49 protein-coding genes and 4 pseudogenes (1 of these 53 running past the window's edge) are annotated in these 56,729 nt (G+C 67.3%); 21 read left to right on the forward strand and 32 right to left on the reverse strand.

All coding sequences use genetic code 11. The features are described from left to right. Positions 1 to 70: 70 nt before the first annotated feature. Both BFF94_RS10925 and BFF94_RS10930 read right to left on the reverse strand, forming a co-directional pair. Positions 71 to 247, reverse strand: a pseudogene (locus BFF94_RS10925) (IS3 family transposase); the annotation flags it as partial. Positions 248 to 369: 122 nt separating this feature from the next. Further along, positions 370 to 1,491 carry a porin gene (locus tag BFF94_RS10930; protein WP_128849204.1) on the reverse strand — a complete coding sequence of 374 codons (1,122 nt, stop codon included), beginning with the start codon at positions 1,489 to 1,491 and terminating at the stop codon, positions 370 to 372. Between the two features lie 589 nt (positions 1,492 to 2,080). On the opposite strand from BFF94_RS10930, the gene BFF94_RS10935 reads away from it, so the two are divergent. Continuing rightward, complete coding sequence (locus BFF94_RS10935) at positions 2,081 to 2,452, forward strand: YXWGXW repeat-containing protein (protein ID WP_219139316.1); 372 nt, start codon at positions 2,081 to 2,083, stop codon at positions 2,450 to 2,452. Positions 2,453 to 2,951: 499 nt separating this feature from the next. Here the strand turns inward: BFF94_RS10935 and BFF94_RS10940 are convergent, their stop codons facing one another. Further along, the gene (locus BFF94_RS10940) at positions 2,952 to 3,338 is read right to left on the reverse strand and encodes a winged helix-turn-helix transcriptional regulator (protein WP_128843235.1); all 387 of its coding nucleotides are present in this window, start codon (positions 3,336 to 3,338) and stop codon (positions 2,952 to 2,954) included. A 327-nt stretch (positions 3,339 to 3,665) separates the two neighbouring features. Here BFF94_RS10940 and BFF94_RS10945 point away from each other — a divergent pair, with 327 nt between their 5' ends. After that, positions 3,666 to 4,142, forward strand: coding sequence for a nuclear transport factor 2 family protein (locus tag BFF94_RS10945; protein WP_128843236.1), 477 nt, complete (start codon positions 3,666 to 3,668; stop codon positions 4,140 to 4,142). Between the two features lie 545 nt (positions 4,143 to 4,687). Next, on the forward strand, positions 4,688 to 6,313 hold the full coding sequence (locus BFF94_RS10950) for an amidohydrolase (RefSeq protein WP_128843237.1): 1,626 nt from the start codon (positions 4,688 to 4,690) through the stop codon (positions 6,311 to 6,313). Between the two features lie 19 nt (positions 6,314 to 6,332). Here the strand turns inward: BFF94_RS10950 and BFF94_RS10955 are convergent, their stop codons facing one another. The 3 genes from BFF94_RS10955 to BFF94_RS10965 all read right to left on the reverse strand — a co-directional run bounded on the left by BFF94_RS10955 (position 6,333) and on the right by BFF94_RS10965 (position 9,833). Continuing rightward, positions 6,333 to 6,944, reverse strand: coding sequence for a cysteine hydrolase family protein (locus tag BFF94_RS10955; RefSeq protein WP_128843238.1), 612 nt, complete (start codon positions 6,942 to 6,944; stop codon positions 6,333 to 6,335). A 175-nt stretch (positions 6,945 to 7,119) separates the two neighbouring features. Continuing rightward, the gene (locus BFF94_RS10960) at positions 7,120 to 8,370 is read right to left on the reverse strand and encodes an MFS transporter (protein WP_128843239.1); all 1,251 of its coding nucleotides are present in this window, start codon (positions 8,368 to 8,370) and stop codon (positions 7,120 to 7,122) included. 146 nt (positions 8,371 to 8,516) lie between these two features. After that, positions 8,517 to 9,833: an MFS transporter gene (locus BFF94_RS10965; protein WP_128843240.1), complete on the reverse strand. Its 1,317-nt coding sequence runs from the start codon at positions 9,831 to 9,833 to the stop codon at positions 8,517 to 8,519. A 318-nt stretch (positions 9,834 to 10,151) separates the two neighbouring features. On the opposite strand from BFF94_RS10965, the gene BFF94_RS10970 reads away from it, so the two are divergent. Both BFF94_RS10970 and BFF94_RS10980 read left to right on the forward strand, forming a co-directional pair. After that, on the forward strand, positions 10,152 to 11,069 hold the full coding sequence (locus BFF94_RS10970) for a LysR family transcriptional regulator (RefSeq protein WP_128843241.1): 918 nt from the start codon (positions 10,152 to 10,154) through the stop codon (positions 11,067 to 11,069). 357 nt (positions 11,070 to 11,426) lie between these two features. After that, positions 11,427 to 12,182, forward strand: a complete 756-nt coding sequence (locus tag BFF94_RS10980) for a glucose 1-dehydrogenase (protein WP_128843242.1) — start codon at positions 11,427 to 11,429, stop codon at positions 12,180 to 12,182. Positions 12,183 to 12,343: 161 nt separating this feature from the next. On the opposite strand, the gene BFF94_RS10985 is transcribed toward BFF94_RS10980, so the two are convergent. Beyond that, the gene (locus BFF94_RS10985; RefSeq protein ID WP_128843243.1) at positions 12,344 to 12,991 is read right to left on the reverse strand and encodes a glutathione S-transferase family protein; all 648 of its coding nucleotides are present in this window, start codon (positions 12,989 to 12,991) and stop codon (positions 12,344 to 12,346) included. A 185-nt stretch (positions 12,992 to 13,176) separates the two neighbouring features. Between BFF94_RS10985 and BFF94_RS10990 the strand changes: the two genes are divergently transcribed. Further along, positions 13,177 to 14,217 (forward strand): transketolase-like TK C-terminal-containing protein, encoded by a 1,041-nt coding sequence (locus tag BFF94_RS10990; protein WP_246637274.1) that lies wholly within the window; start codon positions 13,177 to 13,179, stop codon positions 14,215 to 14,217. 18 nt (positions 14,218 to 14,235) lie between these two features. Here the strand turns inward: BFF94_RS10990 and BFF94_RS10995 are convergent, their stop codons facing one another. Next, positions 14,236 to 14,691 carry a MarR family winged helix-turn-helix transcriptional regulator gene (locus BFF94_RS10995; protein ID WP_128847213.1) on the reverse strand — a complete coding sequence of 152 codons (456 nt, stop codon included), beginning with the start codon at positions 14,689 to 14,691 and terminating at the stop codon, positions 14,236 to 14,238. Between the two features lie 173 nt (positions 14,692 to 14,864). On the opposite strand from BFF94_RS10995, the gene aceE reads away from it, so the two are divergent. After that, complete coding sequence (aceE, locus tag BFF94_RS11000; RefSeq protein WP_128847215.1) at positions 14,865 to 17,546, forward strand: pyruvate dehydrogenase (acetyl-transferring), homodimeric type; 2,682 nt, start codon at positions 14,865 to 14,867, stop codon at positions 17,544 to 17,546. A 56-nt stretch (positions 17,547 to 17,602) separates the two neighbouring features. On the opposite strand, the gene BFF94_RS11005 is transcribed toward aceE, so the two are convergent. Genes BFF94_RS11005 through BFF94_RS11015 form a run of 3 tightly spaced genes read right to left on the reverse strand, consistent with a single transcriptional unit; the run spans position 17,603 to position 23,530 of the window. Beyond that, a complete protein-coding gene (locus BFF94_RS11005) occupies positions 17,603 to 19,126 on the reverse strand; it encodes an efflux transporter outer membrane subunit (protein WP_219139318.1) in 1,524 nt (507 codons plus the stop codon). After that, complete coding sequence (locus tag BFF94_RS11010; protein WP_128842511.1) at positions 19,123 to 22,296, reverse strand: efflux RND transporter permease subunit; 3,174 nt, start codon at positions 22,294 to 22,296, stop codon at positions 19,123 to 19,125. Before BFF94_RS11010 ends, BFF94_RS11005 begins: the two co-directional genes overlap by 4 nt. A 13-nt stretch (positions 22,297 to 22,309) precedes the next feature. Next, complete coding sequence (locus BFF94_RS11015; RefSeq protein WP_219139319.1) at positions 22,310 to 23,530, reverse strand: efflux RND transporter periplasmic adaptor subunit; 1,221 nt, start codon at positions 23,528 to 23,530, stop codon at positions 22,310 to 22,312. Between the two features lie 79 nt (positions 23,531 to 23,609). Between BFF94_RS11015 and soxR the strand changes: the two genes are divergently transcribed. Then, the gene (soxR, locus tag BFF94_RS11020) at positions 23,610 to 24,089 is read left to right on the forward strand and encodes a redox-sensitive transcriptional activator SoxR (RefSeq protein ID WP_128842512.1); all 480 of its coding nucleotides are present in this window, start codon (positions 23,610 to 23,612) and stop codon (positions 24,087 to 24,089) included. A gap of 16 nt (positions 24,090 to 24,105) precedes the next feature. Beyond that, positions 24,106 to 24,297 (forward strand): annotated as a pseudogene (locus tag BFF94_RS11025) (LysR family transcriptional regulator); the annotation flags it as partial. Positions 24,298 to 24,312: 15 nt separating this feature from the next. Here the strand turns inward: BFF94_RS11025 and BFF94_RS11030 are convergent. Continuing rightward, positions 24,313 to 24,966: a TetR/AcrR family transcriptional regulator gene (locus tag BFF94_RS11030; RefSeq protein WP_128842513.1), complete on the reverse strand. Its 654-nt coding sequence runs from the start codon at positions 24,964 to 24,966 to the stop codon at positions 24,313 to 24,315. A gap of 159 nt (positions 24,967 to 25,125) precedes the next feature. Between BFF94_RS11030 and BFF94_RS11035 the strand changes: the two genes are divergently transcribed. Both BFF94_RS11035 and BFF94_RS11040 read left to right on the forward strand, forming a co-directional pair. Then, entirely contained in the window at positions 25,126 to 26,418 is a 1,293-nt protein-coding gene (locus BFF94_RS11035; protein ID WP_128842514.1) for an NAD(P)/FAD-dependent oxidoreductase, read from the forward strand. 44 nt (positions 26,419 to 26,462) lie between these two features. Next, complete coding sequence (locus BFF94_RS11040; protein ID WP_128842515.1) at positions 26,463 to 26,861, forward strand: DUF3331 domain-containing protein; 399 nt, start codon at positions 26,463 to 26,465, stop codon at positions 26,859 to 26,861. A 17-nt stretch (positions 26,862 to 26,878) separates the two neighbouring features. Here the strand turns inward: BFF94_RS11040 and BFF94_RS11045 are convergent, their stop codons facing one another. Both BFF94_RS11045 and ggt read right to left on the reverse strand, forming a co-directional pair. Then, positions 26,879 to 28,207 (reverse strand): dicarboxylate/amino acid:cation symporter, encoded by a 1,329-nt coding sequence (locus BFF94_RS11045; protein ID WP_128842516.1) that lies wholly within the window; start codon positions 28,205 to 28,207, stop codon positions 26,879 to 26,881. Between the two features lie 185 nt (positions 28,208 to 28,392). Next, positions 28,393 to 30,144 carry a gamma-glutamyltransferase gene (gene ggt / locus BFF94_RS11050; protein WP_128842517.1) on the reverse strand — a complete coding sequence of 584 codons (1,752 nt, stop codon included), beginning with the start codon at positions 30,142 to 30,144 and terminating at the stop codon, positions 28,393 to 28,395. 369 nt (positions 30,145 to 30,513) lie between these two features. Here ggt and BFF94_RS11055 point away from each other — a divergent pair, with 369 nt between their 5' ends. Together BFF94_RS11055 and BFF94_RS11060 are read left to right on the forward strand one after the other, a co-directional pair. Continuing rightward, positions 30,514 to 31,392 carry a MurR/RpiR family transcriptional regulator gene (locus BFF94_RS11055; protein WP_128842518.1) on the forward strand — a complete coding sequence of 293 codons (879 nt, stop codon included), beginning with the start codon at positions 30,514 to 30,516 and terminating at the stop codon, positions 31,390 to 31,392. A gap of 94 nt (positions 31,393 to 31,486) precedes the next feature. Continuing rightward, a complete protein-coding gene (locus tag BFF94_RS11060; protein ID WP_246637275.1) occupies positions 31,487 to 31,750 on the forward strand; it encodes a type VI secretion system baseplate subunit TssF in 264 nt (87 codons plus the stop codon). Between the two features lie 109 nt (positions 31,751 to 31,859). On the opposite strand, the gene BFF94_RS11065 is transcribed toward BFF94_RS11060, so the two are convergent. The 3 genes and pseudogenes from BFF94_RS11065 to BFF94_RS11075 all read right to left on the reverse strand — a co-directional run. Then, complete coding sequence (locus BFF94_RS11065; protein ID WP_219139320.1) at positions 31,860 to 33,206, reverse strand: ABC transporter ATP-binding protein; 1,347 nt, start codon at positions 33,204 to 33,206, stop codon at positions 31,860 to 31,862. Between the two features lie 11 nt (positions 33,207 to 33,217). Further along, a complete protein-coding gene (locus tag BFF94_RS11070; protein WP_128846587.1) occupies positions 33,218 to 34,969 on the reverse strand; it encodes an ABC transporter permease in 1,752 nt (583 codons plus the stop codon). Between the two features lie 81 nt (positions 34,970 to 35,050). Then, a pseudogene (locus BFF94_RS11075) lies at positions 35,051 to 35,296 on the reverse strand (inorganic phosphate transporter); the annotation flags it as partial. Positions 35,297 to 35,552: 256 nt separating this feature from the next. Between BFF94_RS11075 and BFF94_RS11080 the strand changes: the two are divergent. The 3 genes from BFF94_RS11080 to BFF94_RS11090 all read left to right on the forward strand — a co-directional run bounded on the left by BFF94_RS11080 (position 35,553) and on the right by BFF94_RS11090 (position 38,292). After that, positions 35,553 to 36,497 (forward strand): metallophosphoesterase family protein, encoded by a 945-nt coding sequence (locus tag BFF94_RS11080; protein WP_128846584.1) that lies wholly within the window; start codon positions 35,553 to 35,555, stop codon positions 36,495 to 36,497. 19 nt (positions 36,498 to 36,516) lie between these two features. Then, positions 36,517 to 36,858 (forward strand): cupredoxin domain-containing protein, encoded by a 342-nt coding sequence (locus BFF94_RS11085; RefSeq protein ID WP_128846580.1) that lies wholly within the window; start codon positions 36,517 to 36,519, stop codon positions 36,856 to 36,858. Between the two features lie 294 nt (positions 36,859 to 37,152). After that, the gene (locus BFF94_RS11090; protein ID WP_128846577.1) at positions 37,153 to 38,292 is read left to right on the forward strand and encodes a patatin-like phospholipase family protein; all 1,140 of its coding nucleotides are present in this window, start codon (positions 37,153 to 37,155) and stop codon (positions 38,290 to 38,292) included. A 274-nt stretch (positions 38,293 to 38,566) separates the two neighbouring features. Here BFF94_RS11090 and BFF94_RS11095 read toward each other — a convergent pair. The 5 genes and pseudogenes from BFF94_RS11095 to BFF94_RS11115 all read right to left on the reverse strand — a co-directional run. Continuing rightward, positions 38,567 to 39,535, reverse strand: a pseudogene (locus BFF94_RS11095) (D-2-hydroxyacid dehydrogenase family protein); the annotation flags it as partial. 125 nt (positions 39,536 to 39,660) lie between these two features. Next, positions 39,661 to 40,830, reverse strand: coding sequence for an alpha/beta fold hydrolase (locus BFF94_RS11100; protein ID WP_128843728.1), 1,170 nt, complete (start codon positions 40,828 to 40,830; stop codon positions 39,661 to 39,663). Positions 40,831 to 40,858: 28 nt separating this feature from the next. Beyond that, positions 40,859 to 41,485, reverse strand: coding sequence for a DNA-3-methyladenine glycosylase I (locus tag BFF94_RS11105; RefSeq protein ID WP_128843727.1), 627 nt, complete (start codon positions 41,483 to 41,485; stop codon positions 40,859 to 40,861). Positions 41,486 to 41,522: 37 nt separating this feature from the next. After that, the gene (locus BFF94_RS11110) at positions 41,523 to 42,302 is read right to left on the reverse strand and encodes an SDR family oxidoreductase (RefSeq protein ID WP_128843726.1); all 780 of its coding nucleotides are present in this window, start codon (positions 42,300 to 42,302) and stop codon (positions 41,523 to 41,525) included. Next, entirely contained in the window at positions 42,302 to 42,628 is a 327-nt protein-coding gene (locus tag BFF94_RS11115) for a nuclear transport factor 2 family protein (RefSeq protein WP_128843725.1), read from the reverse strand. Before BFF94_RS11115 ends, BFF94_RS11110 begins: the two co-directional genes overlap by 1 nt. A 91-nt stretch (positions 42,629 to 42,719) precedes the next feature. Between BFF94_RS11115 and BFF94_RS11120 the strand changes: the two genes are divergently transcribed. The 3 genes from BFF94_RS11120 to BFF94_RS11130 all read left to right on the forward strand — a co-directional run bounded on the left by BFF94_RS11120 (position 42,720) and on the right by BFF94_RS11130 (position 44,834). Continuing rightward, on the forward strand, positions 42,720 to 43,085 hold the full coding sequence (locus BFF94_RS11120) for a winged helix-turn-helix transcriptional regulator (RefSeq protein WP_128843724.1): 366 nt from the start codon (positions 42,720 to 42,722) through the stop codon (positions 43,083 to 43,085). Positions 43,086 to 43,382: 297 nt separating this feature from the next. Beyond that, positions 43,383 to 43,691: an ArsR/SmtB family transcription factor gene (locus BFF94_RS11125; RefSeq protein ID WP_128843723.1), complete on the forward strand. Its 309-nt coding sequence runs from the start codon at positions 43,383 to 43,385 to the stop codon at positions 43,689 to 43,691. A gap of 81 nt (positions 43,692 to 43,772) precedes the next feature. Further along, entirely contained in the window at positions 43,773 to 44,834 is a 1,062-nt protein-coding gene (locus BFF94_RS11130) for an alkene reductase (RefSeq protein ID WP_128843722.1), read from the forward strand. A gap of 18 nt (positions 44,835 to 44,852) precedes the next feature. Here the strand turns inward: BFF94_RS11130 and BFF94_RS11135 are convergent, their stop codons facing one another. Continuing rightward, entirely contained in the window at positions 44,853 to 45,380 is a 528-nt protein-coding gene (locus BFF94_RS11135) for a GNAT family N-acetyltransferase (RefSeq protein ID WP_128843721.1), read from the reverse strand. A gap of 88 nt (positions 45,381 to 45,468) precedes the next feature. Here BFF94_RS11135 and BFF94_RS11140 point away from each other — a divergent pair, with 88 nt between their 5' ends. After that, the gene (locus BFF94_RS11140; protein ID WP_128843720.1) at positions 45,469 to 46,080 is read left to right on the forward strand and encodes a LysE family translocator; all 612 of its coding nucleotides are present in this window, start codon (positions 45,469 to 45,471) and stop codon (positions 46,078 to 46,080) included. Between the two features lie 289 nt (positions 46,081 to 46,369). Here the strand turns inward: BFF94_RS11140 and BFF94_RS11145 are convergent, their stop codons facing one another. Beyond that, the gene (locus tag BFF94_RS11145) at positions 46,370 to 47,290 is read right to left on the reverse strand and encodes a phosphatidylinositol-specific phospholipase C (RefSeq protein ID WP_219139322.1); all 921 of its coding nucleotides are present in this window, start codon (positions 47,288 to 47,290) and stop codon (positions 46,370 to 46,372) included. A gap of 6 nt (positions 47,291 to 47,296) precedes the next feature. On the opposite strand from BFF94_RS11145, the gene BFF94_RS11150 reads away from it, so the two are divergent. After that, positions 47,297 to 48,319: a LacI family DNA-binding transcriptional regulator gene (locus BFF94_RS11150; RefSeq protein ID WP_219139323.1), complete on the forward strand. Its 1,023-nt coding sequence runs from the start codon at positions 47,297 to 47,299 to the stop codon at positions 48,317 to 48,319. 32 nt (positions 48,320 to 48,351) lie between these two features. Here BFF94_RS11150 and BFF94_RS11155 read toward each other — a convergent pair whose 3' ends face one another. The 8 genes from BFF94_RS11155 to BFF94_RS11190 all read right to left on the reverse strand — a co-directional run. Next, positions 48,352 to 49,212, reverse strand: a complete 861-nt coding sequence (locus tag BFF94_RS11155; protein ID WP_128845391.1) for a carbohydrate ABC transporter permease — start codon at positions 49,210 to 49,212, stop codon at positions 48,352 to 48,354. Next, positions 49,209 to 50,078 carry a carbohydrate ABC transporter permease gene (locus BFF94_RS11160; RefSeq protein WP_128845393.1) on the reverse strand — a complete coding sequence of 290 codons (870 nt, stop codon included), beginning with the start codon at positions 50,076 to 50,078 and terminating at the stop codon, positions 49,209 to 49,211. The genes BFF94_RS11155 and BFF94_RS11160 overlap by 4 nt, the downstream gene beginning before the upstream one ends. A gap of 34 nt (positions 50,079 to 50,112) precedes the next feature. Then, complete coding sequence (locus tag BFF94_RS11165) at positions 50,113 to 51,351, reverse strand: ABC transporter substrate-binding protein (RefSeq protein WP_128845395.1); 1,239 nt, start codon at positions 51,349 to 51,351, stop codon at positions 50,113 to 50,115. Between the two features lie 237 nt (positions 51,352 to 51,588). Then, a complete protein-coding gene (locus BFF94_RS11170; RefSeq protein WP_128845397.1) occupies positions 51,589 to 52,797 on the reverse strand; it encodes a porin in 1,209 nt (402 codons plus the stop codon). Positions 52,798 to 52,963: 166 nt separating this feature from the next. Beyond that, a complete protein-coding gene (locus tag BFF94_RS11175; RefSeq protein WP_128845400.1) occupies positions 52,964 to 53,902 on the reverse strand; it encodes a helix-turn-helix domain-containing protein in 939 nt (312 codons plus the stop codon). Between the two features lie 69 nt (positions 53,903 to 53,971). Further along, entirely contained in the window at positions 53,972 to 54,559 is a 588-nt protein-coding gene (locus tag BFF94_RS11180; RefSeq protein ID WP_219139324.1) for a DUF3156 family protein, read from the reverse strand. Next, positions 54,556 to 56,058 (reverse strand): APC family permease, encoded by a 1,503-nt coding sequence (locus BFF94_RS11185; protein WP_128844980.1) that lies wholly within the window; start codon positions 56,056 to 56,058, stop codon positions 54,556 to 54,558. The genes BFF94_RS11180 and BFF94_RS11185 overlap by 4 nt, the downstream gene beginning before the upstream one ends. A gap of 239 nt (positions 56,059 to 56,297) precedes the next feature. Then, a protein-coding gene (locus BFF94_RS11190; protein ID WP_128844982.1) for an aspartate aminotransferase family protein crosses the window boundary here: on the reverse strand, positions 56,298 to 56,729 show its 3' end. 909 nt of this gene lie beyond the right edge of the window; the window shows 432 of its 1,341 coding nt (coding positions 910-1,341); the start codon falls outside the window, past its right edge; its stop codon occupies positions 56,298 to 56,300.

Below are 56,729 nucleotides of genomic sequence, written 5' to 3' on the forward strand. Positions count from 1 at the left end.
GCTCCGGTGTGAGCGGCTTTGAGTCTTGCTTTGGCATGGTGGAACCCGATCACGCACGCCCGGATGGATCGGCCCAATCCTGCAAGCCGTGCTTACGTAACCATACCAGTACGGTCGAGCACCCCTGGATTCCGTAGCGTCGCTGCGCCTCTATGTACGTCAGCTCGCCTTTTTCGACCTGCGTCACCACCGACAGCTTAAAAGCCAGACTGTAGTCCCGCTGGGTCCGCTTGATCCCTTGCTCCACTTGGCACCTCTTCGTTTCGGCGAAAAAGTGTCAACCTATTTCAGGACGGGTCAAACACGAAAAAAAAGGCGCCCGAAGGCGCCTTTTTCGATGCTGCGAAGCGGGTTACCCCGCCGTCACGCTTAGAAGCGGTGACGCAGACCAACCGTTGCTGCGGTTTGGTTGATCGACGAGCTCGGCAGGTTGTTGTTGAAGCTGTCGCCGTTGTAGATCGATGCGCCAATGCCGTTCTTCGCTGCACGCTGGTACACAGCTTGTGCGTAGACGTCCGTGCGCTTCGACAGTGCGTAGTCAGCTTGCAGGCCGAACTGGTTCCAGTGCGTGCTGCCGTTGTTGATCTTCGCGTTCGTGTACGTGTAAGCAGCGCCCAGGCCGAGAGCCGGCGTCAGGTTGTACTTTGCATTGACTTCGTAGTTGTCAGTGCGCAGCGTGCCAACACTACCGACTGCATTGTTGTCGAGACGCGCTTGCGTCCATGCAGCGCCGACTTGTGCCGGACCGAATGCATAACCAGCAGCAGCACCGTACGTGCGGACGCGGCCTTGGCTAGCGATGCCACCGATCGCCGACGACGTTGCGCCGTTTGCGTTCGTACCGTCACCCAGGTTCGCTTGCGAGTATGCAGCAGCCAGCTTCAGACCTTGGAACTGGTATGCAGCACCCGCGCTGTACGCACGGTTGTTGCCGAAGTTCGTGTTGTTCGAGAACGAGTACGTGCCGCCGAATTGCAGGCCAGCGTAGTTCGCGCTCGTGAACTTGATCGTGTTGTTCGCAGCGACGTCGCCAGTCGTGCTCAGACGGTCAAGGTTCAGCGGGTGCGCGAAGTACGTGCCGCCCCACGAGCCCGTTGCCGTCAGCGGCGCCAGGTAGTCTTGCGTTGCGTCGTACTGCTTACCCAGCGTGACCGTGCCGTACTGGCTCGACAGGCCGACGAATGCTTGACGGTTGAACATGCCGCCGTTGTTACCCAGCTTGCCGTTACCGATGCCGAAGCCGCTTTCCAACGTGAAGATTGCCTTCAGGCCGCCACCCAGGTCTTCCGAGCCACGCAGGCCGAAACGGCTCTGGTCAATGCCCGAACCCATCGCCCAACGCGACTTGCCAGCTTGGCCCAGTGCCGGCTGGACGTTGCTCGTGTAGGTGATGCCTGCGTCCAGCACGCCGTACAGCGTGACGCTGCTTTGCGCGTGAGCGACGGTAGCAAACGATGCTGCAGCTGCTGCAACGATCAGAGTCTTGTTCATTCGTGGAGCTCCCTTCTAAAAAGAGGCAGGTCTCGCGACCTTGTTCATAAACGGTCTTCAACCGCCCGGGAGCGCCATCGGTCCTGCTGGCGGCGCCCGGATAGTTGCCCGTTTGGGAACCGTGAGTTTAGGGGTGTACCCTAGGGGCGCGATCCGCAAATAAAGAAATAAGCTTTTCCAGAACTAGAAATAATGAAAGTGGGGCCATCTCATAAGTATTTGTTTTAACGTTTGTTTTTGACTTCTTGACGATGGCTTTTTGGACGCTTTCATCGCACCATTCTTTCATGTCAGCGTCTTGACGGTTGCATGGAAACAACAAACCGGTTCGGTTCGGCCCCTGTAATCGGCAATTTTTACCCATTTTAGTCCCGAATATCAGGCTCCGCACACCGAAACTCACCCGCCGGTCAGGAAACAGGGGCGACGTCCGCGCCGTCGGCAATGTCGCCGTCAGCCGGCAGACAGGAAAAGCCGGCTTCCGCTGCCGTGACACGCGGTAACAGCCTTAACCGCTCGCGTAACCCGGCCGGCGTACCGGCAGGCTAATGTAAGGCGGCCTCGAATACGGAACAGAACAGGACACGCCATGAATCGACGCTCGTTGTTGCGCGCCATCGGATTGACCGCCGCCTTCGTCGGCACCGGCTGGTTGCGCGCCGCCTCGGCCCAGCCCGCACCACCCGTGTACCGGCCGTCCGGCCCGAACCGCGCGCCCGGCGGCCCACCCTACGCCGACCGCCCGGGCTTCGCGCCGCCGGCGGCCCGGCACGACCGCCGGCCGCCGCCGCCGCGGCCGCACGGCTATATATGGACGGACGGCTACTGGCGCTGGCAGCGCGGCCGCTATATATGGGTGTCCGGCCGCTGGGTCGCGCGGCGCCCCGGGCGGCGGTGGGTGCCCGGCTACTGGCGTCGCCAGGGGCCGGTGTGGGTCTACGTCGACGGGGCGTGGCGATAGGCAGCCCCCCCCGGCTCCGGCCGGTGGAAGATCCGTGGCCGGCAGGCGCGTGCGAACCCGCGCCGTCCGTCCGGCCACGAAATCATGATGCCCGGCAGGCGCGCTCGCGGATCCTGCCCCACCCCGGAACGATGCCGACCGCCAAAAGCGACGCCAATGCATCCAATGCGGCAACCTCGACAACCAACATGCCCGCCGATCGCCGGCGCGCAGTCTTGCCTCGACCGGATCCTGCCGCGCTCCTGTCATGCGCCACGCAACAGAAGACTGCATACTCAGCCGCCCCGATGCCTGCGCTGTGCTCCGGGTTTCGCTTCGCCAGCGCGTTGCCGCCTTCGCGACGAACACGTCAACGCATCGCCGATGCCCTCCATCCCGTCAATATCCTTCGGATAACGAAATCAAACGATGATGATGCGAGCGCACCCGGCCCTGACTCATTGCATCGCGCGCCATCTGCAGCACACTGCCAATCGACGCGACGGTGCGTGCGTTCCGCTCAGCGGCCGCCGCCCTCCAGCTCCCGCATACGGCGGCGCGCGGCGCAGATCGCGCGATGATGCTCGTCGGCCCACCGGATCATCGCCTGCATCGGCGTCAGGAACGAACGCCCGAGGTCGGTCAGCGCATATTCGACACGCGGCGGCACTTCGGCGAACAGCGTGCGACTGATAAGACCGTCCTGCTCGAGCCGCTTCAGCGTACGCGACAGCATCTGGTTCGATACATCGCCGATCGCGCGACCGAGTTCGTTGAAGCGCAACGTCCCGCCGGACAGCGCTTCGAGCACAAGCAGGCTCCACTGGTCGCCGATGCGGTCGAGCACATCGCGGATCGGGCACGGCTGATCGAGTTCGACGGTTTCGTCGGCGGGCGGGAACGGCATGACGGGATCTCTTTCACGGGCAACACACGGTCAGCGCGGTGTGACCTGTTCACACCGCGCTGACTTCTTGTGACGGGTTCGCGGCAACTGTACCATTCGACCGGCCCGACAGCCGCGCGGATTCGCCAGTTCAACGAATCATGACGATGTCGCACGGTTTCAATATCGGCAGCCGTGACGACACGGGCTTCGCGGCGAATCCTTCGTGCCGATGCGGCATGCGCGTCCGCAGCCACGCCCCATCGCCCGCCGATCGGCGCGATCGGCGCAACCCGCAATCGCGCATCGCGCGGCAACCAACGAATCGTCAAACCAGGAAAACGCACCATGCCATCGTTCCGCTCCCCCGTTCGCGCCGTTGCCGCGCTCGTCCTGCTGGCCGCGTCGACGGCCGCGCTGGCCGCCGGCCCCATCACGCGCGACCTGGCCGCCGAGGAAGCCAACCGCCAGCTCGTGCTGACGTTCTACGACCGCTTCTTCAACAAGCACGAAGCGGTCGAGGCTGCCGCCGTCGTAGCGGACGACTACAAGCAGCACAACCCGCACGTACCGGACGGCAAGAAGCCGTTCGTGTCTTACTTCGTCGGCGCCTTCCAGAAGAACCCGGCATCGCGCGCGCGCATCGTCCGCAGCGCGACCGACGGCGACCTCGTGTACCTGCACGTGCATGCGACCGAGCGTCCGGGCGATCGCGGCGAAGCGGTCGTCGACATCTTCCGCGTGAAGGGCGGCAAGATCGTCGAGCACTGGGACGTGATCCAGCCGGTGCCCGAAGCATCCGCGAACCGGAACACGATGTTCTGACGCGCGAGCCTGCATGCGGTGCGCAACGATGCGCGCCGCCCGTCGACGGACGATCGGCCGCCCGCCGGGCAGGCGCGGATGCCCTGCGCCGGGGAGTCCCCTACAATCGAACTTCGCCGCCGCGCCGGCCTCCGTCTCGCATGACCGCACCGCCGGCCGCCGCCGCCTTTGTCGCGCGTTGTCCTCAAAACAATGACAGACAGCCGGCCGCCCCGCTCCTAGTATCTGACTCACCCGGCGGCAGGAACGCGTCGGATGCCACGGAGACACGGAATGCCGAATACCGGATGGACCCCGGCCCGCACGGCCGCAAGCGCGTCGCCGATCGATTCGCCGAGACGGACACAGCGGCGCAATCGGCATGACGCTCCCGTGGCGGAGGCCAGCCTTCGCCACCGCACATCGACGCCTCTGCCCGGCAACGCCGGCACCTGACCGCTCCACATCCCATTCCAACCCGACCGGGTTCGCGCGACCGGACGAGCCAGACGGCCGGCCCGCCGGATGCGTGCGCCCGTCGACCAGCCCCTGTCCGGAGGCGACACATGCAACACGCCGACACCGTCTATCTGAACGGCCTGCTTTACACGGGCGACGCGCAGCGCCGCTTCGCGCAGGCACTCGCCACGAAGGACGGCAAGATCGTCGCGGTCGGCCGCGACGACGACATCCGCCCGCTGGCCGGCCCCGCAACGCGCATGGTCGACCTGGCCGGCAGGCTGATGCTGCCGGGCCTCATCGACGGCCACGTGCACCCGCTCGAAGGCCACCAGATCCTCGGCGACTTCGACCTGTCCGGCATCAACGATCCCGACGCGATCCTGCAGCATATCCGCGCGTGCGCCGATGCGACGCCGAACGAACCGTGGGTCTATCTCGGCGGCGCCAACCTTGCCGCATTCGGCGCGTATCCGACCCGCGAGCTGCTCGACCGGATCGTGCCCGACCGGCCGCTGCTCGTGGTCGGCCTCGACGTGCACAGCGGCTGCCTCAACACGAAGGGGCTCGAAGCGGCCGGCATCCGGGCCGATACCCCCGATCCGGCCGGCGGTGTGTACGAGCGCGATGCGTCGGGCGCGCCGAACGGCGTCGTGCATGAAGCGGCGTTCTATCGCGTGTGCCCGATCATTCCGCAACTGAGCCCGGCCGGCTACCCGAAGTCGCTCGCGAAAGCGCACGCAATGGCGCACGGGTTCGGCATCACGGGCTGGTTCGACGCGCGCGTCGAGGAAGCCGAACTCAAGGCTTACGCCGCCGCGCAGCGCGCCGGCACACTCAAGGTGTACATGAGCGCGGGCCTCTACGCGAACCCGCGCCGCGACCCGCGCGAGCAGGTCGAACGCTTCGTCGCATGGCGCCGCGAGTACGCGCGCGACAACTTGCGCCTGCATACGGTGAAGATCTTCGTCGACGGCGTACCGGAATCGAAAACCGCCGCGCTGCTCGAGCCGTACGCCGGCACCGACGACTGCGGCCTCGCGCTGTGGAGCCAGGACGCGCTGAACGAAATCTGCCTGCTTGCCGATACGGCCGGCTTCGACCTGCACTTCCATACGCTCGCCGACCGCGCGGTACGCATGACGCTCGACGCGCTCGAACATGTGCAGCGCCGCAACGGGATGCGCGACCGGCGCGCGCAGCTCGCGCACCTGCAACTCGTCGATCCGGCCGACATGAGCCGCTTCAACCGGCTCGGCGCGATCGCGAGCGTGCAGACGCTGTGGACGGCCGCACGCGAGGAGCAGCAACAGCTCTATCGCGACCTGCTCGGCGCCGAGCGCACCGCGCGCAACTATCCGTTCCGCAGCCTGCGCAACGCGGGCGCGATGCTCGCGGCCGGCTCCGACTGGTCGGTCAGCACGATGGACCCGATGCAGATCATCCAGACGGGCGTCACGCACCTGCTGATCGACCAGCCCGACAGCCCGCCGTGGAATCCGCACGAACGCCTCGACCTGCTCACGATGCTCGAGGCCTATACGGTAAACACCGCCTATGCGCTGCGTTTCGACGACTGCACCGGCTCGCTCGAAGCGGGCAAGGACGCGAGCTTCGCGATCCTCGACCGCAATCCGTTCGCGCATCCGGTCGAGACGTTCGCGCAAAGCCGCGTGATCGAGACGTGCTTCCGCGGCGAAGTCGTGTACGCCGCGCCGGGGTGGGCCGACTGACGTGCGAACCGGGCGGCTGTCAGGCGACGCCGAGCGCCAGCACCTGCCCGGTCGTCAGCACGTCGCCGAACGTATCCGACAGCGCGGCCAGCGTCGCGCGATGGAGGTCGCGGTGCGGCACCGTGCCGCCGTCCGCGACGTCGAGGTCGCGCGTCGCGCATGCGTCGTCGACGACGATCACCGAATAGCCGAGCGGCACCGCATCGCGTGCCGCGCCGGCGACGCACGCATGCGTCATCAGGCCCGTGACGATCAGCGTGTCGATGCCGGCCGCCTTCAGGCGCGCATCGATGTCCGTCGTCGGGAACACGCTCACCGACGTCTTCTTCACGACCGCGTGATGCGGCGCCGGCTGCAGGTCCGCGTGAAAGCGGAAACCATTGCTGCCGTCCGCGAAGATCGGGCTGTCGGCCGTATCGACGTGCTGGACGTGAAACACCGGAATGCCCGCGCGGTCGGCGAACGCGATCACGCGCTGCGCATTGCCCAGCGCGCGTGGCCCGTCCGGAATCGGCAGGCGGCCGCTGAAGTATTCGTTCTGGAAATCGATCACCAGCAGCGCGGTGCGGGCGGCGGCGATCGACGTCGGCGCGGTCGCGCCGGCCAGTGTACGGATGGTCGGATGTTGCATGGGTCGCTCTCTCGGTTGGCACATCGAACGGAACGGCGCGCCGGGCCTGCCGGCGCCGCCGGACGCGGCCAGGGACCTTCCCGACCGCGAGGCGCCAGTGTCGGGCCGCGCGGCTTTACGCGACAGCGGCGCGCGGGACAACGTCCGACAGGATTGGGCCAACGTACGCCACCGCCTACGACAGCGCGGCCGTTCGCGCACCCGGTTGCGTGCGTCCGTATGCGACCATCATCACGAAGCTGAGCAGGAACCCCGCGCCGCCGATCAGCAGCAGGCCGGTCTCGCCGAACACGGGCAGCAGGTTCGTGAGCGCGCCGGTCACGACCCACGCGACGGCCATCACCGAGCCCGCGACGCCGAGCGCCCAGCCCTGCCGGTCCTCGCTGACGGCGTCGGAGAACGCCGTATACATCGTCGTGTACGCGACCATGTCGAAGCAGCCGACGACCATCGCGAGCGCCCACAGCACCGGCTCGTGCGGAAACAGTGCGGACAGGATCTGGCCGACGCCCGCGACGAGCAGGCCCGTCTTCGCGATGTCGACCACGCGCCATACGCGCAGCATCAGCCGCACGACGAACAGCAGGCCGAACACGAAGCAGAGCCCGATCACGCCGCTGAACAGCCCCAGCCGCGCGCTCGTGTAGCCGAATTTCGCCTGCAGCAACAGCATGATGGTCTGCAGGTAGAGCCCGTAGCCGACCTGCATCAGGAAGAACACCACCGACAGGAACGCGACGTTGCGCTGCCGCGCGGCCTCCCCGATGATCCGCAGCGGCAGCAGCGGATCGATGCGCGTGTCGCCGCGCGGCGCGGCCGAGTCGCGATACGACGCCCAGGTCCAGCATGCGCAGGCCAGAGACAGCGCGGCGACCAGCACGAACGGCGTGCCGTAGTCGAACAGCGGCGAGATCGTCCGGTCGGACGTGACGCCGCCGAGCACGGGGCCGACGATCACGCCCGCGCTGAATGCGAGCGACATGATGCTCATGTTGTACGCCTTGTTCTCCGGCGTGCTGAGGTCGGTGATCGCCGCCTGCGCGATGCCCTGGCAGCCGGCCATCAGCCCGGTGAGCCCGCGGCCGGCCAGCAGCAGCGCGACGCTCGCATGCCACGCGCCGGCCGCCATCATCGCGTAGCCGGCCGCGAGACCGAGCACGCACAGCAGCAGGATCCTGCGGCGGCCGTAGCGATCGGACAGGTCGCCCATCAGCGACGAGCCGAAGAACATGCACAGCGGATAGATCCCGTAGCCGAGACCGAGGTAGAAATTGCGCGCGTGCGCGCCGGCGTCGGCCGGCAGGATGCCCGCGTGCGGATCGCTGAAGATAGCGGACATCATCGGATAAACAAGCCCGAACCCCATCGCGTCGATCGCGATGGCGAGCAGGCAGGGGCCGAGCAACTTGTAATCGAGCCGGGACATGGCGACCTTCCGGACGGAGTGGATGATCGCCCTAGCGTAATGATCGGGCGGCGGCCGCGGTAGGCCGCCGCCCGCGATGCTAACCATCGGTTCGCCCGATACCCTCCATATCGCCCGCGCCGATGGCCCGCCAGCGCGGCCGCCCGCTACTTGACGCTCAGCGGCTCGCCCCGGAACTGCCGGCGCGCAACGACGCACGGCGCGCCGTCGCGCATGAACACGCTCGCGACCAGCCCGAACGACGCGGCGAACAGCACGTACCATGCGGGCGCGACGGGCGACCCGCTCGCATGCGTCAGCCACGTGACGATGAACGGCGCAAAGCCGCCGAACACCATCACCGCGACGTTGTACGCGAGCGCGATACCGGTCGACCGCGAGCGTGTCGCGAACTGCTCGGCGAGCGTGGTCGGTGCGGGACCGTAGCAGACGCCGATGATCGTGCAGATCACGAGCTGCATCACGAGCAGGCGCCCGATGCCCGGCGCCGCGGCCAGCCACGAGAACAGCGGATAGGTGAGCGTCAGCAGCGCCAGCGTGCCGGCGATCAGCACGGGCCGCCGGCCGATGCGGTCGGACACGATCGCGGCGACCGGAATCGTCACCGTCAGCAGCGCGACCGCCGCCATCTGCACCTTGAATACCTGGTCGAGCGGCAGCCCGAAGGTCTTGTGCACGAACGTCGGCATGTTCACGAGCATCACGTAGAACACGGCCGTGCCGGTGATCGTCTGCCCCATCGACACCAGCACGCCGCGCAGGTTGTCGCGCAGCACGCGCGACACGCTCGCCGGCGGCTCGACCGTCGACTTGCTCGCGTCGAGGAACGCCTCGGTCTCCTCCATGTGCCGGCGGATCCACAGGCCGACCGGCCCGATCAGCAGCCCGAGCGCGAACGGCACGCGCCAGCCCCAGCTGTGCAGCGCCTCGTCCGACAGCGACTGGGTGGCCCACGCGCCCATCGCGGCGCCCGAGAACACCGCGAGACACTGGCCGATCAGTTGCCACGATCCGTACAGCCCGCGCCGGTTCGCCGGCGCGCTTTCGACGAGGAACGCGGTGGCGCTCGCGTATTCGCCGCCCGTCGCGAAGCCCTGCAGCAGCCGCGCGACGACGATCAGGACCGGTGCCGCCGCGCCGATCGTCGCGTATGACGGCGCGAACGTGATCAGCGCGATCGACAGCGTCATCAGGAAGATGATGAGCTGCATCGCGGCCTTGCGGCCCCTGCGGTCCGCATAGAGCCCGAGCAGGACGCCGCCCACCGGGCGCATGAAGAAACCGACGCCGAAGGTCGCGAGCGACATCAGCAGCGACGCATACTGGCTCTCGGCGGGAAAGAACAGCCGCGCGATGATGCCGGAGAAGAAACCGTAAACGATGAAGTCGTACCACTCGAGGGTATTGCCGACGACAGCGGCAATCACCTGCCGATGCCGCGAGTTCCCGCGTGAGTCGCGCATGCTTGTCTCCTGCAGTGTCAGGGTGCCGCGCCGCATGCGCGCCGCTTTCCGTGGCGGGCATCGGCGAATCGGCCGTTCGCATCGCCGGCCGATGCGGAACCGGCACCGCGGAACCTTTCGGCCCGCGCGCACGACCGGCGTGAAGCGATGGTAGGGACGCCGAAAACCCGCATCAATCAATGCCCGCGGCAGATGATTAGCCGGAGATTAAATGTTTCCCCGCCGGGCGCCACCGCGCGAAAGCCCCGGAAATTCGCGCATTGTTGCGGCCCGGGTTCTGCGGCAGAATCGTCGGCCGCCCTCCCCGTCGTCCGCACCATGCGCAACCGCATCAACGAAGAGATCACGTTCCGCAAGCTCGAGGTGCTGCTCGCCTTCATGGAAGCCGGCAGCCTCGCGAAAGCGGCCGAGGCGCTGGGCGTCAGCACGGTCAGCGTGCACCGCGCGCTGCACACGCTCGAGGAAGGGATGCACTGCGCGCTGTTCCGCCACGAGGGGCGGAACCTGATTCCGACCGACGCCGCGCAGGTGCTCGCCGAAGTCGCTGGCGAAGTGCTCAAGACGATGACGGACGGGATCCGTTCGACACGCGAGGCGGCCGGCTACGGCGCCGGCCAGTTGAAGATCGGCTCGCTCTACTCGTTGACGATCCGCATCGTTCCCGAGGTCGTGATCGCGCTGAAGGAGCGCCGCACCGAACTGCAGGCCGAGCTCGTGCTCGGCTCGAACGCCGACCTGCTCGACAAGCTCAGGCAGGGCGCGATCGACGCGACGCTGATGGCGCTGCCCGATCCGGACGCCGAGATCGAATCGATCGCGCTGTTCGAGGACGAGATGTTCTTCGCCGCCCCGATCGATTCGCCGTATGCGCGCTGCGACGCGATCGATCTCCACACGTGCCGCGACGAGCCGTTCGTGTCGCTCGGCGAAGGCTTCGCGACGCACCACGGCTTCACGGAAGCGTTCCGCGCGGCCGGCGTCACGCCGAATGTCGTGATGCGGGTGGGCGACATCTTCTCGCTGATCAACCTCGTGTCGGGCGGCGTCGGCTGCTCGCTGCTGCCCGGCCGCGTGCGCGACCTGTTCGCGCACAAGATCGCGCTCGTGCCGCTCGCCGGGCCCACGATCCGCCAGACGATCGGCCTGAGCTTCCTGCACCGGCGCGAGCGCGACCCGAACCTGCTCGCGCTCGCGACCGTATGCCGGCTGACGGTCAAGGGGCCGCACGCGCGGTAACGCGCGGATCGACCGGCCGCGCTTCCCGTCTCCTTTCCTGCTCTTTCCGGCTCGCGCACCCGCATCGTCACGGCGCCGCGCGCGCACGCCGCGCCGGCCTGCGCCACGCGATACGAACCGCGCGTACTCATCCGTTTGGATGGCACGAAGCGCGCGCTTTGTTGCGATCATGGCCGTCATTCATCGTGCGGCACGCACTCGCAGGCCGCGCCACGGAGACACCATGAACGACCCTGCCCTCGGACCGATCGACCAGATCGGCTACGTGGTCGCCGGCCTCGACCGCAGCATCGACGCGGCGGCCGCCTCCGCGTAAGCGGACCCGCACGCGTCCCCTCTCATTCACAGGAGCAACCGATGAAACGACTCGAAGGCAAGGTGGCGCTGATCACGGGCGGTGCCCGCGGCCAGGGCGAAGCGGAAGCGCGCCGGTTCGTCGCCGAAGGCGCACGCGTGGTGATCGCCGACGTGCTGGACGACGCCGGCCGGCGCGTCGCGGCCGAACTCGGCGACGCCGCGCGATTCCAGCATCTCGACGTGACGAACGAAGCCGACTGGCAGACCGCCGTCCATGCCACGCTCGCGCATTTCGGACGGCTGGACATCCTCGTGAACAACGCGGCGATCCTGAAGCTCGTGCCGATCGAATCGTGTTCGCTCGACGACTACCGCAAGGTGATCGACGTGAACCAGGTCGGCTGCTGGCTCGGCATGAAGTCGGCGCTTGCCGCACTGAAGGATGCGGGCGGCGGCTCGATCGTCAACGTGTCGTCGACGGCCGGGATGGAAGGCGTCGCGGGCGGCAGCGCGTACGTGTCGAGCAAGTTCGCGGTGCGCGGGATGACGAAGGCCGCCGCGCTCGAATTCGGCCGCTACGGCATACGCGTGAACTCGGTGCATCCGGGCGGCATCGATACGGTGATGGCGCGCCCGCCCGAGTTCGCGGACTTCGACCCGTCGTCCATCTACAGCGGCCTGCCGATCGCGCGCATCGGCAAGCCCGACGAAGTCGCCAGTCTCGTGCTGTTCCTCGCGTCCGACGAATCCGCGTATTGCACGGGGTCGGAATTCATCGTCGACGGCGGGATGCTCGCGGGCAGCACGTTCCACTGATCCGCACCGCAGTCGACACGCGCCCGCCTGCGGCGGGCGTTTTCGTTTGCAGCCGGGCGAAGTGTCACGCGTTCGAGACGTTTATGACGAAGGAGAACAATGTTTCCCGGCGGGTGACCGGCCGGTTTCCGCGCCGCCCGTGCGGCACGGGCGATGCGATGTCAGTGCGCATTCTCCGCCGCCGGCGCGCGGCATGCGATCAGGCCACGCTGAACGGCCGGCCGCGCGTCGATGCCGGCGAGCCAGCGCTCGACATGCGGGTAGCCTGCGAGGTCGATATCGAGTTCGGTCGCCGCGCGCAGCCACGGAAACGCGGCGATATCGGCGATCGAGTACCGCGACGACGCGAGATACGCCGATTCCGACAAGCGGCCGTTCACGACCCCATAGAGGCGCCGCGCTTCGTTGCGGTAGCGGTCGATCGCTTCCGCATTGACCGTCTTCGATGCATGCAGGAACCACCAGAGCTGCCCGAGCATCGGCCCGATCCCGCCGATCTGGAAGTGCAGCCATTGCTGGACCGCCGTGCGCTCGGCGAGCGTTTCGGGATGCAGAAAGCCCGTCTTCGCGGCGAGATAGCCAAGGATCGCGCCGGATTCGAACACGGCCAGCCCCGTATCGTGGTCGACGATGGCCGGGATCTTGCCGTTCGGGTTGATCGCGAGATACGCCGGGGTGCGCTGCTCGCCGGCGGACAGGTTCACGTGCACGAGGTCGTGCGCGAGCCCGGCCTCTTCCAGGTAGATCGCGATCTTGTGCCCGTTCGGCGTGTCGGCCGTATAGAACGTGAGGGAGTGCGTCGGGGTCATGTGTCGGTCCTTGTCATCGGGTTGTCGTTGCAACTACAATCGTTGCAATTGCAATTCTATGCCGGAACCGATGATCCCGGCGACATGCCAGTACTCGAAGGAGGGACATGCAGACTGCGCGATCCGGTCCGCCCGTGCGGACGCCCGACACCCGCCGCGCCGCGGCGGCCTGCCTCGAAAGGCTGATGACGCAGCGGCTCGCGCCGCGTGGCCGCGCGGTGTCGCCGCTCGGCGCGATGCGCGCGGCCGCCGATTGCCTCGAACGCGATGCGGCGACATCGGAACGCGTCTGGATCGTGCGTGCCGATGCGCGGGAGCCGTTTGCAGACGCGGGAGCGCATCGCCGCATCAGCGCATGGCCGCTGCGGTTTCTCGATGCGCGCAAGCGGTTCGAGAAACCACTGCTATACCTGCTGCATGCGCGCGCGACCGACCGGCTGCGGCTGGCGTCGATCGAAACCGTCGATCGCGGGATCTTCGTGAACGATGCCGAAACGGTCGCGTCGTCCTGGCCGAAAGGCGTGACGCCCGACGTCCCACACTGGCTCGCCGCGAACCCTGCGTGCACGCCGTACGATCCGGCTTCGGGGCATGAGGCGATCGCGATCCTGCGCCACGCGCTGCGCACGCTTTATGTCGCCGGCCAACCGGGATTCTGCTACCTCGCGAGCCACGACGACCCTATGCCCGATGCGAAGCCGCTATCGGCCGCGGCGGCCCGCGATGCGTTCAGCGGCATGGTGCGGGCCGGCCGGCGCGCGGCAGCCGGCGCGGCCGCACAGATCCGGCTGTGCGGCGCGGGCAGCACGCTCGCGCAGGTGATGGAGGCGGCCGATCTGCTGCACGACGAATGGCGCGTCGATTCGACGATCTGGAGCTGCCCGAGCTACACGCAGCTCGCCCGCGACGGTCATGCAGCCGACCGGTGGAACCTGCTGCACCCGCACGCCGAACCGCAGATCGCGCATGTGCGCCGATGCATCGGCGACAGCCGCACGCCGGTGCTCGCGGTGACGGGCTATGCGCGGCACGTTGCCGCGCAGATCGGCGCGTTCGTACCGGCCCGCTTCGCGGCGCTCGGCGCGGACTCTGCCGGCCCGGGTGCCGGCACCCGCGCGCCGAATGCGCACTGGATCGCTGCGGTCGCGCTTCGCCTGCTGGCCGACGATGGCCGCGTGCCGGCCGAATGGGCCGCGCAGGCGATGCGCCGCTATGCGAGCGACTGACGCGCGGGCCGGCCGCCGCTACTTCGCGTCGGCCGCCGCGTCTCGCGCCGCGGCGGTCGTACGGTCGAGCGCGGCGGCCATCGCCGCTTGCTCCTTGCCGGTGAACTTGTCGAGAAAGAGTTCCGCGACTGTCGACTGGTACACCTTCCACATTTTCTTGCGCAGCACCCGCCCCTTGTCGGTGATGCTCGCATACGCGGCGCGGCCATCGTCCGCCGAACGGGCGCGCGTCACGAGCCCCTCCTGCTCGAGCCGATCGACGAGCCGTGTGAGGTTGTAGCGCTCGATCGCGAGCACGTCGGCGAGTTCATGCATGCGGCGCGTGCCGTCGGGCCCGCTCTCGAGCCCCCACAACGCGTCGTACCACGCATAGGCCGGCAGGCCGGCAGCCGCGAGGCGGCGCTCGATCTCGCGAATCATCGTCCGGTGCGCTCGGACGAACGAGAACCACAGATCGGGTTCGGGTGCGCTCATGTCAGGTCGTTCCTCTCGTTGAATTGCAGTTGCAATTAAATTTTACCTCGATAACAATTGCCCCCTAACGATTGCAATTGCAACTATATGCCCGCCGATCGGCGGGCGTTCCGTCGCGCGACGCGGCGCCACGACCGTCGCCCCGCGCAGCCTTATGCTTCTGGAGACATTGCATGACCGCACCTCTCGCGCTACCCGACATCGACCCGCAGGAAACCCGCGAATGGCTCGATGCGCTTGATTCCGTGATCACGCTCGAAGGGCGCCCGCGCGCGCACTACCTGCTCGACCAGCTTGCCGACCTCGACGCGGCGCGTCACGGCAACCTGCACGGCCGCGTGACGACTGCTTACGTGAACACCGTGCCGCGCGAGCGGCAACCGGCCTATCCGGGCGATCTCGCGCTCGAACGGCGCCTGAACGCGATGATCCGCTGGAACGCGATGGTGATGGTGCTGCGCGCCGGCCGGCATTCGAACGTCGGCGGGCACATCGCAACCTACCAGTCGGCCGCGGTACTGTACGACGTCGGCTTCGATCACTTCTTCCGCGGCCGCACCGATGCATTCGACGGCGACATGGTCTACATCCAGGGGCATTCAGCGCCCGGCATCTATGGCCGCGCGTACCTGGAAGGCCGCATCACGGATGCGCAGCTCGACAACTTCCGCCGCGAGACCGGCCGCGAAGCGGGACGCGACGGGCTGTCGTCGTATCCGCATCCGCGCCTGATGCCGGATTTCTGGCAATTCCCCACCGTGTCGATGGGGCTCGGGCCGCTCACGGCCGCGTATCAGGCGCGCTTCATGCGCTACCTCGAATACCGCGGGCTGAAGGCACATCAGGGCCGCAAGGTCTGGGCGTTTCTCGGCGACGGCGAAATGGACCAGCCCGAATCGCTCGCGGCGATCTCGCTCGCCGGGCGCGAACGGCTCGACAACCTGATCTTCGTCGTCAACTGCAACCTGCAGCGCCTCGACGGCCCCGTGCGCGGCAACGGCAAGGTCATCCAGGAACTCGAAGGCACGTTCCGCGCGGCGGGCTGGAACGTCGTCAAGGTGATCTGGGGCGGCGGCTGGGATCGCCTGCTCGAACGCGACACGACGGGCTTGCTGCGCCAGCGCATGATGGAATGCGTCGACGGCGACTACCAGACCTTCAAGTCGCAAAGCGGCGCGTATGTGCGCGAGCATTTCTTCGGCAAGTATCCGGCGCTGCTCGACCTCGTCGCCGATCTGTCCGACGACGACATCTGGAAACTGGCGCGCGGCGGCCACGATCCGGAAAAGGTGCATGCGGCGTACGCTCAGGCGATGCGCACGGATGGCCGGCCGACCGTCGTGCTCGCGAAGACGGTCAAGGGCTTCGGGATGGGCGAAGCCGGCGAAGGCCAGAACGTGAACCACCAGTTGAAGAAGATGAGCGCGGACGCCGTACGCGCGTTCCGCGACCGCTTCGCGCTGCCGGTCAGCGATGCGCAACTCGATGAACTGCCTTACCTGAAACCCGAACCGGGCAGCGCCGAGGCCCGCTATTTCGCGGAGCGCCGCGCCGCGCTCGGAGGCCATGTGCCCGCCCGCTTCAGCCATGTGGCGCCGCTGCCGGTGCCGCCGCTCGCCGCGTTCGACGGCCAGCTCAAGGACAGCGGCGAGCGCGGGCTGTCGACGACGATGGCGTTCGTGCGGATCCTCGGCACGCTGCTGAAGGATCCGGACCTCGGCAAGCTCGTCGTGCCGATCGTGCCGGACGAGTCGCGCACGTTCGGGATGGAAGGCCTGTTCCGCCAGATCGGCATCCACTCTCATCTCGGCCAGCTCTATACGCCGCAGGACGCGGGCCAGCTCAGCTACTACAAGGAAGCGAAGGACGGGCAGATCCTGCAGGAAGGGATCAACGAATCGGGCGCGATCGCGTCGTGGATCGCGGCCGGCACCGCATACAGCAACCACGGCCTGCCGGTGATCCCGTTCTACATCTTCTATTCGATGTTCGGGCTGCAGCGCGTCGGCGATCTCGCGTGGGCGGCCGGCGACGCGCGTACGCGCGGCTTCCTGCTCGGCGCGACGTCGGGCCGCACGACACTGATGGGCGAAGGGCTGCAGCACGACGACGGGCACAGCCATGTGCTGTCGTCGGTGATTCCGAACTGCGTCTCGTACGACCCGACCTATGCGTACGAACTCGCGGTGATCGTGCGCGACGGCCTGCGGCGGATGTTCGCTGAACAGGAGGACGTCTACTACTACATCACGCTGCTCAACGAGAACTACCCGCATCCGGCGCTGCCCGATGGCGCGGAAGCCGGCATCCTCAAGGGTCTCTACCTGCTGCGCGACGGCGCGGCGCGCACCGATGCGCCGCATGTGCAGTTGATGGGCAGCGGCGCGATCCTGCGCGAAGTGATCGCCGCGAGCGACCTGCTCGCGCAGGACTTCGGCGTGTCGAGCGACGTGTGGAGCGCAACGAGCCTGACCGAACTGCGCCGCGACGGGCTCGCCGCGGAACGCTGGAACCTGCTGCATCCGGAGCAGGAGCCGCACGTGCCGTACGTGCAGCAATGCCTCGGCGGCCGTACGGGGCCGGTGATCGTCGCGACCGACTACATGAAGATCGTCGGCGACCAGATCCGCGCGTTCGTCGACGGCCGGCGCTTCGTGTCGCTCGGCACCGACGGCTTCGGCCGCTCGGATACACGCGAGGCGCTGCGCACGTTCTTCGAAGTCGACCGGCACTTCATCGTCATTGCAGCGCTGAAGGCGCTCGCCGACGACGGCGCGATGCCGCGTGCGCGTGTCGGCGAGGCCATCCGGCGCTTCGGCATCGACATCGACAAGGTCGATCCGACCACCGTGTAATCACGCGACGCGCGGCAGGCATGGTCGTTCCGGCCTGCCGCGCGGCCCCGCTCGCGCTACTGTTCGGACTGCGCGAGCGGGCCTTGCGCGCCCTGCCCCGTTCCCGACGGCCAGCCGCCCGCGAGCGCCTTGTACAGCGCAACCGTCGACGCCGCGCTGCGCATCCGGCCGTCGGCCGCCGCGTCCTGCGCCTGCAGCAGCGTCCGTTGCGCGTCGAGCACTTCGTAATAGTCGATCGCGCCGGCCGAGAAGCGCGTCTGCGCGAGCTGCGCGGCGCGCGCGCTATCGGTCGCGGCCCGCACGAGATGGTCCGTCTCGTCACGCGTGCGCGAGACGCGCAGCAGCGCGTTCTCGGTTTCCTCCAGCGCCCCGAGCACGGTCTGCCGATACTGCGCGAGCTGGCCGGCCGCTTCCGCGTCGCTTGCGGCGATCCGCGCGCGCACGCGGCCGACATCGAGGAACGACCAGTCGATGCCGAGCGCGATCAGGTTCGTGTCGCTGCCCGCGCGGAAGAACCCGTAGCTGCTCGTCGCGCTGCCGAGCAGCCCCGACAGCGTAAAGCGCGGGAACAGGTCGGCCGTCGCGACGCCGATACGCGCAGTCGCCGCGTGCAGCCGCGCCTCGGCGGCCGCGACGTCAGGCCGCCGGCGCAGCAGGTCGCCCGGCGTGCCGGGATCGATGTCCGCGGCCAGTGCCGGCAGCGGCACGGGCGTGCCCGCCGGCGCGGCTGCCTTCGGGAGATCGAACCGGCCGACCAGCGCGTCCGGCGTCTGCCCGGTCAGCACCGCGAGCCGATGCTCGTCGACGCCGATCGCGGCTTCGTACACGGCGATCCGCGACGTCGTCGATTCGTACTGCGCACGCGCCCGCGCCGCATCGAGCTCGGAACCGCGCCCCGCGCCGACGCGCGCATTGATCAGCGCGAGCGTCTGCTTCTGGTTGTCGGCGTTCTCGCGCGCGATCCGCAGCCGCTCCTGCGAGCCGCGCAGATCGACATACGTGCTCGCGACCTCGCCGGCGATCGCGACGCGCACCGCGCGCACGTCCGCCGCACTCGCGGCGGTTTCCGCGCGCTGCGACTCGATCGAGCGGCGCACGCGGCCGAACAGGTCGAGCTCCCACGCCGCATTGATCCCGATGCTGGACATCGGCGTATCGCGCTGGCTGCGCGGCGCGCCGAATGCCTGGTCCTTGCTCATCAACTGATGGCCGATCTGGCCGCTCGCGGTAATCGTCGGATAGCGGTCGAAGGTGGCCTGCGACAGCAGCGCATTCGACGCGTCGTAGCGCGACACGGCGACCTGCAGGTCCTGGTTCGCCACGAGCGCCGCATCGATCAACTGTGTGAGCGCCGGATCGCCGAAGCCGCGCCAGAACGTTGCATCGGCATCGGCTGACGCGTCGGGCGGCGTATCCGGCGGCGTATCGGACGGCGACGCATCGTGCTGCGTCGCCGGACGCGCGTCGCGCGCGAACCGCGCGGCCGTGGCCGTGTCGGGCCGCTTGAAATCGGGGCCGACCGCGCACGCGGCAAGCGTCACCGACATCGCGAGCGCGGAAAGACGAAAAGCGGCGCTCATCGGTTTTCTCCTTCGAGGGTGCCGTGCTGTTCGCTCCACACGGCCGGCGTGCCGCCCGCGAGCTTGCGGATCGCCACATAGAACACGGGCGTGAGGAACAGCCCGAACAGCGTGACGCCCAGCATCCCCGCGAACACGGTGACGCCGGTAGCCGCGCGCACTTCGCTGCCCGCGCCGCTGCCGATCAGCAGCGGCACCGAACCCGCAATGAACGCGACCGACGTCATCACGATCGGGCGCAGCCGCAGCTTGCACGCTTCGAGCGCCGCTTCGATCACGCCCTTGCCCTGGATTTCGAGCTCGCGCGCGAACTCGACGATCAGGATCGCGTTCTTGCACGCGAGCCCCATCAGCACGACGAGACCGACCTGCACGAACACGTTGTTGTCGCCGCCCGACAGCCATACGCCGAACAGCGCCGCGCACATGCACACGGGCACGATCAGGATCACCGCGAGCGGCAGCGTCCAGCTCTCGTACAGCGATGCGAGCACGAGGAACACGAGCATCACCGCGAGCGGGAACACGACGATCGCCGCGTTGCTCTGCGTGACCTGCTGGTAGCTGAGGTCGGTCCATTCGAGCGTGATGCCCGGAGGCAGCACCTCCTTCGCGATCTGCTGCAGCTTCGCGATCGCCTGCGACGACGACATCGCCTTCGGATCGGCATCGCCGATCAGGTCGGCAGCCGGATAGCCGTTGTAGCGAACGACCGGGTCGGGCCCGTACGCGGGCCCCACCGTCACCATCGAGCCGATCGGCACCATCTCGCCCTTCGCATTGCGCGTGCGCAGGTTCGCGATGTCGGCAGCCGTCTGCCGGTGACCGGCATCGGCCTGCGCCATCACGCGGTACACGCGGCCGAACACGTTGAAGTCGTTCACGTACATGGAACCGAGATAGACCTGCAGCGTACTGAACAGGTCGGTCAGCGCGACGCCCTGCGCCTTCGCCTTCAGCCGGTCGACCTTCACCTCGAGTTGCGGGATGTTCGCCTGGTACGAGCTGACCGGGTAGCTCATCCCCGGCGTCTTCGCGACCGCGGCCTGGAACGCGGTGAGCGCGTTCTGCAGCTCGCCGTAGCCGAGCCCGCCGCGATCCTCCAGGTACAGCGAGTAGCCGGAGCCGTTGCCGAGGCCCTGGATCGGCGGCGGCATCAGCGCGTAAGTAATGCCGCCGCCGATGGCCGCGAAACGCGCGTTCAGGTCCGCGTTGATCTGCGCGGCACTGCGATGGCGCTGGTCGAACGGCTTCAGGATCACGTACGAGTTCGTGATGTTCGGCGTATTCACGCCCTGCAGCGCATTGAGCCCGGCAAACGCCGGCACCATCTCGACGCCGTCGGTGCCGAGCGCGATCTTCGTCATCTGCTCGGTCACCGCGCTGGTGCGCGCGAGCGACGCGCCTTCCGGCAGCTTCGCGCCCGCGAACAGGTACAGCTTGTCCTGCACGGGGATGAAGCCGCCCGGCACCGCGTTGAACAGCAGCGCGGTCGCCGCGAGCAGCGCCGCATAGACCGCGAACACCACGCCGCGCCGCTTCAGCGTGCGCGCGACGACGCCGTGATAGCGATCGGAACTGCGCTCGAAGAAGCGGTTGAACGGCCGGAACAGCCAGCCGAACGCGCGGTCGAGCACGCGCGTGAGCCCATCCTTCGGCGCGCCGTGCGGACGCAGCAGCTTCGCGGCGAGCGCGGGCGACAGCGTCAGCGAGTTGATCGCGGAGATCACCGTCGAGATCGCGATCGTCACCGCGAACTGCCGGTAGAACTGGCCCGTGACGCCCGACATGAACGCCATCGGCACGAACACCGCGCACAGCACCAGCGCGATCGCGACGATCGGCCCCGACACCTCGCGCATCGCCTGGTGCGCGGCATCGCGCGGGCTCAGGCCCTGCGCGATGTTGCGCTCGACGTTCTCGACGACGACGATCGCATCGTCGACGACGATCCCGATCGCGAGCACGAGCCCGAACAGCGTCAGCGTGTTGATCGAATAGCCGAGCAGATGGAGAAACGCGAACGTGCCGACCACCGACACGGGCACCGCGACGAGCGGAATGATCGACGCGCGCCAGGTCTGCAGGAACAGGATCACGACGAGCACGACCAGCACGACGGCCTCGATCAGCGTGTGCTGCACCGCGCGGATCGATTCCCGCACGAACACCGTCGGATCCCACACGGGTCGGTACGCGACGCCGGGCGGAAAGCGCTTCGACAATTCGTCGAGCTTCGCATACACGGCCTTCGCGACGTCGAGCGCGTTCGCGCCCGGCGACAGGAAAATACCGACCACGGCCGAATGCTTGTCGTTGAAATACGAACGCAGCGTGTAGTCGCCCGCGCCGAGCTCGATGCGCGCGACGTCGGACAGCTTCACGACCTGGCCGTCGTCGCCGTTGCGCAGCACGATGTCGCTGAATTCCTGCACGGTGCGCAGCCGGCCGCGCACGTTGATCGACACGAGGAAGTCGTTCGCCTTCGGCGACGGCTCCGCGCCGAGCTGGCCGGCCGACACCTGCACGTTCTGCTCGCGCACGGCCGCGATCACGTCGCTCGCGGTCAGCCCGCGCGACGCGAGCCGGTTCGGGTCGAGCCACAGCCGCATCGCGTAGTCGCCGGAACCGTACACGCCGACGTCGCCGATGCCGGTGAGGCGCGACAGCTCGTCCTTCACATGCAGCGTCAGGTAGTTGCGCAGGTACAGCGAATCGCGGCTGTTGTCCGGCGAATAGAGGCTGACGTACATCAGCGGCGTCGGCGACTGCTTCTGCGTGGTCACGCCGTACTGGCGCACCTCGTCGGGCAGGCGCGACAGCGCCTGGCTCACGCGGTTCTGCACGCGCACGGCGGCCGTGTCGGGATCGACGCCCTGCAGGAACGTGACGACGACCTGCAGGCTGCCGTCCGAGCCGGCGACCGACTTCATGTACATGATGCCTTCGACGCCGTTGATCGCCTCTTCGAGCGGTTCGGCGACCGATTCGGCGATTTCCTTCGGGTTCGCGCCCGGGTACGTCGCACGCACGACGACGCTCGGCGGCACGACTTCCGGATATTCGCCGGCCGGCAGCATCGGAATCGAGATCAGGCCGATCGCGAAGATGACGATCGACAGCACGACCGCGAAGATCGGCCGGTCGATGAAGAATCGGGAGAAATCCATCACTTGTCTCCCGTCATTGCGCGGCCGGCGCGCCGGCGTCGGCCACGGCCTGCGTGCCGCCGCCCATACCGGTGCCGGTGCCGATACCGGCATCGGCGCGCGCGGGCAGCGCTTTCGGCTTCACCTGCGCGCCCGGATAGTAGATCCGCTGCACGCCGGCGACGACCACGCGGTCGCCCGCGTTCAGCCCCTTCTCGACGATCCGCTCGCCTTCGAGCTCGCGGCCGATCGTCACGTCGCGGCGCAGCGCCTTGTCGCCGGGGCCGATCACGTATACGTACTTGCGGTCCTGGTCGGTCAGCACGGCCTTGTCGTCGACGAGCAGCGCGTCCTGGTCGCGGCCGCTGACGAGCTGCACGCGCGCATACAGGCCGGGCGTAAACGTATGGTCTGCATTCGGCAGCCGCACACGCGCGCGGATCGTGCCGGTTTGCGGGTCGAGCCGGTTGTCGAGGAAGTCGACGGTGCCCGCATGCGGGAAGCCCGTCTCGTTCGCGAGGCCCACGCGCACCGGATCGGCGCCGATCGCGCGATGCTTCGGATCGGCGCGCCGCGCGTTGTAGCGCAGGTAGCTCTGCTCGTCGCAGTCGAAATACACGTAGACCGGATCCTGCGACACGACGGTGGTCAGCAGCGTGTCGTCCGCGCGCGCGAGGTTGCCGACGGTGGCAACCGCACGGCCGACGCGGCCCGCGATCGGCGCGCGCACTCCGGTGAAGCCGAGATTGAGCTTCGCGTCGGCGACGGCCGCGTCGGCCGCCTGCAGGTCCGCACGCGCCTGCTCGGCGGTGGCGCGCGCGTTATCGAGCTCTTCCTGCGACGTCGCATGCGCATCGATCAGCGTCTGCACCCGCTTGAGCTGTACGTTCGCGAGGCTCGCGGCCGCGCGGGCCCGCTGCTGCTGTGCGTTCGCGCGGTCGAGCGCGATCCGGTACGGGCGCGGGTCGATCTCGAACAGCAGCGTGCCCTGCGCGACGAGGTCGCCCTCCTTGTACGCGACGCGTTGCAGGTAGCCGCTCACGCGCGGCCGCAATTCGACCGCGTCGACCGCTTCGACGCGTCCGTTGAATTCGTCCGCGAGGCGGACCGTACGCGGCGCGACGGTTGCGACGCCGACTTCGGGAAGGGGATGAGCCGACGATGCGCCTTTGCCGTCGTGACAGCCAGACAACGCCAGCAGCAGTGCGCAAGCAGCGCCCAAAGGCGACGTCCTGCGTAAGGATAAGGAGAGCATGATGCCTCGCGACGGGTTAAACTGCCGCGTAGCATAAAAGTTGAAGTTAACTTTAAGTCAAGCTTTCCCGGAGGGCGTCATGGGTATCCAGGAAGTCCCGCAATGGCCGCTGATGTCGATCCGCGAAGTGGCCGCGCGCAGCGGCGTGCCGGCATCGACGCTGCGCTTCTACGAGACGCGCGGGCTCATCAAGTCGCACCGCAACGGCTCGAGCCATCGCCACTATTCGCGCGCGGTGCTGCGGCTGATCGCGTTCATCGTGTTCGCGCAGAAGATCGGCTATACGCTCGACGAGATCGCCGAGCAGCTCGTCAGCCTCCCCGAGGACACCGCGCCGAGCAACAAGGACTGGCAGCGGCTGTCGCGCGGCTGGAAGCAGCGCGTCGCGAGCCGGATCGAGGAGCTGCAGCGGCTCTACATCAACCTCGACGAATGCATCGGCTGCGGCTGCCTGTCGCTGAAACGCTGCAAGCTGACCAACCCGGAGGACCGCGCGGGCCGCAACGGGCCCGGCGCGCGGCGCTGGCTCGGTGACAAGCCGCCCACGGACCTCGAATGACGGGCGGGCCGGGCGCGTCGCGCTGATGCCGCGCCTGTTCGTGCCGATGCAGCCGCAAGGCATTACGTTCTGCGAACTGAAGGAGGCGGGTAGCCCGCTCGCATACGAACTAGAGATTGCATATCGGACGCCCTCGCCGCTCGCCGCCGCGCTGCGCGACACCGCGCGCAACGCGGCGAGCGAACTGGGCCTGACGCTGGCAACGTGACCGCGCGCGCGGCGCTCAGTCGCCGAGGAGGTTGAGCGCGATGCCGAGCACCGCCTGCTTGAACTCGTGCTGCCGCGTGGGCAACGACGTGTACTTCAGCATCATGTGGCTGTACGAGACCGTCGTGCCGATCGCGCTCGCGATCATGAAGAACAGCACGTTCGGGTCGACCGGGCGGATCGCGCCGGCCTGCGCCGCCTCCGCCAGCAACGGGAACATCACCTCATGGTACGGGCCCACGAGCCGCTCCTGCAGCCGGTCGAGCCGCCCGCCCTCTTCGGTCGCCGCCGTCGAGAAGAACATGCCCATGTCGGGCTCGTCGAACTCGTGCTCGACGCACAGCTCGAGCGCACGCCGCACGCGGTCGCGATGCGGCAGTGACGACGTGCGCAACGCACGCATCGCGTCGAACATCGGCTCGGCCAGCTCGACGATCTGCTCGACCACCGCGAGCCACAACGTTTCCTTCGTACCGAAATGGTGCGCGATCAGCGCAGCGTCGACCCCCAGCTCGCGCGCGACTTCGCGCACGCTCGTCGCGTCGTAGCCACGCTTCGCGAACGTGCGGCGCGCGGCCCGCAATATCACGTCCGGGCCGACGGACGCATCCGCCAGCGGCCGCCCGCGCGTACGCCGCCTCGACGGTGCGCGCTCAGTGACTTCAGCCACGTTTTCCTGCTCCCTTGAATGGTTCGAATGGGTTCGAATGCCCGCGTTCTGGCCCCCGGTTTTCACTTCGCCGGAACCGGGCTGCCTGCCCGACTCCGTTGACACGCGAAGCCGGGAAGCGCTAGGATCATACCTTATTCATCACGTGATGATTTATCCATGACAACCCCTACACGCATCGTCATCGTCGGCGGCGGGATCGCCGGACTGCAGCTCGCGACCCGTCTGGGCGAGCGTCTCGGCCGGCCCGGGCGGGCGCAGGTCACGGTCGTCGACCGCAGTCCGACCCACATCTGGAAGCCGATGCTGCACACGATCGCGGCCGGCACGCGCGACGTGCAGCAGCAACAGGTGATCTTCCTCGCCCATGCCCGCGATCACGGCTACACGTACCAGCCCGGCGAATTGAAGGGGCTCGATCGCGCGCGCCGCCGCGTGCAACTCGGCGAGATCCGCTCGCAGGACGGCGACGTGGTGATCGACGCACGTGAACTCGAATACGACGTGCTGATCGTCGCGCTCGGCAGCCAGGCCAGCGACTTCGGCGTGCCGGGCGTGCGCGAGCACTGCTATTTCATCGACAGCCAGCAGCAGGCCGAAACCTTCAACGAAGCGTTGCGGATGCGCGTGTTCCGCAGCATCGCGCTCGACGAGCCGTTGCGCGTCGCGATCGTCGGTGCGGGCGCGACGGGCGTGGAACTCGCGGCGGAGTTGAGCCGCTTGCTGGAAGTGGCGCAGGCGTATGGCGACGTGACGGTGCGCGAGCGGCTGCAGCTCACGCTGCTCGAAAGCGGCCCGCGCATCCTTGCCGCGTTTCCGCCGAAGATTTCCGCGTCGGCGCAGCGGCGGCTCGAACAGATCGGCTTTCACGTGCTGACGTCGACGCGCGTGACGTCGGCCGACGCGAACGGCTTCCACTACGGTGACGGTTCGTTCGCGGAAGCGGACCTGATGGTCTGGGCGGCCGGCGTGAAGGCGCCGGATTTCATGCAGGCGCTGGGCGGGCTCGACACGAACCGCGCGAACCAGATCGTCGTCGGGCCCACGCTGCAGGCGACGGCCGACGAGCACGTGTTCGCGATCGGCGATTGCGCGAGCCTGCTGCCCGACGGCCAGGAACGGCCGCTGCCGCCGACCGCGCAGGTCGCGTCGCAACAGGCCGAGCATCTCGCGAAGCACCTGCCCGCGTGGCTCGACGGCAAGCCGATTCCGCCGTTCGCGTTCCACGATTTCGGCGCGCTCGTGTCGATCAGCGACTACGACGCGTTCGGCACGCTCGGGCAGTTCGGGTTCTTCCGCGGCGGCTTCATCCAGGGGCGCTTCGCGCAGTTCAGCCACCTGATGCTCTACCGGCGGCACCAGCAGGCGCTGCACGGTTTCTCCAAGGCGACCTTGCTGTGGATCGCCGAACGGATCAACGGCTGCGTGCGGCCGCGCATCCGCCTGTCGTGATGCCGCGCGTGGCGGCGTCGCGTAACGTTTCGAGGAATGCAGACATGAACAACCGTGCAGCACCCTGGCTCATGACCGTCGCCGCGATCGGCAGCTTCGACATGCCGTCCGTATCATGGGGCGTCCCGCGGCGGCGCAGCGTCACACGCGACCGGCTGCCGTCGTGGGACACGACGAGCAAGCCGACCATCAGCGTGCTCGAGCGGCCCACGGCCGACACCGTGATGATTTCGTGGCGCGACGCATGCACCGGCCACTACGGCTACCAGAAGTGGCGGCTGTTCACGACGCGCAAGCGCGGCGTGTGCGCACTGTCGGGGCAACCGATCGAGATCGGCGACAGCGTCTATGCACCTCAATTGCTCGGCTCGGCGCCGGGCAACGCCGCCGCGATGGTGCTGGCGGCGTGCATCGACGCGGCCCGCGCCGACGAGGCGGCCTGAAGGATCGAGATTCCGCTTCAGGCAGCGGTAACGCGATCCGCATCACGGGCCGCCACTTTCATCCGCGCTTCGGCTTCCGCATCCAGCCGCGCCGCATTCGCTTCGGCCTCCGCTTCCGGCATCAGCTCGCCTTCCCACTTCGCGACCACCGCACTGGCGATCGAGTTACCCACCGCGTTCGTGGCCGAGCGGCCCATGTCGAGGAACGTGTCGACACCGAGAATCAGCAGCAGCCCGGCTTCCGGGATGTTGAACTGGTGCAGCGTCGCCGCGATCACGACCAGCGACGCGCGCGGCACGCCGGCCATGCCCTTCGACGTCAGCATCAGGATCAGCAGCATCGTGACCTGCGTGCCGAGCGACAGGTGAATGCCGTACGCCTGCGCGATGAACAGCGACGCGAACGTGCAGTACATCATCGAGCCGTCGAGGTTGAACGAATACCCCATCGGCATCACGAAGCTCGAGATCTTGCGCCGCACGCCGAAACGGTCGAGCGCATCGAGGATCTTCGGATACGCGGCTTCCGAGCTCGCCGTCGCGAACGACAGCATGAACGCTTCCTTGATCAGCACGAGCAGCTTGAACACGCGGCGGCCGAGGAACAGCAGCCCGGCGGCGACCAGCGTGCCCCACAGCAGGAACAGGCTCACGTAGAAGTCGCCCATGAATACCGCGAACTTCAGCAGGATCGACAGGCCGTTGGTCGCGACGGTCGACGCCATTGCCGCCAGCACCGCGAGCGGCGCGAGCTTCATCACGTAGCCGGTGATCTTGAGCATCACGTGCGCGAGCTGGTCGATCGCCGCGACGAGAATCTTGCCGCGTTCGCCGAGCGACGCGAGCGCGACGCCGAAGAACATCGAGAACACGACGATCTGCAGGATCTCGTTGTTCGCCATCGCCTCGGCGATCGACTTCGGCACCATGTGGCCGACGAAATCCTTCAGCGTGAACTTCGACGTCGCAAGATGCGCGGACGCGCCGATATCCGGCAGCGGCAACCCGAGGTTCTCGCCGGGCCGCAGCAGGTTCGCCATCAGCAGCCCGAGCAGCAGCGAGATCAGCGACGCGGTGACGAACCAGCCGAGCGCCTTCACGAACACGCGCCCCACCGACGACGCGTCGCCCATGTGCGCGATGCCGACGACCAGCGTCGAGAACACCAGCGGGCCGATCACCATCTTGATCAGCCGCAGGAACACGTCGGAGACCAGCGAGATGTAGCCGGCGATTTCCGCCGCGGACTGCTTGTCCGGAAACTGCGTGTAGATCAGGTAGCCGATCAGGATGCCGGCCGCCATCGCAAGCAGGATCCAGCCTGCCGCGGACATTCGTTTGTTCATAACGGAATTCGACGCACGGTGAAGGTGTTGAAGAATGAATGGCGCGCGCCCCGTGCCGTGCCGGGGAGCGCGCATGGCGAGCCGGTCGGGCTTGCGGACGCCCTCGAACGGACGCGCTGCCGCCGCAACGGCATTCGCGGAAAAGCGAACGCCGGCGGCAGCGGGTTCAGCATGTCGCGATCAGGTCAGTAACCGATCGCCGATCCGGCCGGCCGGCGCGGGTCGTTGTAGCCGTAGATGAAACCGACGCGCACGTTGCCGGACACCGACGAATCGTTCCCGGAACTCTGGCGGCTCGCCGCTTCGGTGCCCGGCAGGCCGACCATGACCAGCTCGGCGGCGCCCCACGGCGTCTGCTCGACCATCTTGTAGCCCATGTTGCGCAGGATCGCGAGCGTGTCGGGCGACAGGCCGTAGGTTTCGTAGTAGACCTCGTCGGGCAGCCACTGGTGGTGGATGCGCGGCGCGGCGACCGCGTCCTGCGGCGTCATTCCGTAGTCGATCACGTTCAGCACGGTCTGCAGCGTGATCGTGATGATGCGCGACCCGCCCGGCGAACCGACCACCATGAACACCTTGCCGTCCTTCTTCACGATGGTCGGCGCCATCGACGACAGCGGGCGCTTGCCCGGCGCGATCGAGTTGCGCGTGCCCTGCACGAGGCCGAACATGTTCTGCGCGCCGACCTTCACGGTGAAGTCGTCCATCTCGTCGTTCAGGAAGAAGCCCGTGCCCGGCGCGATGACCACGGCGCCGAAGCGGCCGTTGACCGTATAGGTCGTCGACACGGCGTTGCCGTCGTGGTCGATGATCGAGTAATGCGTCGTTTCCGGCTTCTCGTGCACACCGACGCCCGGCTGCACGTCGACCGACGCCGTCGCCGTGTCGCCGCTGATCTGCTTGCGGATCTCGGCCGCATACTGCTTGCTCGTCAGCTTCGCGACCGGATTGTCGATGAAGTTCGGGTCGCCCAGCAGCGTGTTGCGATCCTCGTATGCGTGACGCATCGCCTCGGTCATGTAGTGGACCACCGAAGCCGACTGGTAGCCCATCTTGCGCATGTCATACCCTTCGAGGATGTTCAGCGTCTCGCACATCGTCACGCCGCCCGAGCTCGGCGGCGGGGCCGACACGAACTCGTAGCCGCGATACGTGCACGTCAGCGGCGCCATGTCCTGCGCGCGGTAGGACGCGAAATCGCCGGCCGTGATCAGGCCGCCGCCGCGCTTGGCCGCCGCCTCGACGATCTTCGGGATCTCGCCGTGATAGAACGCGTCGGGCCCCTGCTCCGCGATGCGCTCGAGCGTGCGGGCCAGGTCCTTCTGCACCAGGCGGTCGCCCGGCTGCAGCGGCGTGCCGTCGGCCCGCAGGAAGATGCGCGCCGCGTCCGGGTCCTTCCTGAAGCGGTCGATCGTCGTGTCGAGGATGTCCGTATCGCCGCGCGTCAGCACGAAGCCGTCGCGCGCGAGCCGGATCGCCGGCGCCATCACCTGCTTGCGCGTCAGCTTGCCGTACTTGCGCTGCGCGAGATCGAGGCCGGCCACCGTGCCCGGCACGCCGACCGCGCGATAGCCGTACAGGCTTTCGTCCGGAATCACGTTCCCGGCCGCGTCGAGATACATGTTCGCGGAAGCCGCGGCCGGCGCGGTCTCGCGGAAATTGATGAAGCGGTCGCGGCCGTCGGCCAGGTGCACGGTCATGAAGCCGCCGCCGCCGATGTTGCCGCAGCACGGATTGGTCACGGCCTGCGCGTAGCCGACCGCCACCGCCGCGTCCACCGCGTTGCCGCCTTCCTTCAGGATGTCGACGCCGATTTGCGACGCGAAATGCTGCGACGACACGACCATGCCGTTCTTCGCTTCAACCGCGGGTTCCGAAGCGGCGAACGCGCACACGCTCATTGCCGACAACAGGGTGAGAACTACGAGCCGCCTCATGACGGAATCCTCCAGACAAATTAACCGGGCCGTGCCGGGATGCGCCGCCGCGTCATCGCGTATCGACGCTGCCAATCCGGCATGTAATAAACAATACATTTCGGCGAGGCCGCGATCATAGCACTCGCTTTTTTGCACTAAAACCTAGGGTTATCACTGAATTTAATGTGACTATGCGCGGAGGCGCTGCTCGATGTATGTTTGTTTCATTACATCGATCGACGTACAGTCGCCGGAGTGATGCGTCCCTCTAATTTCGGGCCGTATGCGGGCCGTCGCACGTCGATCGGCTAACATGCGTGGAGTCGCCGGCAGACGCCCGTCTGCCGTTTGTCATTCAGATTTCAGATAAAAGAGCTGGAGTGCCCGATGGGGACGAGCATCAGGGCGTTGCTGTTATCCCAGATGGATAGCTTCACGCCGTCGGAACAGAAGGTCGCGCAGGCGTTGCTGGATCGCTATCCCAGTCTCGGGCTGGGGCCTATCGCCAGCTTTGCGAAGCAGGCTGAAGTCAGCGACCCGACCGTATTCCGCTTCGTCGTCAGGATCGGCTTTCCGAATTACTCGTCGTTCCAGCAGGCGCTATACGGCGAAATCGACACCGCGATGAATTCGCCGCTCGCGCGGATGGATGCGTTCCACCCCGCCTCGGGCATGCGCGACAGTCATGCGGCGATTTTCCAGCGGCTCTCCCAATCGCTGGCCACCACGATCGAAGGGCTCGACGCGGCGGCGTTCGATGCAGCCGTGGCGCTGCTGGCCAATCCGGACGTTCGCATCTTCTGCGGTGGCGGGCGCTATACGGCGCCGCTCGCTTCGCTGTTTTCGTTCACCCTCGCGTACTCGCGCCCGCATGTTCAGTATGTCGAACCGAATGTGAACCTCGCGTCGGTCACCCTGGCCGACATGGGTCCCGGCGACGTGCTCGTCATCTTCGACTTTCGCCGCTACCAGCGAGACAGCATCCGGTTCGCGGAAGCCGCTCACCAACTCGGCGCGCGGATTCTGCTGATCACCGACGAATGGATGTCGCCGATCGGCGAGTTCGCGGAGATCGTGCTGCGGATCCACGGGCGCCCTTTCGCGATGCTGCAGACCAACGTGCCGGCGCTGGCGCTCGCCGAAGCGCTGGTGATCGGCGTGACGAACCAGCTGCCGGAACTGGCGCGGCAGCGGATGGAGAAGATCGAGCAGCTCAATACCGGGGGGATCGAGCAGGATACGAATCAGCGGGATTTGCCGGAGTGATGGATGGCCAGCGGAACTGGAAACGACGCCATTCACCACGGCCTGAGGCGCCGGATTCCGATTGCCGACACGGTCAAGGTTCTGCGCCCCACCAATGGATCACCTGCTTCCGCATGACGGACGAGAACTTTCACTACTGCGCCGGCCAGCTGCAACCTTTGCAACAAGTCATTCCAAAATTGCCGTTCGCGTCGGAATTGTCGGTGACCGCTCCGAAGACTCCCATGTCGAGCGGATGTTGCAATCGTTCGCCCTCCTTGCCGCGGATATAGACAGCCGGCTCGACGGCAACTACCCGGAATTTGCCGAAGCGCGCCCCGGCATGCTGTATCCCGTAACCCCAAACCGGGGACCTTAGCGCCCCAACAGATAGTCTGCTGCTTGCCTGGCTCATACGTGAAGCCATCAACCCTTGCCAAAGTGAGACTTTGGACGGATATCGATCCACACGTGTCCGCCTTCAGACATCAGCTCTCGACATCCTCGAGACTGAACACCTCGGTCTTGTCGTTATACGAGAACACTTCGCCGTAACGGCCCCAGTCGATCACCGCGTCGAGCGTTTCCTCGGCCGCCTCGTCCGACAGGAAATCCTCCAGCTCCTGCTCGAAGCGCACGCGCGGCGCGCGATGGCCCGGACGCTCGTTCAGCACCTTCCTGATCCGCGCGGCGAGCGGCACGTGCTTCAGCAGGTGATCCGCGAACATCAGCTTGCGCTCCTGCGTGCCGAATTCCGCGAACACGCGCGCGGGCGGCGTCAGGAACACGTCGCCCTCCCGCACGTCCGCAAAACCAAGGTGCTGCAACACTTCCGCGATCGGAAACAGGTCGTCGACTTCCAGGTGCAGCGTGCGCGCGATTTCCGGCATGTCGGCACGGCCGTGGTACGGCGCCATCGCGAGCGTTTCGATCAGGCCGGCCATCAGGTTGGTCGACACGCGCGGCAGCCAGCTGCCGGGCTCCAGCCCCTTCTTCGTCGCCTCGTTGGTCTGGCGCGCGGTCATCTTCGCGTAGATGTCGTCGACGAGCTTGCGGAAATCGGTGTCGAGCCGGTTGCGCGGATGCTTGAACGGCACCTTGATCTCGGCGATCACGCGGCCCGGGTTCGACGACAGCACGAGGATCCGGTCGCACATGAACACGGCTTCCTCGATGTTGTGCGTGACGATCAGCACCGACTTGATCGGCATCCGGCCCTGCGTCCACAGGTCGAGCAGGTCGGTACGCAACGTCTCGGCGGTCAACACGTCGAGCGCGGAAAACGGCTCGTCCATCAGCAGGATCGTCGGATCGACGACGAGCGCGCGCGCAAAGCCCACACGCTGGCGCATGCCGCCCGACAGCTCGCGCGGGTACGCGTTCTCGAAGCCGTCGAGACCGATCAGGTCGATCGCGGCCAGCGCACGCTCGCGCCGCTCGCGCGCGCCGACGCCGAGCGCTTCGAGCCCGGCTTCCACGTTCTGCAGCACGGTGAGCCACGGGAACAGCGCGAAGGTCTGGAATACCATCGCGACGCCTTCGGCCGGGCCGCTCAGCGGCTTGCCGAGGTAGGTCACTTCACCGCCGGTCGGCTCGATCAGGCCGGCGATGATCCGCAGCAGCGTCGACTTGCCCGAGCCCGAGCGGCCGAGCAGCCCGACGATCTCGCCTTCGCGCAGCGACAGGTTCGCATCGTCGAGCACGAGCAATTCGCCCTGCGACTTGTTGAAGCCGCGGTTCACGTGCTCGACGCGCAGGATTTCGTCGCCGAGGCGCGGCGGCTGGAGCGGCTGGGACGGCTTGACGGGGGCGTTGATAACGGTCGAATTTTGCATCGCGCTTACTCTCAATCAAGACGGAGCCGGGATTCCGCATAGGCGTACATCGGACGCCACAGCAGACGGTTGAACAAGGTAACGAACAGGGACATCACGGCGATGCCCAGGATGATCTTCGGGAAGTCGCCGGCGGCGGTCATCTGCGCGATGTACGCGCCGAGGCCGTGCGCGACGACCTTCGTGTCGCCCCACTGCACGAACTCGGACACGATGCTCGCGTTCCACGCGCCGCCCGACGCGGTAATCGCGCCGGTCACGTAATACGGGAAGATGCCGGGCAGGACCGCCTGCCGCCACCACTGCCAGCCGCGGATGCGGAAATTCTTCGTCGCTTCCTTGTAGTCGTTCGGATAGGACATCGCACCGGCGATCACGTTGAACAGGATGTACCACTGCGTGCCGAGCACGATCAGCGGCGACAGCCAGATGTCCGCATTCAGATGGAAGTGGACGATCACGATCACGAACACCGGGAACAGCAGGTTCGCCGGGAACGCGGCGAGGAACTGCGCGAGCGGCTGCACCTTCTCGGCCAGCTTGGGGCGCAGCCCGATCAGCACGCCGAGCGGCACCCAGATCACCGATGCGATCGCGATCAGCACGATCACGCGCAGCAGCGTGATGAGCCCGAGCACGAGCACGTGCCCGACCTCGCCCATCGTCACGCCGGTCGCGACGAAGGTGACGACGTGCCACACGACGTACGCCGTCAGCAGGATCACGAACGCGCCCCACACGATGTCGCCGATGCGCGACGAACGGCGCGCCGACGCATCGCGCGACCGCGTGCCCTTCAGCGACGGCACGCGCAGCGGAATCCGCGCGGCCTGCGACAGCAGCCAGCCGGCCGGCACGAGCAACTGATGGATCAGGTGCGTGCGGCGCATCATGTCGAGCAGCCACGATTGCGGCGCATCGCCCGACGCGGTGTTCTCCATCCGGAACTTGTCGGCCCACGCGACGAGCGGGCGGAACAGGAACTGGTCATAGGCCAGGATCACGACCGACATCGCGACGATCACCCAGCCGACCGCGCCGAGGTTCTTGTCCGAGATGGCCTGCGCGAGATACGCGCCGACCCCCGGCAGCGTAATCGTCTGGTTGCCGACGGTGATGGCCTCCGACGCGACGACGAAGAACCAGCCGCCCGACATCGACATCATCATGTTCCAGATCAGGCCCGGCATCGAGAACGGCACCTCGAGCTTCCAGAAGCGCTGCCAGGACGTCAGGTGAAAGCCGCGCGACACTTCGCTCAGGTCGCGCGGCACCGTGCGCAGCGACTGGTAGAAGCTGAACGTCATGTTCCATGCCTGGCTCGTGAAGATCGCGAAGATCGCCGCGAGCTCGGCGCCGAGCACGCGGCCCGGGAACAGCGCAAGGAAGAACGTGACGGTGAACGAGATATAGCCGAGCACCGGCACCGACTGCAGGATGTCGAGGATCGGGATCAGCACCATGCCCGCGCGACGGCTCTTTGCCGCGAGCGTGCCATACACGAGCGTGAACGCGAGCGACGCGACCATCGCGGCAAGCATCCGCAGCGTGGTGCGCAACGCGTATTCGGGCAGGTTCGACGGATCGAGCGAGATCTTCTGCGTCTGCAGGACGCCGATCGGCGCCATCGTCTGGTGAAAACCGACGATCGCCATCGCCAGCAGGCAGATGATCAGCGGAAACGCGACGGCATCCCAGCGGTTGGGGAGCACGCGCCACGCCGAGGCGTTCGCGGTGCGGTTCGGATCGAATCTGATATCCATCGGTAGCGTCTTGTGTCGGATTGAAATTCGATGGGACCGGCCGCGTGCCGCGCGGCCGGGTGTCGCTTGGGCCGGCGCCGGTCAGAACAACCCGTGCAGCGCCCAGTACAGCGCGGCCGACAGCGCGATCGATGCGGGCAGCGTCAGCACCCACGCGAGCACGAGGTTGCGCACGGTATCCCGTCGCAGACCCGAGCCGCTCGCCGTCATCGTGCCGGCCACGCCCGACGCGAGCACGTGCGTCGTCGGCACCGGCAGCCCGTACGCGTCGGCCATCCCGATCGTCAGCATCGCGACGGCCTCGGCCGACGCGCCCTGCCCGTACGTGAAAGGGGCTCCGGAGAGGTGACTCGGAGTGGGAGGCTATCGGGCGGTCATGACGCAAATGTGACGTGTCACTTACAGGACATTGACACGTCATCTTTCGGGAATCGTGCACCGCTCCGCCGGACGCGAACACGGGTGTTCGATCTCGTCACGCGCGGGAATAAAACCGTCGCTTCGCCGGTATGGCACGCGAAGGCGCCGGTTTATTCCAGGACGATCCGGCCGTCCGGTTTCGTCATACGATTGCGAGGCTCACATGTCTTCATCAACCCCCACCCGCCCGTCGCGCCGCAAGGCGCTGCAATGCATGGCCTTCGGCGGCCTCGGCACGCTGTTTACGCTGTCGGGCGGCATCCTGACGCCGTTCGACCTCGCACTCGCGCAGACCGGCGACGCGCGCCCGGCCGACGCGGGCCGGCCGCTGTTCGTGCAGATCAGCGACACGCATATCGGCTTCAACAAGGAGGCGAATCCCGACGTGTCGGCCACGCTGCGGCAGACGATCGACCTCGTCAACGCGATGCCCGCGATGCCCGCGCTGACCATCCATACCGGCGACATCACGCACCTGTCCAAGCCCGAGGAGTTCGACCACGCGTCGCAACTGCTGTCCGCGCTGCGCGTGCCGGAACTGCACACGGTGCCCGGCGAGCACGACGTCACCGACGGTTCCGGCGCCGAATATTTCGGGCGGTTCGGCAAGGCATCGGACAACCGCGGCTATTACAGCTTCGATCACGCGGGCGTGCACTTCATCGGCCTCGTCAACGTGATGCACTTCAAGCCGAACGGGCTCGGCAGCTTCGGCGACGATCAGCTTGCGTGGCTCGCGCAGGATCTGAAGGGCCGCTCGTCGAGCACGCCGATCGTCGTGTTCTCGCACATGCCGATGTGGACCATCTACGAGCCGTGGGGCTGGGGCACCGGCGACGCGCCGCAGACGATGGCGCTGCTGCGCCGCTTCGGTTCGGTCACCGTGCTGAACGGGCATATCCACCAGATCGTGTCGAAGGTCGAGGGCAACGTGACGTTCCACACCGCGCGTTCCACCGCGTTCCCGCAGCCGACGGCCGGCAACGGCCCGGGCCCCGTGCCGCTCACGGTGCCGCGCGACCGGCTGCCCGCGATGCTCGGCGTGACGACCGTCGAATTCGCGGGCCATCCGGTCACATCGTCGCTGCACGACGCGACGCTGGCCTGACAGACATGAGGAGACCGACATGACCCGCTTCAAACAATCTCGAATCATCGCGGCGCTGATCCTGTACGCGGCCGCCGCCGGCACGCCGCTCGCCGCGTTCGCGCAGGGCCCGGACGGCCCGCTCGTGACGATCCACAACTTCATGTTTTCGCCGATGTCGACCACGATCAAGGCCGGCACGACGATCACGTGGAAGAACCTCGACGGGGAGCCGCACACCGTCGTCAACGATGCCGGCATCTTCCACTCGAAGGCGCTCGACCAGGACGAGACGTACTCGTTCCGCTTCGACAAGCCGGGCGTCTACAAGGTGTTCTGCGGCATTCATCCGTACATGAAGGAGACGATCACCGTCGAATGACGCGGCTCGTCACGACACGCGCGGACGAACGGGGGGTGGCCGCCACCTACAATGACCCTCGTCCCATTCGCCCGCGTGGCAGACGGAGCCGCCCATGAACGATGCGCGTTGCGACACGGCGGCGCGCGCCGGCAGCGAAGCCCGCCCCCGCCCCGGTCGTACCGAAGGGTCGAAAGCGATTGGCGAAGTGAACGCTGCCGCCCAGTGCGGTGCGGACGATCCCCCGCCGCCGATCGCCTAAACTGAATCGAACTGTTCGGATCCGACCCACCGTCACACGCAGCGAGGCAAGCCATGACCGCGAGCCAGCCGGCACGCATGGACCTTCCCGGGCAAGTCGTGCTCGTGCTCCAGGGCGGCGGCGCACTGGGCGCGTTCCAGCTCGGCGTCTTCCAGGCAATGGACGAAGCCGGTATCCGGCCCGACTGGGTGGTCGGCACGTCGATCGGCGCGATCAACGCGGCGCTGATCGCCGGGAATCCACCGGAACGGCGCTACGAAAAACTGTCGGCATTCTGGCGTCGCGTGACCGAACGGACCCGTTTCGACGTCTCGCCGCTGCTGCCCGGCTGGGACCGGACGCTGGCCGAGCTGATGATCATCGGCGGCGGCATTACGGGATTCTTCCAGCCCAATCCGGCGTCGTGGCTCGGGCCGATGGTGCGCCTCGGCGTCGATCGCGCGTCGTATTACCGGATCGCACCGCTGCGCGACACGCTCGCTTCGCTGATCGATCCCGAGCTGCTGAACGCGGGCCACCCGCGCCTGACCGTCAGCGCGGTCAATGCGTGCACGGGCACGATGCGCTATTTCGATTCGCGCGCGACGCGGCTGGAGATCGAGCACATCATGAGCTCGGGCGCGCTGCCGCCCGCGTTCCCGGCGATACGGATCGACGGCCAGCCGTACTGGGATGGCGGCGTGTATTCGAATACGCCGGTCGAGGTCGTGCTCGACGACAACCCGCGCCGCAGCTCGATCATCTTTTCGGTGCAGATGTGGAATCCGGCCGGCCCCGAGCCCGAGAGCATCTGGCAGGTGTCGGAACGGCAGAAGGACATCCAGTACGCGAGCCGCACCGACAGCCATATCGCGCGCCAGCAGCAGATTCACCGGCTGCGCCACGTGATCCGCGAACTGGTCCGGCACGTGCCGGAAGCGGATCGCACGGCGCCGGCCGTGCGCCGGCTCGCCGCGTGGGGATGCGAGACCACGATGCACCTGATCAAGCTCGCGGCACCGCGACTCGACGGCGACAATCAGTTCAAGGACATCGATTTCACGCCGGCCGGTATCGCGGCCCGCCGTCAGGCCGGCTACGACGCCGCGCAACGGGCCATCGCGGCCCGTCCGTGGGACCTGCCGATGGACCCGACGGAAGGATTGACGGTATTCGACCCGGATGCACCGCCCGCCGCTGAAAAAACGGCATGACGCGCGGCGCCGCAACCGCGCGCCGATCGCACCGGCGCGATCACGCGCGATCGGCCTGCAGGCGTGCGCGGCCGGCCGCGCTCACCTCGACCTCCGCCGCGCCGCCGGGCGCATGGTGCCGGATCACGTAGCCGCGCGCGCAGGCTTCTTCCCACACCGGCAGGCGTGGACACGACGTACGCCATGCGTCGATCACCTCGTCGTAAGGCCGCGCGCCGGGCCCGATCCATTCGAGCAGGTCGAGGATCAGCGGCTCGATCGATGCCGTTTCGCGCGCGAGCACGTCCGGGTTGACCACGTGGATCGGCTGCCCGGCCGCGTAGGACACGATCTGGTCGAATACATCCGAAAACTGCGTTTCGTATTCGTCCTCGGTCACGTAGCCGATATGCGGCGTGCAGACGACATTGGGTAAATGCAGCAACGGATGCCGCGGGTCGCGCAGCGGCTCCGTCTCGTACACATCCACAGCCGCCATGCCGGGCCGGCCGGCCAGCAACGCCGCTTCGAGCGCGCCCGGGGCGACGAGGCCCGCGCGGCTGGTGTTCACGAGCAGCGCGTCGGGTTTCATCCGGCCCAGATCCTCGGCCGTCACGATGCCGCGCGTGGCCGGCACGAGCCGCATGTGCAGTGAAAGCACGTCGCAGGTTTCGAAGAATGCACGCTTGTCCGGCGCCGTGTCCCGGCCGTCGTCGCGCGCACGCCGTAGCGACGCTTCGCGCGCCCAGACCAGCACGTTCATGCCGAACGCAGCGCCGTATCGCGCGACCTCCGCGCCGATCCGGCCATAACCGTAAATGCCCAGCGTGCGCCCGCGCAGCGTCCGTCCGACGCCGATCTGCCAGTTGCCAGCCTGCAGCGCGCGCATCTGCTGCGGAATCTGGCGCATCGCGGCAAGCACGAGGCCCCACGTGAGCTCGGCGGCCGCATAGGAAGGCGTGCCCGCGTGCGGGTTCGACGACACGATCACGCCGTGCGCGGTGCACGCATCGATGTCGATATGCGGATAGACGCTGCGCTGGCTGATCAGCCGCAGCTTCGGCAGCCGCTCGATGAGCGGCGCGCGAATCTGCGTGCGCTCGCGGATCAGCACCAGCACCTCCGTATCGCGCAGGCGTTCGGCCAGCGCGTCGACGTCCTGCACGTGATCGTTCCAGATCGTGACCGCGTGCCCGTCCAGCTTGCGGAAGCTCGGCAGCGTACGCAGCGTGTCGAAATAATCGTCGAGGATCGTGATGTTCATCGGGGGTCCTGGCAACGCCGTCATCCTGAACCGGGAGCGCCTCGCAGGGAAATGAATTTATCTTGCCGATTCCTGCATATTTCTGATCGATCGATTGACGTCGCGCACGCACACCGCGCGCATGCTCACTGCCCCGCCGCGCGCATGTCCGGCGCGGTGCCGGCGATGACCGGGCACGATTGCGGCAATGCCTGGCCGAACAGCACAGCCAGCCCGCAAGCGGACGTGAACATGCCGAGATCGTCGTGCCCGACGCCCGGCACTTCGACAACCTGATGTGCGAGATCGTCCGGATGCCGCTTCTTCAGGTAATCGAAATACGCGAGCCCGCGCGCGAGACGGTACGGGCCTTGCGCCATCGCCGCGCACGAACGGTCGATGAAATGCGTGTACGGGTTCGTGTCGGCCTGCCCGAGCAGGTACACGACATGCCGTGCGACGTAGCGCGCTTCGAGATCGCGCGCGTCCTGCGACGCGACGTAGGGCGGCGCCGACTTCAGCCCGTATTTCCACTCCGTCGCGCGCGGACAGGTGCCGCCCGAGATTGCCTCGGCATTCGGCCGTTCGTCGTCGAAATACAGGTAGCTCGACGGGTTCGCGACCACGTAGCGCACGGCGATGCCGGCACGCATCAGCGCATCGCCTTCATGCCCGGTCACCGCGTAGCGCTGCAGCAACTGCGCACCGGCGGAATGGCCGATCACGACGACGGTCGACAGCGACGGGTACAGGCTGCGGTCGGCGAAATGCACGAGCAACGCGTCGAGCGCGGCGAACGAACTGACCGGCCCCGGCTGGCGGGCCGCGTCGCCGCCCTTCCACCCTTCCTGCGTCCACGCGAGCGTTTGCGCGGGCAACGAGAATGCGCGCGTGTCGGCGCGCGTCAGGAACTGCGGCGCGACGACCATCGTGCCCTTGCCGGCGGCGCCGGCTTTCTCGACGACCTCGAGCCCCGCTGCGTAGTACGCGTCGGCATTGCGGAGCGCGCCGTGAATCACGATGAACACGCGCGTGACGTCAGGCGCGGCCTGGTCGAGCGGATGGTCGGCGTAGACGGGCAGCACCGCGCTGCCCTGCGGCGTAGCGACAGCCACGCGCTGGTCCGCGACGGCCTTGACCGGCGCATCGAGACGTGCGCGCTGAGAGGACGTGGCGGCTTCGGCCGGATGCGCGCCGCCCAGCACGCCGACAACGGCGCAGGCAACTGCAAGCGAAACGGCGTATGACAGCCTTCGGAAAGTCGGCAACGCCCGCGACAGCCGGATTCGGGCAAGGGCAGCGGAAATGAGGGACATGGTGACGGGCCGATTGGTTGGTATGACTTTAACGGCGATGGTCGCAGAATCCGTCGCGCGCTGCGGGCCCGTTGCGGTGATCCGCATGCGATACCTGATCCCGTCGGAAGCATTCAATCGAGTGATCGTTGACGATGCCGACAGCCTGCATCCACGCATACACAATCGTCGGGCCAATGAACTTGAAACCCTTTTTCTTCAACTCTTTCGAGATTCGCTCGGAAAGGGGCGAACTTGCTACCCAGCCTTGCCCATCCCCCTGCAATACTTTTCCATCGGTGAACGACCAGCAGAAGTCGCTGAAACGCTCACCCCGCTCCTCCATTTCGCAATAGATTCGTGCCCCACGAATCGTGGCCTCGATCTTTGCTTTGGCTCGGATGATTCCAGCATCTGCCATCAACCGAGAGATGTCCTGCTCACCGTAGCGTGCAACCTTCTCCGGATCAAAGTCCGAAAATGCCTTTCGGAAGGCATCGCGCTTGCGCAGTACGATTATCCAGGCCAATCCGGCCTGGAATCCTTCAAGCATCAGCGTCTCCCACAGCAAGCGTGAGTCGCGGATCGGCACGCCCCACTCGTGGTCGTGATACACCCGCATCAGCGGATCGCTGTCAGCCCACACGCATCGGGCGATGGGTCCCTTGTCGATCATTCTTTTGTCACCCTTGTCGCTCTATGTTTCCGAATGCCTATGCAGTAGGAATCGTGCCCCCGTCAATCACATACTCCGTTCCGGTGATCGTTGCTGCGCGCGGGGAAGCCAGGAATGCAATGAGGTTCGCCACCTCGATGGGTTGCGATGGCCGCCCCAGCGGAATGCCGCCCAGTGAATTCATGATGATCTTTTTCCCACCCTCGTAGTCCGTGCCCGCCTGCAAGGCAAGCCGTTCGGCCAGCGCCACGGATGCCTCTGTTTCAATCCAGCCAGGCGCCACCCGAACGACACGAATGCCCTTGGGTGAAACTTCTTTCGACAGGCTCTTGCTGTATGTCGAGAGCGCGGCCTTCGCCGCCGCATAGGCGGTAGTCGATTCCGGCAAGGGAAGGTCGCGTTGGATCGACGTGACATGAATGACGACGCCGGCACCCTTTGCCAGCATGCCGGGCAACAATGCACGATCCAGCCGGACGGCAGGAAGCAGATTGAGGTTCAATTCGCGCCGCCACTCGTCTTCGCCCAATGCGGCGAAGCCTCCACCAGGTGTCGTCGAACCACCCACGACGTGGACGATGATGTCCACGCCTCCAAAGTGGGCCGTGACAGCCTTTGCCACCGCGTCGCAGCCGTCGATTGTCGTCAGGTCTGCTGCGACGAATACGTCAGCCAGCGTATCGGTCGGCTGTCCCCTGGCCGTGGTGAGGACTTTCGCGCCGAGTTCGTGGAACAGGCCGACGACGGCCTTTCCAACCCCCTTGGTGCCTGCCGTCACCAAGACGCGCTTGCCTTGCAATTCCAGGTTCATGGGCATCACCGAATCTCCAATGACTTGATCCTGTCGCCTTCCAGGCTGAACACATGGTCGAGCTGGACAGGGCTACCCGGGAAGTCGCCCACGACATTCGCCGTGACCGTCAGCCGGCCACCTTCTCGGGAAACGCCGACAGGCTCCACGGTGTACTCGAATTTCTTCCGCGTCTCCCGTCGCCAGGATTCAATGGCGTCATGGCCCTGGTACGTCCGGCCTTCATCAACGACGAGCGCATCCTGCGCGAAGACCCGCGCGATGTGCGTGATGTCCTCGCCATTGCTGATCTTGAAGTAGGCGGAGACTGGATCGGGTAGTGAGAGGGACATGGTTGCGTTCTCGCGATAGTTTGCTGTACTAGCATTTTCACCATAGACTATCCATTCAACAAGAACGCACCGAAAAGTAAGTTACTGTGCTATGGGAAAGATATACACGCCAGCGACCGCCGCACTGGGGGTAGAGGAAGTTCTTCGACTGCTGGAAGGTCGATGGAAACTGATCATCCTTTTCCATTTGTTCGATGGAAAAGTACAACGCTATTCGGATTTCGAGAAGTTGATCCCCGGGATTTCCCAGAAGATGCTGGCCCAACAACTCCGGCAATTGGAATCCGATGGAATCGTGTCGCGAAAGCTGTATCCGCAAGTCCCCCCGAAAGTTGAGTACCGTCTAACGGATTGGGGACAGGCTTTGTGTCCTGCTTTGGATGCGATGCTGAAATGGGCGGAAAAACGCGACGCCCTGGTTGCGACGCCCGTTCCGGACGAGGACACCGGCGACTGATGATTGAGTTAACCGACAATCCCCTCTACGCCGCCCGATCTCCCACGACACCCCCGCCTGAACAGCATTGATCTCGAGGCCTACGCATCGATTGCGTCGACTCATCGCATAGTGAAATGTGAGGTGCGGTCTTGTTTGACCATCTCCTCGCCGTCCCCCAAGTACGGTCATTTTTTTTGTATGTCGATACCTATCAACCCCATAGCCGGTAGTGCTTTCAAACATATCGTCGAATCACGATATAAGATTCGCCCATCGACGATACCCGTTTGCCCGACCGAAACGCCAACCCCATCCATGCCGACCGAACTCGACATCGACGCGATCCTGAAAGCGCTCTCGAACCCCGTGCGCCGGGAAATCCTCGTCTGGCTGAAAACGCCGGACGCGCATTTCCCGCAACAGACGCTGCCGTACGAAAACGGCGTCTGTGCGGGCCAGATCGACGCGCGCTGCGGGCTGTCGCAGTCGACTGTCTCCGCGCATCTCGCAACGCTGCAGCGCGCGGGGCTCGTGACGTCGACGCGGATCGGCCAGTGGGCGTTCTTCCGGCGCAACGAGGCCGTCATCGACGCATTTCACGACGCCCTGCGCCGCGAACTCTAGCCAACGGCCGAACCGGCCATGCGGGCCGCTGTCGCACATGACGCGACGGCTTTCCCGCCTTTCGTGAAGAGGTTATCTGCCATGCCCACGCTGTTCGATCCCGTTACCCTCGGCGACCTGACCCTGCCGAACCGCATCGTGATGGCGCCGCTCACCCGCTCCCGTGCGGGCTCGACGCGCGTGCCGAACGCATTGATGGCGCGCTATTACGCCGAGCGCGCGTCGGCCGGCCTGATCATTACCGAAGCAACGTCGGTCACGCCGCAAGGCGTCGGCTATGCGGACACGCCCGGCATCTGGTCCGACGAGCAGGTCGAGGGCTGGAAGCGCGTGACGCAGGCCGTGCACGCAGCCGGCGGACGCATCGTGCTGCAACTCTGGCACGTCGGCCGGATCTCCGATCCCGTGTTCCTGAACGGCGACCTGCCGGTCGCGCCGAGCGCGATCGCAGCGGGCGGCCACGTGAGCCTCGTGCGTCCGCAGCGCCCGTACGTGACGCCGCGCGCGCTCGAACTCGACGAAATCCCGGGCATCGTCGCCGCATATCGCAAGGGCGCCGAGAACGCGAAGGCGGCCGGCTTCGACGGCGTCGAGATCCACGGCGCGAACGGCTACCTGCTCGACCAGTTCCTGCAGGACAGCACCAATCGCCGCACCGACGCATACGGCGGCCCGATCGAGAACCGCGCACGCCTGCTGCTTGAAGTGGTCGACGCCGCGATCGACGTGTGGGGCGCCGGCCGCGTCGGCGTACACCTCGCGCCGCGCGGCGACGCGCACACGATGGGCGATTCCGATCCGGCGGCAACGTTCGGCTATGTCGCGCGCGAACTCGGCCGCCGCAAGATCGCGTTCATCTTCACGCGCGAATCGTATTCGGGCGACCACTTGAGCCCGCGCCTGAAGGAAGCGTTCGGCGGCCCGCTGATCGCGAACGAGCAGTTCACGCTCGACACCGCGCAGGCTGCGCTCGCGAACGGCAGCGCCGACGCGATCGCGTGGGGCAAGCTGTTCATCGCGAACCCCGACCTGCCGCGCCGCCTCGAACTCGGCGCGTCGCTCAACAAGCCGGTGCCGGAGACGTTCTATGCGGAAGGCGAAACGGGTTATACCGATTACCCGGCGCTGAGCGACGCGGCCTGACGGCCGGACAGCACGTGTTCAGGCGCGCACGGCCGCGCGCATGAACACGCGCTGCGTTTCGTCGAGACCGAGCGCGACGTGATACGCGCGAATCGCGCGCAGCGTGTCGTCGAGCGCTGCGTCGTCGACGATACGGAAACCCAGGCGCGCGTAGTACGGCGCATTCCACGGCGCATCGCGAAACGTCGACAGCACGACCTGTGCGATACGTTCCTGCGCCGCGCGCGCCATCACCTGTTCGATCAGGCGCGCGCCGATCCGCTGTCCGGCATGCGACGGCGCGACATCCAGTTCCTCCACATACAGCCGCTGCGCATCGAGCAGCCGGTAGAACGCAAACCCGACGCACGTACCCTGCGGATCGACCGCGACATACGCGCGGCCGCCGTCGATGCGCACGAGTACGGCGGCCGCATCGGTCGGCTCGCCATCGGCGATGTCGGCCATGCCGATCTCGCGAAACCGCTGCGCGGCGGCGACTTCCACGGCGGCCATCGCGGCCGCGTCTTCCCGCGTGGCGGGACGAATCAGGATCGATGCAGTCATGAAGGCAATTCGGGCAGGCGGTCTGGAACGGCCGTCACTATAATCGAAACCTCATACGTTTCGAACGCCCCCACCCACGAGGTCCGTCATGACGTTCTCCGCACTCTCCGTCTTCGCCTTCGCCCTGCTCGTCACCGCCGGCACGCCCGGCCCGAGCGTCGCCGCGCTCGTCGCGCGCGTGCTGACGAACGGCGTGCGGGACGTGCTGCCGTTCCTCGCGGCGATGTGGCTCGGCGAAGCGCTGTGGCTCACGCTCGCGGTCGCGGGGCTGTCCGCGTTCGCACGCACGTTCGACACGGGCCTGATCGTGCTGAAGCTGCTCGGCGCCGCGTACCTGCTGTTCCTCGCGTGGAAGATGTGGACCGCGCCGACCGATACGGGCGCCGACGACCTGCCGCGCGGCCAGTCGCCGTGGCGCATGTTCGCCGCGGGCATGCTCGTCACGCTCGGCAATCCGAAGATCATGCTGTTCTATCTCGCGCTGCTGCCGACCATCGTCGACCTCACGCACGTCGGTGTCGCCGCGTGGGCCGAGCTGGTCGGCACGATGCTCGCGGTCCTGATCCTTGCCGACTGCTTCTGGTCGCTGCTCGCGTCGCGTGCACGGGCCTTCCTGACGTCGGCGCGTGCCAAGCGGATCGCCAACCGCACGAGCGCGACCGCGATGGCTGGTGCGGCGGTGGCGATCGCGACGCGTTGAGCGGCTACCCGTTACCCGCCACGTCGTCGCCTGTCGGGCCGCCATGATGTCCGACGCGCAAGCGTGGCAAAACGAATGGCCCGGAACGACCGACTGCATTTCTGCATGACGATCGGCGACCATGACCTGCCACGCGAGCCGCTGACGCACGACCCGCGCATCAAGGCCTACGTGCTCGCCGATCCGCTCGACGCATTCCCGACCGCCGCTACGTTGAAGGACGTGCACGCGCCGCATTCAACGAAACACTCGACACGAAGGCGCTCGCGTTCTTCAGCGCGAATCTCCGCTAGCAGCGAATCGCCTTGCGCCAGACACCCGGCGCCGGCGCATGGTCGTTGCACGCGATCAGCGCGCGCACCAGCGCCCAATCGTCGTCATCGCAGAAATCGAGCAGCATCGCGCCGTACGGGCCGCGCTGCTCGCGCAATCGCTCGGCCAGCCGTGCATGAATGCCCTGCACCCTGCCGTCGCCGTGCGCGACCACCGACGGATTCGCGCCCATCCCCGTCCCGCTGCAGAAATTGATCGCCCAGCGGCCGCTGTCCGGCAACGGCAGGTGCGTCAGCAGCGTGTCGATCGCGCGCCACTTCCAGCCGATCGACGCGGCCACCGGCACGCGGTATTCATCCTGGATCACGAACGCGCCGTCGGGATGGTCGATCGTGAACGTCGCGTTGTCGGGCCACGCGGTCAGGTCGATGCCGAGCGGCCGGCCGCTGCGAAAGCGCCGCAGCAGCACGACCGCGCCGCGCACGTCGCCGAGCGCGGGCAGCGTGCCGCCGGCATGCCAGCGCAGCCGCGGATGCCGCGCGCGATGCGCGTCGAACGTCGCATCGAAACCGCGCGTGCACGCGTGCGCCGGCCACTCGTCCTTCACCGACATCACGATGCATTCGCGCGGATGCGCATCGAGAAAACGCGTACAGGTTGCGAGCACGTCGTCGAACGTCATGCCGAGCGCGATGCCGCCGTGATGGATGTCGAACGCATCGCGCACGTGCCGGCAGCGGATGTCGAACAGCCGCACGCCGTGCGCGAGCTGCGCGTCGAGAGGCGCGCGCTGCGTGCGCACGAGCCGATCGTCGACCGTATACGCACAGGTGTCATGGCTGCCCGGTAGGGTCAGCGTATGCAGCAGCCGCGCATCGTCGAGCGCCGACATCCAGTCGGCGGGCGGCGTGCACGTATCGTGGCTCGAAGGGATCATGAATCGATGAACGACAAGGAAAGAAAACCGTGGGTGACGGCGTCGGACGTCGCGGCGCGGGCCGGCGTATCGCGCTCCGCGGTGTCGCGTGCGTTCTCGCCGACGGCAAGCATCGCGCCGCAAACGCGGGAACGCGTGATGGTCGCCGCACGCGCGCTCGGCTATCAGGTCAACCTGATCGCACGCGACATGATCACGCAGCGCAGCAGCATGATCGGCGTCGTGACGGCCGGGTTCGAGAATCCGTTCCGCGCGCGGCTGCTGTCGGACCTGATGGCCGCACTCGGGCAGCGCGCGCTCACGCCGCTCGTGACCAATGCGGAAGATCCGCGCCAGGTCCGGCAATCGCTCGAACAACTGCTCAGCTACCGGATCGCGGGCCTCGTGATGACATCCGCATCGCCGCCGCTGTCGGTCGCGCAGCAGTATCTCGAACACCGGATCCCGGTCGTGATGATCAACCGCGATGCGAACCTGCCGGGCGCGGATGTCGTCGTCAGCGACAACGCGGCGGGGGCCGTCCACGCAGCGCAGCGGCTGGTGCGGGCCGGCGCGCGCCGGCTCGCGTTCGTCGGGCCGCGCGGCGCGAGCTACAGCGCGCAATCGCGCGCCGCGGCGTTCGAGCACGCGATCGGGCGCGGCGATGCGTTCGACGCGACGCTCGCGCGCGTGCTCGACACGCCGTCCGATACCCATGCAAGCGGAATCGACGCGGCGCGGCAACTGTTCGCGGCCGGTGAACGGCCGGACGGCGTGTTCTGCTCGTCCGACCTGCTCGCGCTTGGCGTGATCGACGTCGCGCGCGGCGAATTCGGGTTGCGCGTGCCGGATGACGTGCGCGTGATCGGCTTCGACGACATCCCGGCCGCCGAATACGATGCGTATCGGCTGACGACGCTGCGGCAGGACACGCGCGGCCTCGCGCATGCGGCGATCGACCTGCTCGCCGACCGGATGCAGGCGTTCGACGGCCCGTCGCGCACGCGCGTCGTGCCGGTCACGCAGGTGGTGCGGGACAGCTGCGCGTGACGGGTTGAAATCGGGCGCGGCGGCGCCGCGCGTCACTTCAGCCCGCCCGCGAACCCGCGCAACAGGTAGCGCTGCACATAGCCGGCCACGGCGAGCGTGGGCAGCGACGCCATCAGCCCGGCGCTCATCAGGTCGCCCCAGTCGATGCCGTTCTCCGTCACGTAGCCGGCGATCGCGAGCGGCAGCGTGAAGCGGCTCGGCGTCGACACGAACAGCAGCGCGATCAGGAACTCGTTCCACGCGGCGATGAACACGAAGATTGCGGTCGCGATCAGCCCCGGCGCGCACAGCGGCAGCACGATCTGCACGAGCCGCCGCGCAAGCCCCGCGCCGTCGATGCAGGCCGCTTCCTCGTATTCGATCGGCACGTCGCGCACGAACGCGAGCAGCATCCAGATCGCCATCGGCAGCGCATAGATCTGATACGCGAGCATCAGGCCGAGCGTCGAATCGAGCAGGTGCAGCCGCTTCGCGAGCGCGAACAGCGGCACCGCGATCGTGATCGGCGGCATCAGCTTCAACGCCAGCACGAGCACCAGGAACAGCAGGTCGAGCCGCGCCGGAAACCGCAGCCGCACGAGCGCATACGCGGCCGGAAACGCGAGCGCCAGCGCGAGCAGCGTCGTGCCGAAGCCGACCAGCAGCGAATTGAAGAGCGGCGCGCCGATGCCGTTCGACCACACCGACGCGAAATGCTCGAAGGTCGGCGCGGCCGGCCAGATCCGCAACGGATGATCGAGGCGTTCGAGCGTCGGCATGAACGCCGCGCCGGCCATCCACAGGCACGGCAGCAGCAACAGCGCGAGCGCGACGATGCGCAGCGCCCACGGCACCGCGCGACCGAATGCGGCGCCCGTTCGCGCGTGGGCGATGCCTGCGGGGCGCGCCGTCATGCGCGCCGCTTGCGAACCGTCTGCCATACATACCCCGAGACCAGCAGCGCGGACGCCGCGAGCATCAGCACCGACGCGGCACTCGCCGGCCCGACGTTGAAGAAGCGGAAGCCCGTGTCGTAGATATAGGTCGACAGCGTCTGCGTCGCGTTGCCGGGGCCGCCGCCCGTCAGCGCATAGACCTTGTCGAACAGCTTGAACGTGTCGATCGAGCGCAGCAGCAGCGCGAGGCCGATCTGCGGCGCCGCGAGCGGCAGCGTGATGTCGCGCAGACACTGCCACTCGCTCGCGCCGTCGGTGCGCGCGGCTTCGTACAGTTCGCCGGGAATCGACTGCAGCCCGGCCAGCACGATCAGGAATGCCATCGGCGTCCACTGCCACACGTCGACCAGCGCGAGCGACCACAGCGCGAGATGCGGATCGGACAGCCAGCGCACGCCTTCGATGCCGAACGCCGCGAGCAACGCGTTCAGGAAGCCGTCGAAGTTGAGCCAGTTGCGCCAGATCGCCGAGCACACGAGCGTGGACAGCATCATCGGCAGGATCGCGAGCGGCAGCGCGATGCGCCGCCCCGGAAACGCGCGCACGAACAGCAGCGCGAGGCCGAAGCCGAGCGCGACTTCGGCGAGCGACGCCACGATCGTGAAGCTCAGCGTGTTGCCGAAGCCGGCCGTGAACGCATCGTCGCCGAGCACCGCGCGATAGTTCGCGAGCCCCGCGAACGCGCGGCGGCCGGCCGCGTAGTCGACCCGGCAGAACGAATCGACCAGCACCTGCGCGACCGGATACAGCGCGAGCGCGGCGAGCACCAGCAGCGCAGGCCCGAGCAGCGCGACGAACGGCAGGCTGCGGCCGAGGGCTTTCATGCGCGGTGTCCGGGTGTCCAGTCGAAGCGGGCCGTCACTTGCCGGCCGCGGCCATCGCCTGCGCGATCTTCTGCTGCGCCTGGCGCAGCGCGGCGTCGGGCGCCGACTGCCCGGTCAGCGCGAGCTGAAGCTGGTCGCCGAGAATGCTCTCGACCTGCTGCCAGTCCTTCACGCGCGGCCGCGCACGGCCGGCCTCGAGCGCCTTCAGTTGATCGGGATACCAGCGGTACTGGCGCACCAGCGCCGGATCGTTGAACACACTGCGGCGGGTCGGCGGAATGCCGATTCCGGCGAGGCGCATCTGCGTGTCGCGCGCGGTCAGGTACGCCAGGAAGTCCTGCGCGAGCTTCGCGTGCGGCGCGTCCTTCGGAATGCCCATCTGCCAGATGCCGAGCATCGGCGCCGGGCCCGCGGTCTGCCCGGGCGGCGGCTGCAGCGCGATCTGCCCGACCACGCGCGACTGCTTCGGATCGTCGAGCGCCGGCACCCACGCCGGCCATACCTCGATCGACTGCGCGGCCGTGCCGCGCTGCAGCGCATCGCGCACTTCGGCCGCGCCGTACACGTCGACGTCCTTCGGCGCGGACGCCTTCAGCGCGAGGAAGGTCTTCAGCGCGGCCTGCGCCTCGCGCGAATCGATCGTCACGTTGCCGGCATGGTCGAACACGTCGCCGCCGTACGCCCACAGGATCGGCAGGAAGCCCGTCACGACCGGGTTGCCCTTCGTGCCGCGAAACACGACGCCCGACACGCTCTTGTCCGCGCCGCCGACGGTCTGCGCGATCTTCAGCACGTCGTCCCAGTTGCGCGGCGGCTGCAGCTTGTATTTCGCGAGCAGGTCCTTGCGGTACGCGAACATCTCGACGTTGCCGACGATCGGCAGCGCGTACAGCGCGCCGGCCGCGTTGCGGCCGAGCGCGACGGCGGACGGCACGAGATCGGCGTCCGCGAGCGACGCGGGCAGCGGCTTCAGCCAGCCGTTGCCGATGAATTCGGGCGCCCACGTGTCGTCCATCATCACGAGGTCGTAGGCGCCGGTGCCCTCGCGCATCGACAGCTTGAGCTTCTGGTACAGGTTCGCGTTCGGCAGCTTGAGCAGCTCGATCTCGGTGCCCGGGTGCAGTTTGTTGAAGCCGGCGACGGCGTCGGCCAGCCCCTTGCCGTAGATGTCGTCGCGGCCTGCGATGACGAGATCCGCGGCAACGGCGTGCGTGGCGGCGAAGGACAGCGCAAGGGCGGCGGACAGCGCGCGCAGGCGGCTCAGCAAGGTCATGAGGTCTCTCTCGATCGGCGTGGTGGCGGGACGGCCAGGCGTTGCACACGTGTGCAACGCGGGCGACGCTTCTGGCTGCCTGAAGCGAACGCCATTGTTCACGCGGATCGTTAAGAATTTATGGCACGCGGCGGAAGAGGCCGCCGCGTTGCCCGGCTGCCCCGCCCCGCCCGGCTCCCCCTGCCGCCGGCCAGACCTTCCCGGCCAGACCTCCCCGGCCGGACCTTCCCGGCCAGGTCAGAAGTTCACGCGGATCCCGGCCATCACGGCCAGTTGCCGGCTCGAGTTGCTGTTCGCGAGCACCGGAATCTGCGCGTAGTTCACCGCGCTGCCGTTCGCGTCGGTGCCGAGCCCCGTGCCGCTCGCGATCTGGCCGATCGCGACCGCATACAGCGCCGTGCGCTTCGACAGGCTGTAGTTCGTGCCGACGTTCACCTGGTGGAATCGCGTCGTGCCGCGCCCGTCGGTATGCGCGGCATTGAAGATGTACGCGACGCCGCCCTGCAGCGCGGGCGTGAACAGGTACGTGACGTTCAGCTCGCCGATGTCGAACGTGAACGCCTGCGTGCGCGGCTGCGCGGCGGTCGAGAAATAGCGGCTGTCGCCGAGGCGCGTATGCGTGTAGGTGAGCGCGACCGTCGCCGCGCCGAGCGTGACCGAGCCGCCCGCGCCGAACGCGCGCATCGAGCCGGCATCCTGCAGCAGGCAATACATCGCGCCCGGGTTGCTGCACGCGAAATCGCCGATATAGCCGCTCGCGCCGCCGAGCGCCGCGTCGAGCGGTTGGTGCAGGTCCAGATAGCCGACCGAGAACGCGACCGGCGCGCGTGTGTAAGTCGCGGCCACCGCATAGCCGCGCTTCGCGGAAAAGTCGCCGGCCTGCCCGCCGAAGCTGAACGTGCCGCCGAACGTGAGGCCGTTGAAATCGGCGCTGGTGAACTTCACCGCGTTGTTGAAGTTGAACGCGGCGTTCAGGTTGTCGACGTCGCCGAGATGCGAGCCGTACGGCGTCGCCCAGTTGTTGCTCGATACATACGCGCCGAGCATGTCGGTATACGAGTCGTATTGCCGGCCGAGGCCGAGCGTGCCGATCCCGTCCTGGCGCAGCCCGACCCAGGCCTGCCGGCTGAAGGCGGTGCCGCCCTGCAGCGCCTGCCCGTTCGCGGACAGGAACTGCTGCTCGAGCGAAAACACCGCGTCGAGCCCGCCGCCGAGCGGCTCGGCGCCCTGGAACCCGAACCGGGACGGCACGAGGTTGCCGCCGCCCATCTGCCACGCATGGCCGCCGCCCGTGCTGCCGTCGGCGCGCGTGAACTGCTGGTTCGTCGAGTAGATGATGCCGGTATCCACGGTGCCGTACAGCGTCACGCTGCCCGAGGTCTGCGCATGTGCGTGCATGCAACCCAGCGTGGCCGCAGCCGCGGCCAGTCGTCGTCCGATCTTCATGTCCCGCCCTCAGTGTTCATCGATTCGCAGTGCAAATCGATGATGTTGTCGATATGGGTGACGGGACTCTATCCAGCGAAAATTCAGGACCTCTATCGCAAATCGGCAAACCGTGGCGTGCGCTGCCCGCAACGGCGCCCGGCGGCGGCGCCCAGGTGCGCGTGCGTCATTCGGGACGCGTCGTGTGGGAAGGCAGCTCGCCGAACAGGTCGCGATACTCGCGCGCGAAATAGCCGAGGTGCGTAAACCCCCAGCTCGCGGCGGCCTCGCCGACGCCGAGCTGCTGCACGGACGTCGTGCGCAGCATGCGGCGCACCGCGTTCAGCCGGATCGTGCGCAAATAGCCGACCGGCGTGACGTCGGCAACACGTTGAAAACTCGTTTGCAGCGTGCGGCGGCTGCAGCGCAGCGCGCGGCACAGTTCGAGCACGGTGACGGGTTCCTCGGGCCGGTCGCGCAGATGCTTCTCGCAGCGGCTCACGATGTCGCTGTAGGTGGCGTGCGTGATGTCGCGGCGCTCTACGCCGATGCCCTGTTCGAGCGCATCGAGGAACATGCCGAGCATCGCGTCGCGGAACATCTTGCGGGTGGCCGCGTATTCGAGGTGGCCCGGGTTGCGCTGCGCGTCGTCGATCAGCGCCGACAGCCGCACGCCGAGCGCGACGCCCTGCACGTCGGACAGCCGCGTCACGTGGCGCAGCTTGCGCGCGCCGGCCGCGCCGAATTCGGCCTCGCACAGCTCGTCGACCATGTCGGACGCCGCGCTGATCCCGACGAGCCCCATCCCTTCCGGCGTGTGGAACTCGAAATCCTCGCCGGCGCGCAGCGCGAGCAGCGCATAGCCATCGACCGGCTGGCCCTGGAACGTGCCCGCGAGCGGCACGGACAGCGGCACCGCGAGCGACGTGCGCCCGGCCGGCGCGAGCCCGGTTTGCGCGACGCGGCGGTTGGTCGTTTCGCGGAAGAAGTGGAAATCGTCGTACAGCACCTGCGTGACCGTGCCCTTGAAGCGGCCCGGCGTCATCTGACGGTAGACCTGATGCCAGCCCGCGATCGCGAGCCCGTGATCGTGCACGTCTTCGTGTGAGCGTGACTGGAACAGCATCGGCATCTCCGGTAAAACCCTGATTCCTGAACGCAGCCGCCGGGTTCGCCCGGCACGCAACGGCACAGCTTACCCCCGCAAAATCCGGTGTAGTGCGGTTTCGAACGCAAGCAACGCCGCCGACAGCGCGGCGGCCTGCTCGCCGGTCAGCCGGACGTAGCGGCGGAACGACGGCATCCGGTTCACGACCTCGCTGCCGCCGAACGGCACGATCGCGAGCGTCCAGCGGCCGTCGCGTGCGTCGATCGCGCAATCGGTCAGGTGCAGCGGCCGCAGCGCGTCGGCCAGCGACGGCTCGGCGATCAGCGCGGCCACCGTGTCGACGAATCCGGGGTCGCATCCCGGCGCGATCGCCGCATCGATGCCCGTGCGGCGCAGCCAGCCAGTCTGCCGCACGCGGGCGCTGCCCTGCGCGGCCGGGCCGCCTGCGCTCGCCGCCACCTTCACGCTGACCGTATGCATCAGGAACTGGCGCTCGACGCGCTCCTCGACGCTCACGCGCACGCCGTTCGGCAGCCGCGCCGTAGCGCCGTCGGCCTCGTCGGCGTCGCGCACGGCATCCAGGTCGGCGAGCACGCGCGCGGCGATCGCGCCGGGCCGGTGGCCGGGCGGCGGCGCAGCGGGCGCCGCGCGCCACCGGGCGAGCGCGGCCTTCACGACGCGACGTGCTCGCGGCGCAGCACTTCCTCGACCGGCACCGGCCTGAACGGATGCCTGCGCTGCACGACGAGCGTCCAGAACAGCGCATACAGCGCGGTGAGCCCGAGCATCGCGCCGAACGGCACGTAGATGTCGCGCGCGTTCATGCCGGGCGGCGTGATGTACCAGATCGCGAGCACGATGCCGACGCTCGACACGATCTGCGGCAGCGGGAACAGCGGCGAACGGTACGGGCGCGGCAGGTCCGGGCGGCGGATGCGCAGCATCACGACCGACGCGGTGACGAGCAGGTACGCGGTGCCCCATGCGCAGGTCGCGGCGAGCACGAGGTGCAGGATGCTGTCGAGATTGCCGTTGATCAGCCACGCATGGAAGATCGGCACGACCGCCGCCGCGACGATGCCGACCACGGGTGTCTTGAAGCGCGGATGCAGGTACGCGAAGCAGCGCGGCAGCGCGCCGTCGATCGCCATCCCGTACAGGATGCGCGGCAGGCCGGCCATCAGCGTGTTGATCGTCGCGGCGCCCGCGCACAGGAACGCGATGCCGAACCACACGCGGCCGAAGGGCCCAAGCACCTGCAGCGCGAACGCGGGAATCGCGCCCGGCGTGTCGAGCAGGTGCGTGAGGCCGTCGGGGCTCACCGGCACGTTCGCGACCTGGCGGCGGATCGCCGCGCCGTACAGGAACATGCAGACCGCGACGCCGACGAGGCCGATCGCCATCGCGCGCGGGATCGTGCGGCCCGGCGCCTTCATTTCCGGCGCGAGCGGCGTGACGAACTCGCAGCCGACGAACATGAACATCGCCATCCCGACGAGCGACAGCACGGCCGGCACCGACGTGCCGACTTCCGAGCCGCCGAACCAGCCGTCGAGATGCACGGCCGGCGCGGCCGCGAGCCCGAGGATCCCGAAGATCATCAGCGACAGCCACATGCCGGCCGTCAGCACGATCTCGAGCTTGCTGAACACCTTGATGCCGATGATGTTGGTGATCGCGAACGTGACCACGAGGCCGACGCCGACGAGCCACGAGCTGTTGTGCTTCTCGAACGCGGCGTTCAGCGATTCGAAATTGACGAGCGCCATGATGCCGCTCAGGATCGTCTCCGCGGTGCCGGCGAACACGTGCACGAGGAAGTACGCGGAGATCGTGCCGGTGATCGCCCAGAAGCGGCCGAGCCCGCACGACAGGTAATCGTAAACCGAGCCGGCCGTCGGCAGCATCGCGGCGGCTTCGGAGAAGGTGGTCGCCTGCGCCTGCATCATCACGAACGCGATGATCATCGCGACCGCGAATGCCCAGCCGCCCATCCCGAAGCCCGACGTCGCGGTGAGGATCACTGGGCTTGCCATGATGAGGCCGACGGCGCTCGCCAGCGCGGTCGGAAAACCGACCGCGCCCGCCTTCAGCGCCGTGCCGCCATCGCCTTCGGCCGGCGTGCCGGCGGGCGCATCGCCCGCGGCGCCGGTAACTCCTGACCATCCCGACATCATTGTCTCCTTCCTTTGTCGACCCGCGCCGGCGCTTCGGCGCGTGCGCGAGTCCCATGCCTGGCGGCCGGCCCGGGGCAGCGCCTCCGCGCTTCGATACCCGGGCCCCTTGTCGATCACACCGTGATCCGATGTCGAGAAAATACGCAGGCAAAATAATCCGGTCATAGCGCAAATCGGCAAACCGGCAGCGGCGGCCGGGCCGCCCGCTGCCGGCTTGCCGTCACGCGATCACGCGGTCACGCGAACGGCACGGCCTCGAAGCCCGCCGCGAGCGCGTCGACGATCCGGTCGAGCTGCTCGCGCTGGATCACAAGCGGCGGCGACAGGATGATCTTCGTGCCGACCGGGCGCACCAGCACGCCGTTTTCGCGCGCGACTTCCGCGACCGCGTTCGCATAGCCGGACAGCGGGTCGATCGGCTCGCGCGTCGCCTTGTTCGCGACAAGGTCGAGCGCGAGCATCAGCCCCTTGCCGCGCACCTCGCCGACCGCCGCGAAGCGTTCCGCGAACGGCTGCAGCGCTTCGAGCAGATACGCGCCCTGCTTCGCCGCATTCGCCGGCAGGTCTTCCTTCACGACGATGTCGAGGCTCGCGATCGCGGCCGCGCACGCAACCGGATGGCCCGCATACGTGTAGCCGTGCATGATCGCACCGCCGAAATCCGCATT

The organism is Burkholderia catarinensis (assembly GCF_001883705.2).
Taxonomy (GTDB): Bacteria; Pseudomonadota; Gammaproteobacteria; order Burkholderiales; family Burkholderiaceae; genus Burkholderia; species Burkholderia catarinensis.

Coding starts and splice junctions, on each gene's coding strand:
- BFF94_RS10930 (WP_128849204.1), bottom strand. CDS start 1,491: ATGAACAAGACTCTGATCGTTGCAGCAGCTGCAGCATCGTTTGCTACC.
- BFF94_RS10935 (WP_219139316.1), top strand. CDS start 2,081: ATGAATCGACGCTCGTTGTTGCGCGCCATCGGATTGACCGCCGCCTTC.
- BFF94_RS10940 (WP_128843235.1), bottom strand. CDS start 3,338: ATGCCGTTCCCGCCCGCCGACGAAACCGTCGAACTCGATCAGCCGTGC.
- BFF94_RS10945 (WP_128843236.1), top strand. CDS start 3,666: ATGCCATCGTTCCGCTCCCCCGTTCGCGCCGTTGCCGCGCTCGTCCTG.
- BFF94_RS10950 (WP_128843237.1), top strand. CDS start 4,688: ATGCAACACGCCGACACCGTCTATCTGAACGGCCTGCTTTACACGGGC.
- BFF94_RS10955 (WP_128843238.1), bottom strand. CDS start 6,944: ATGCAACATCCGACCATCCGTACACTGGCCGGCGCGACCGCGCCGACG.
- BFF94_RS10960 (WP_128843239.1), bottom strand. CDS start 8,370: ATGTCCCGGCTCGATTACAAGTTGCTCGGCCCCTGCCTGCTCGCCATC.
- BFF94_RS10965 (WP_128843240.1), bottom strand. CDS start 9,833: ATGCGCGACTCACGCGGGAACTCGCGGCATCGGCAGGTGATTGCCGCT.
- BFF94_RS10970 (WP_128843241.1), top strand. CDS start 10,152: ATGCGCAACCGCATCAACGAAGAGATCACGTTCCGCAAGCTCGAGGTG.
- BFF94_RS10980 (WP_128843242.1), top strand. CDS start 11,427: ATGAAACGACTCGAAGGCAAGGTGGCGCTGATCACGGGCGGTGCCCGC.
- BFF94_RS10985 (WP_128843243.1), bottom strand. CDS start 12,991: ATGACCCCGACGCACTCCCTCACGTTCTATACGGCCGACACGCCGAAC.
- BFF94_RS10990 (WP_246637274.1), top strand. CDS start 13,177: ATGACGCAGCGGCTCGCGCCGCGTGGCCGCGCGGTGTCGCCGCTCGGC.
- BFF94_RS10995 (WP_128847213.1), bottom strand. CDS start 14,691: ATGAGCGCACCCGAACCCGATCTGTGGTTCTCGTTCGTCCGAGCGCAC.
- aceE (WP_128847215.1), top strand. CDS start 14,865: ATGACCGCACCTCTCGCGCTACCCGACATCGACCCGCAGGAAACCCGC.
- BFF94_RS11005 (WP_219139318.1), bottom strand. CDS start 19,126: ATGAGCGCCGCTTTTCGTCTTTCCGCGCTCGCGATGTCGGTGACGCTT.
- BFF94_RS11010 (WP_128842511.1), bottom strand. CDS start 22,296: ATGGATTTCTCCCGATTCTTCATCGACCGGCCGATCTTCGCGGTCGTG.
- BFF94_RS11015 (WP_219139319.1), bottom strand. CDS start 23,530: ATGCTCTCCTTATCCTTACGCAGGACGTCGCCTTTGGGCGCTGCTTGC.
- soxR (WP_128842512.1), top strand. CDS start 23,610: ATGGGTATCCAGGAAGTCCCGCAATGGCCGCTGATGTCGATCCGCGAA.
- BFF94_RS11035 (WP_128842514.1), top strand. CDS start 25,126: ATGACAACCCCTACACGCATCGTCATCGTCGGCGGCGGGATCGCCGGA.
- BFF94_RS11040 (WP_128842515.1), top strand. CDS start 26,463: ATGAACAACCGTGCAGCACCCTGGCTCATGACCGTCGCCGCGATCGGC.
- BFF94_RS11045 (WP_128842516.1), bottom strand. CDS start 28,207: ATGAACAAACGAATGTCCGCGGCAGGCTGGATCCTGCTTGCGATGGCG.
- ggt (WP_128842517.1), bottom strand. CDS start 30,144: ATGAGGCGGCTCGTAGTTCTCACCCTGTTGTCGGCAATGAGCGTGTGC.
- BFF94_RS11055 (WP_128842518.1), top strand. CDS start 30,514: ATGGGGACGAGCATCAGGGCGTTGCTGTTATCCCAGATGGATAGCTTC.
- BFF94_RS11060 (WP_246637275.1), top strand. CDS start 31,487: ATGGATCACCTGCTTCCGCATGACGGACGAGAACTTTCACTACTGCGC.
- BFF94_RS11065 (WP_219139320.1), bottom strand. CDS start 33,206: ATGCAAAATTCGACCGTTATCAACGCCCCCGTCAAGCCGTCCCAGCCG.
- BFF94_RS11070 (WP_128846587.1), bottom strand. CDS start 34,969: ATGGATATCAGATTCGATCCGAACCGCACCGCGAACGCCTCGGCGTGG.
- BFF94_RS11080 (WP_128846584.1), top strand. CDS start 35,553: ATGTCTTCATCAACCCCCACCCGCCCGTCGCGCCGCAAGGCGCTGCAA.
- BFF94_RS11085 (WP_128846580.1), top strand. CDS start 36,517: ATGACCCGCTTCAAACAATCTCGAATCATCGCGGCGCTGATCCTGTAC.
- BFF94_RS11090 (WP_128846577.1), top strand. CDS start 37,153: ATGACCGCGAGCCAGCCGGCACGCATGGACCTTCCCGGGCAAGTCGTG.
- BFF94_RS11100 (WP_128843728.1), bottom strand. CDS start 40,830: ATGTCCCTCATTTCCGCTGCCCTTGCCCGAATCCGGCTGTCGCGGGCG.
- BFF94_RS11105 (WP_128843727.1), bottom strand. CDS start 41,485: ATGATCGACAAGGGACCCATCGCCCGATGCGTGTGGGCTGACAGCGAT.
- BFF94_RS11110 (WP_128843726.1), bottom strand. CDS start 42,302: ATGCCCATGAACCTGGAATTGCAAGGCAAGCGCGTCTTGGTGACGGCA.
- BFF94_RS11115 (WP_128843725.1), bottom strand. CDS start 42,628: ATGTCCCTCTCACTACCCGATCCAGTCTCCGCCTACTTCAAGATCAGC.
- BFF94_RS11120 (WP_128843724.1), top strand. CDS start 42,720: ATGGGAAAGATATACACGCCAGCGACCGCCGCACTGGGGGTAGAGGAA.
- BFF94_RS11125 (WP_128843723.1), top strand. CDS start 43,383: ATGCCGACCGAACTCGACATCGACGCGATCCTGAAAGCGCTCTCGAAC.
- BFF94_RS11130 (WP_128843722.1), top strand. CDS start 43,773: ATGCCCACGCTGTTCGATCCCGTTACCCTCGGCGACCTGACCCTGCCG.
- BFF94_RS11135 (WP_128843721.1), bottom strand. CDS start 45,380: ATGACTGCATCGATCCTGATTCGTCCCGCCACGCGGGAAGACGCGGCC.
- BFF94_RS11140 (WP_128843720.1), top strand. CDS start 45,469: ATGACGTTCTCCGCACTCTCCGTCTTCGCCTTCGCCCTGCTCGTCACC.
- BFF94_RS11145 (WP_219139322.1), bottom strand. CDS start 47,290: ATGATCCCTTCGAGCCACGATACGTGCACGCCGCCCGCCGACTGGATG.
- BFF94_RS11150 (WP_219139323.1), top strand. CDS start 47,297: ATGAACGACAAGGAAAGAAAACCGTGGGTGACGGCGTCGGACGTCGCG.
- BFF94_RS11155 (WP_128845391.1), bottom strand. CDS start 49,212: ATGACGGCGCGCCCCGCAGGCATCGCCCACGCGCGAACGGGCGCCGCA.
- BFF94_RS11160 (WP_128845393.1), bottom strand. CDS start 50,078: ATGAAAGCCCTCGGCCGCAGCCTGCCGTTCGTCGCGCTGCTCGGGCCT.
- BFF94_RS11165 (WP_128845395.1), bottom strand. CDS start 51,351: ATGACCTTGCTGAGCCGCCTGCGCGCGCTGTCCGCCGCCCTTGCGCTG.
- BFF94_RS11170 (WP_128845397.1), bottom strand. CDS start 52,797: ATGAAGATCGGACGACGACTGGCCGCGGCTGCGGCCACGCTGGGTTGC.
- BFF94_RS11175 (WP_128845400.1), bottom strand. CDS start 53,902: ATGCTGTTCCAGTCACGCTCACACGAAGACGTGCACGATCACGGGCTC.
- BFF94_RS11185 (WP_128844980.1), bottom strand. CDS start 56,058: ATGTCGGGATGGTCAGGAGTTACCGGCGCCGCGGGCGATGCGCCCGCC.